Here is a 51,204-nt window from a genome sequence, read left to right on the forward strand (position 1 = left end):
GGCGCACGGCCTCTTCGATGGCGATTTCGTCAAACGGGTTCATGCTCATCTTGACGTTGGCGATGTCTACCCCGCTGCCGTCCGATTTCACACGGACCTTGACGTTGTAGTCCACCACGCGTTTGACTGCTACCAGGACTTTCATGTTTGCTGCTCCACAGGTTTGAATTCGGTTTTCGACTTGACGTGCACGTCAACTCTTTTGATTGTATGCGGCCCGGACAGTCTTGACGTTTTCACGCAATCCGGGCCCCTTGATTCATGCAAAATAGAACGGTCGTGCTTTTTGCATTGTAGTCCGGTTTAGATCTGGTGCACCACCCGCTGCGGGTAGGGAATGTCAATCGCGTTGGCACGCAGTGCCGCCAGAATAGCGATATTGATGTCAGACTTCAGGCCGCCCTGCCCGACCCCGGGATCGGCAATCCAGAAGCCCAGGGTGAACTCCAGTCCGTCCACACCAAAGTTGGACAACTGCGCCACCGGGCCGGGCTCCTGGAGCACGCGCGGCTGGTCCGAGGCCGCCTTGAGCAACAGTGCGCACACCAGCTCCACGTTGCTGTCATAGCCCACCGAAACCACGGTGGACTGGTACACAAACGAGTCCGCCAAGGACAGGTTTTCCACCCGGCTGGTGATCATCATCTCGTTGGGGACTATGGACTCGCGGCCAGCCAGGGAACGGATGACGGTGTAGCGCGCGTTGATCTGGGTAATCACGCCCTCGAAGTTGTCCACCCGCACGTTGTCGCCAATGCGCATGCTGCGCTCACCCAGGATGACAAAGCCCGACACATAGTTGGCCGCCAGCTTTTGCAAACCCAGGCCAATACCCACGCCCACCGCACCGCCCAGAACGGAAAGGGCTGTGAGGTCAATGCCCACTGAAGTCAGCGCCACGATCAGGCCGACAAACATCAACAGTGCACGGGCAGCATTGCTGATGGCCTTGCGCACCGAAAGCTCCCCGCCCGTGGCGTTGCGCAGCACGCGCGTCTCGATGCCAGCTGAAATCCACAAGGTGACGATCAACACCGCAACAGCCGTGAGCGCACCTTCGAGCACATTGCGCACCGACAGCGTGCTGTTGCCCACCTTCCAGGAGATCTGATCCAGCTCATTGAGCACCACCGGCAGCAGGCCACTTACCCACAGCACCATCAGCAGCCAGGCCAGCCAGGAAATGGTCTGCTCCAGCGGTTTGACCCACTTCGACTGCGTAAAGGCAACCTGCAACACCTTGACGCCCACACGGATCACCAGCAAGGACACCAGCACCGGGATGGCCACCTTGAACAGCGCCACCGACACAAATTTGGAGAGCACATCGCGCGCCACATAGGCCAGGCACAGCAAGACCAATGGGAACAGCGCGCCGTCTACATTGCGCCGGCCAAAGAAGATGGAGCGTTCATCCTGCATGCCCAAGGCGCGGCGCAGTCCGCGCACCAGTGCCCAGGCCAGCAACACGCACAAGCCCAGTGCCGCCAATTCCATCAGCACGGTGGGCTGGGACAGAGCGTTGAGCCAACCCTGAAAATCATCAATCGGTTCGGGGGCAGAGGGCTTTTGCATTCTTGATCGGGATTTGAAAAATTATTACAGTCCGGCCAGCACGCGCACATGGGCTTCCACGCTGCGTGCCAGGGCATCGAGCTTGTAGCCGCCTTCCAGACAGGAGACCAGGCGGCCCTTGGCATGGCGCGCGGCCACCTCCATCAGCTGCTGGGTGATCCAGGCGTAGTCGGCCTCCACCAGCGCCATCTGCCCCAGATCGTCTTCGCGGTGGGCATCAAAACCGGCACTCACCAGAATCAGCTCGGGCTGGAAGGCTTCCAGTCGCGGCAGCCAGGTGTCGCTCACCAGTGCGCGGATGGCGTCCCCCGCGGTGCGGGCGGGCACCGGCACATTGAGCAGATTGCCGGCCGTGGATGTGGTGCCGCCAAACGGGTAGAACGGGTGCTGGAAAAAGCTGGCCATCAGGATGCGCGCGTCGCCCGCCACGATGTCTTCGGTGCCATTGCCGTGGTGCACATCAAAGTCGATGATGGCCACGCGCTGCAGGCCGTGGCGCTCCAGCGCATAGAGGGCCGCCACCGCCACATTGTTGAAAAAACAAAAGCCCATGGCCTTGTCGCGGCAGGCGTGGTGACCGGGCGGGCGCACAGCGCAAAAGGCATTGTCCAGCTCGCCGGCCATCACCGCATCGGTAGCGGCCAGGGCCGCACCGGCGGCACGCAGGGCGGCGTCCCAGGTGTGGACATTGATGCGGGTGTCCGGGTCAATCTGCGCGTGCTTGGGGCCACCCGCCTGCATCTCGTCGCGCAAGCCGTCGGTCAGGCCGCGCAGGGATGCAATGTGCATGCGGCCATGGGCCAGTTCCAGGTCAGCAATCGGGGCCTGCGGCGCCTCGCGCCGCAGCAGCGCAGCCATCACGCCGCTGTCCTGCAAACGCTGCTCTATGGCGGCCAATCGGTACGGGGATTCGGGGTGACCAAAACCCATCTCATGCAGGCTGCAGTCGGCGTGAAAAAAGAAACCGGTCTTGTTCACAGGAGGACTCGCAATTTGGAAAATTCGGGTAACGTCCTGCCATGGACGTACAACATACACTCAAAAATTTGACTCTTCAGCTTAACACGGTGATTGTGGGCAAACCCAGCCAGATCCAGGACTGTGTAGCCTGCCTGCTGGCCGGTGGCCACCTGCTGATTGATGACGTCCCCGGGGTCGGAAAGACCACACTGGCCCATGCGCTGGCACGCAGCTTCGGTCTGCAGTTTTCACGCGTGCAGTTCACCTCCGACCTGATGCCCAGCGACCTCTCGGGCGTCTCGGTCTACGAGCGCGGCAAGGAAGCCTTTGTGTTCCACCCCGGCCCCATCTTTGCGCAGGTGCTGCTGGCTGATGAGATCAACCGCGCCAGCCCCAAGACCCAAAGCGCGCTGCTCGAAGCCATGGAAGAAAAGCAGGTGTCGGTAGAGGGCGCCACCCGGCCCCTGCCCGAGCCCTTCTTTGTGATCGCCACGCAAAACCCGCTGGACCAGATCGGCACCTACCCGCTGCCGGAATCGCAGCTGGACCGCTTTTTGATGCGCATCTCGCTGGGCTATCCGGACCGCGCGGCCGAGCGCGAACTGCTGGCAGGACGCGACCGCCGCGCCATGGTGGACGCCCTGGCCACGGTGATGCAGCCGGGCGAGCTCAAGCAGCTGCAGGCCCTGGTGCAGGCCGTGCACTGCGCAGACCCTTTGCTGGACTATGTGCAGGACTTGATAGCGGCCACCCGTTCGGGCCAGTGGTTTGTGCAGGGCCTGAGCCCGCGCGCCGGCATCGCCCTGCTGCGCGCCGCGCAAGCCCAGGCGCTGCTGAGCGGGCGCGACTATGTGGCGCCTGACGATGTGCAGGCCATCTTGCCGCAGACCATTGCGCACCGCTTGGTGCCCGTGGATAGCGCTTCGCGTGGGGCACAGGAGCAGGTTCGCGCCATGCTGGCAGCTGTGCCGCTTCCCTGAATGACTGGCTGCATGGCTTTGCATACGAACTTCCGTTGTCATTTTGTTTGGGGTGGGGTTGTGCCCTGCGGGGCTTTTGTAGGCCCCCCCTATCCCCCCCGCCCCTTTCACCCCCGCCGGGGTGAAAGGGGAGCCAAATCGGACAGCACATTTGGTTACGTCGCTTCGGCTGCGGCCTTGCAGGCGCAGCGATGGGATGCATTGCCTTTTCCCCTTCAATTTGCGTTGGCCCCCTCTGCGTATCCGGCGCTCGGAACTCGTGACGTGAGGCCTGGGCAAGCCACAACAGTGGCGACGCACCGAATTTTTTTCCTTAGTCGGAGCACAGAAGCAAAATCGGCTGTCCGCATCAGGCACCCCTTACCCCGACGGGGGGTAAGGGGCGGGGGGGATGGGGGAGTCAAAACAAACCCCTCACCGCAAAACAAAACCCATCACTCCAGCGGAAGATAAAAGTGTCCGCCGACAAAAAGCTCAAAAAGCCCAAACTGCCCAACCCGCTGCTCCACCCCGTGCAGCACGTCCGCGCACGCATCAACCGCTTCTGGGTGGGCCGCCTCAAGCCCGCCGACAGCACCACGCTTACGCAACACAACGTCTACATCCTCCCCACCCGCCCCGGCTGGATGCTGGGCCTGACCCTGCTGGTGCTGCTGATTGCCAGCATCAACTACCAGCTCAACCTGGGCTATGTGTTGACCTTTTTGCTGGCCGGTTGCGCCGTGGTGGGCATGCATGTGTGCCACGGCACGCTGCGTGGGTTGTCCATGCACCTGCTCACGCCCGAGCCCACGTTTGTGGGCAGCGCCGCCCTGTTGACCGTGCAACTGCAGAACCCGCGCAAGACGCCGCGCTACGGCATTGGCCTGGCCCTGCTGGGCACGCAGCAGTGGAGCTGGACCAATGTAGAGGCCCAGGGGAGCGCCAGCGTGCACATTGCGGTGCACCCGGACAAGCGAGGCCTGCAGGACCTGCCCGCGCTGACGGCAGAAACCCACTTTCCCCTGGGCACCTTCCGGGTCTGGACGGTGTGGCGGCCTGCGGCCAGGCTGCTGGTGTATCCGGCAGCCGAACGGCAGGCGCCCCCACTGCCGCCGGGCGCACCCAGCGCGGGCGGCACTGCCACCGCGCAACGCCAGGCCAGTGGCGAGTTTGACGGCGTGCGCGCCTACCGCCGGGGCGATGCACTCAAAACCGTGGTCTGGAAGAAGGTCGCCAAGGCGGGCCAGCTGGTCAGCCGCGACACCCAGCAGGCCCAGCGCTTTGAGCTCTGGCTGGACCTACAGCAGACCGGCCACTTTGCAGGGTCTGCGGCTTCGCTGGAGCACAAGCTCTCGCGCCTGTGCGCCTGGGTGCTGGCCGCCCACCGGCAGGACTTGCGCTACGGCCTGCGCCTGCCGGGCCAGGACATCGCACCCGACAGTGGTGAGGCGCACAAGCGCGCCTGCCTGACGGCTCTGGCCCTGTACTGATTGGCCCCACCCATGCAACTGCTGCACCGCCTCAAACACCTGCCGCGCGATACCCGCGACACCCTGTTCCTGCTGCTGGTCATCGCCTGGATCTTGCTGCCGCTGGTAGAGCCCCTGCCCCTGTGGTGCAGCGCCATGGCGGCGCTGGTGCTGCTGTGGCGCAGCTGGATTGCCGTAAAGGGCCGGCCCCTGCCCTCGCGCTGGTGGCTGCTGCTCTTGCTGCTGCTGGCTGCGGGCGCCACCTGGTACAGCCACCACACGCTGATGGGGCGTGATGCGGGCGTCACCTTTATTGCCGTGCTGCTGGCGCTCAAGACGCTGGAAATGCGCGCCCGGCGCGACGCGTTTGTGGTGTTCTTCCTGGGCTTTTTTGCGCTGCTGTCGAACTTCTTCTTCTCGCAAAGCCTGCTCACAGCAGCCTCGATGGTCATTGGCCTGCTGGGCCTGCTGACCGCTCTGGTCAACCACCACATGCCGGTGGGCCGCCCGCCCCTGCTGCTGGCCGCGCGCACGGCGGCCGGCATGGCGCTGCTGGGTGCGCCCATCATGGTGGTGCTGTTTGTGCTGTTCCCGCGCATTGCGCCGCTGTGGGGTTTGCCGGGAGACGCCATGGGCGGGCGCAGCGGCCTGTCGGCCACGGTGCAGGTGGGCGCCATCGCCAGCCTGGCGCTGGACAGCAGCGTGGCCATGCGGGTGCGCTTTGAGGGCGCAGTTCCCGCGCAGCGCGACCTGTATTTCCGCGGCCCCGTGCTCTCCACCTTTGACGGGCGCGAGTGGAAGCCGCTGCGCTCGTCCTTCCCACAAGCCCTGCAGCTGGCCAGTCGGCTGCAGGTCAGCGGCACCCCGATCAAATACGAGCTGACCCTCGAAGGCAACCGCCAGCCCTGGCTGCCGCTGCTGGACGCAACGCCCGAGCCACCCACCCTGAAGGGCTACACCACCCGCATGGACTCGGCGCTGCAGTGGACCACCGATAGACCAATAGGCGAGCTGGTGCGCCTGCAGGCGCAAAGCTACACGGCATTTCGCCACGGGCCGCTGCAACAGGAGCTGGGCCTGCAGGACATGATTGAATTGCCCGCGGGCTACAACCCGCGCACCCTGCAATACGCCCTGGAGATGCGGCGCGACCCGCGCTACGCCAGGGCCGATGCCCCCACCCTGGTGGCGGCCGTGCTGGACAAGTTGCGCACCGGCGGCTACCGCTACACGCTGGACCCCGGTGTGTATGGCAGCAACACGGCCGACGAATTCTGGTTTGACCGCAAGGAAGGCTTTTGCGAGCACATCGCCTCCAGCTTTGTGCTGCTGATGCGCGCGCTGGACGTACCCGCCCGCATGGTCACCGGCTACCAGGGTGGCGAGCTCAATGGGGTGGACGGCTTCTGGACCGTGCGCCAGAGCGATGCCCACGCCTGGACCGAGGTGTGGATGGCCGGCCAGGGCTGGGTGCGCGTGGACCCGACCTCGGCCGTGGCCCCGGCGCGCACCGGCAGCCTGCAGCGGCTGCTGCCGCCGCGCAGTGTGGTGGCGCAGGCCCTGGGTGCCATCAGCCCGGGCTTCGAGATCAACCTGCGCGCCCTGTGGGAAGCCAGCAACAACCGCTGGAACCAGTGGGTGTTGAACTACTCCCAGAGCCAGCAGCTCAATCTGCTGCGCAACATCGGCTTCAATGCGCCGAGCTGGGAAGACCTGGGCTCGGTGCTGATCGCCCTGGTCGTGGGGGTGAGCCTGCTGGGCGCCGCCTGGACCCAATGGGACCGCAGCCGCCAGGACCCCTGGCTGCGTCTGCTGCAGGCAGCGTCGGCCAAGCTGCAGCGGGCTGGCTTGCCCGTGGCGCCCAACACCCCGCCGCGCCAACTGGCCCTGGCCTTGCAGGGCCATGCGGGGATGGAAGGCATTCAGGACTGGCTGCTGCGCCTGGAGTCCTGGCGCTATGCACCCAAGGCGGACAACAGGCCCCGCACGCTGGGTACACTGCGCAAGGAGTTTGGCCAGCTGCGCTGGCCGCAACGCCTGCCACCCACTGCCTGAGACCGACGACGTGAAACCTATAACAAAAACCATCGCCACCTTGCTGCTGGCCGTCTGCGCATTGCAGGCCGTGGCCACCGTGAAGAAGCCCATCAAAAAAACCAGCGCCAACCGAGCCGCAGCCCTGGCCGAGAGCGCCGCAAAAAACAAGGGTCCGCTCTATGACGGACGGGCCGAAGTGATGCAACAGGCCGATGCCATTGCGGCCAGCCGGGGCCTGGAGCGCGACTGGGTGCGCCAGGCCATCGGCCAGGCGCATTACATGCCCGGCATTGCCAAGGCCATCCTGCCACCGCCCGTGGGTGTACCCAAAAACTGGGCGCTGTACCGCAGCCGCTTTGTGGAGCCCCTGCGCATCAAGGCCGGCACCAAGTTCTGGCTGGCCAACCAGGACACCCTGCAGCGCGCCGAAGAGCAGACCGGTGTGCCCGCCAACATCATTGTTGGCATCGTGGGGGTAGAGACCATTTACGGCCAGAACGTGGGCAACTTCCGCGTGATTGACGCGCTTTGCACGCTGGCCTTTGACTTTCCGACCGCCCACCCCAAGGCCGAGGCCCGGGCGGCATTTTTCCGGTCCGAGCTGGAGGAATACCTGGCGCTGACTGCGCGCACCCACACCGACCCGCTGGCCCTGCGCGGCAGCTATGCCGGTGCCATGGGCTGGCCGCAGTTCATGCCCTCGAGCTGGAGCCGCTATGCCATCGACTTTGATGGCGACGGCCGGGTCGACCTGTTCAACAGCCAGGCCGATGTCATCGGCTCGGTGGCCAACTACTTCCAGGCCTTTCACTGGCAGCGCGGCCTGCCAACCCATTACCCGATGCGCTTTGACGCCGCCACGCTGGACTTGCCCGCCCTGCTGGCACCCGACATCAAGCCCAGTTTCAGCGTGGCCGAACTGGCCGCCAAAGGTGTGGTGCTGGAAGGCGCGGGCGCTGTGGCCACGGGCCCGCTGGCACTGATCGAATTGCAGAACGGTGAAGACGCACCGCTGTACGTGGCCGGCACCGAAAACTTTTATGCCATCACCCGTTACAACTGGAGCAGCTACTACGCCATGGCCGTGATCGAGCTGGGGCAGGCCGTGGCCGAGGCGGTGGCCGCGCGCAAACTGGCCCAGGTACCGGTACAAAACGCAGCCACCAGCGAAGCGGGCATGACAAAATAAGCCATGGCCACAGACAATGCAGCACCGGGGATGATGACGCTGGACCGCACAGACGGCAGCGCCACCCTGGAGCTGTACCGCGCGGCCATCGGACCAGTGCACACCGCGTACTACCTGAAGGCCTTTACCCGGTTTGACGCAGCAGGCAAGCCCGGCCCGAGCTGGAACTGGACGGCCGCCCTGCTGAGCTTCAACTGGCTGCTGTTTCGACAGCTCTGGTCCTGGGCACTGGCCTATGTGGGCGCCGTGGCAGGCACTTTGCTGCTGCTGTTTGGCATTGGCAGGCTGCTGTTTCAACTGTCGGACACCAGCCAGTGGGTCTTGCTGGCATTGGCGGTGCTATTGTCGTTTCTGGTGCCCGGTGCCTATGGCAATGCCTGGCTCTATGCCGCTTGCAACAAGAAGATGGAAGCGGCGCTGGTGCCTGCGGCCAGCCTGGAAGAAGCCTGCGCCTGGTTGACGCAGCGCGCGCCCCGGCGCAAACAGCAAGGCATTTTGGCGGCCAGCAATCTGGCCCTGATAGCCCTCTTGGGTGGCACCGTGCTGTCCTGGCCCAACAGCCATGAACTGCCCCTTCAGACCGCCAAGATGGAGCAGGCACGCAGCACGCCAGGCGCAGACCTGCAAAGCGGGCTGGCGGCGCAAAACGTGGCGGCAGCGGCCAGCGCACCTGCACCTGCACCTGCACCTGCACCCGCCGCTGCAAGTTCTGCTCCGGCAACGCCTTTGGCAACCCCTCCCCAAGCTGCACCATCAGCGGTGGCCACACGCACCAGCCAGGGACTGGTGCAAGCTGAACCCACATCAACACCAGCAGCAGCAAAGGGATCAGCACCAACACAGGCCATAGCTGCAGCGCCAGCATGGTCCGCTGCATCGACACCCGCATTGCCTGCGGCCAAGGCCGCAAGCGCCCCGGCGGCGGCGTCCAGTGCACTTGCGGCAGCGGCACCGACCGCTGAAAGCACCAAGCCTCCGCCAGCCAAGCTGACCCGGGCCGAGCTGCGCGCCAAAGCGCTGCAGGAAAAGAAAGAGAAGCTGGCCCGTGCCAAAGAGGCCAAGGCCTCGAAGGCGGCTGCGGCCAAATCCCTGGCACAAGAAAAGTCCAAGGCACCGGCTACCGCTGCTGCACCCTCACCCTCACCTGCACCGGCATCTGCGCCTGCCTCTGACAAGTTCCTGATCAACGTGGGCCTGTTTGCCGACGCCAACAATGCCCGCAACGCCTATGCCAAGCTCAGGGATGCCGGTCTGCCCGCGTTGTCACAGGAAATCAAATCGGCCAAGGGTGTGCGCACCCGGGTTCGCGTGGGCCCCTACGACAGCCAGTCCGAGGCTGACCGCGCCGCAGAAACCATACGCACCCTGCAGTTGGACGCCGCGGTGGTCAAACCCTAGGCCGCAGGGGCACCGGGAGCCTCAGGCCACAGCCACACTTTCAAAGACCGGATGCAGGGCGTCCACCCAGGCATCGACCTCTCCGGCCGACACGCGGATGTGTGCCAGACAGGCGTCGCCATGCTGCTCCCATTCGCGCTGTACTTCCACCCCTTCATGGCGCGCCACCAGGCTCTCGGCCACCAAGCCCATGGCCACCAGGGTGCGTGCCTCTTCCGGGAAGCGGGTGTCCGTCAGGGCGGTGAAGTCGTGGTGCAGGCGCACGGCCGCCACAATGATGGGCGGCAGGCACCAGGTCTTGGCAACAATGGCGCCCACCACCGCATGGTCGGTCTTGTGCGCGGCATTTTCGGTTTCGGTGAAGCTGCGGTCCTGGCGGGCCAGCGCTTCGGCCAGCGTACCGGCGTAGCCTTTTACGCCCTGCATCATGATGGGTATGCCAACATGGCAAAACAGGCCACAGGTGTGGGCCACATCGGCATCCACACCGTAGAGCTGGCGAGCAATAAAGCCCATGGCCAGGGCGCGGCGGGTGGAGGTTTCCCAGAAGTGCTCCAGCAAGGGCGAGTTGCTGCGGATGGCGTTGCGGGTGAGAAAGCTGGTGAGTATGCCCACCGTGGGCCCCACACCCAGCATGGACACGGCCTGTGCCACCGTGTCAGCCGCGCGGGCGCGAGCGTACAGGGGGCTGTTGACGGTGCGCAGCAAAGAAGCCGCCATGGCCACATCGCTGGACGCAATCCGCGCAATTTCCGAAGGGTCCGGGTCGGCCTTGTCCACTTCCTTGCGCAAGGCCACCAGCAACTCCGGACAGGGGGGGATGGCGATATCGCGCACCGGCCCCTGGTTTCTGGCGTGGTCCAACTCCCTTTCAATATCTGCGACTTTCATGCGTACCCCTTCGGCACGCATTATCGCGGGATTGCTCCCCCCTTCAAGCGCCCGCGACCAGATACTCGCGGCTGATGTGTGCACCCAGATCGTTGACGCGGTCCAGGAACTGCGTCAGGTAGGCATGCAGACCGGTGGCCAGAATTTCATCGATGCGGCCGTACTTCAGGTCGGCGCGCAGCTTGCCGGCGCGGCGCAGGGTTTCGCTATCGGGGTCGCTGGACACCAGGGCCAGGTTGTTGACCACCTCGTTCAGGCTGGCATGCAGCGAGCGCGGCATGTCGGACTTGAGGATCAGCAACTCGGCCACGCGCTCGGGGCGGATCACATCGCGGTAGACCTTGCGGTAGACCTCAAAGGCCGAGACGCTGCGCAGGATGGCGCTCCAGTGGTAGAAGTCGTACTCTTGGTCGCGTGCATCGGCGGCGCCATAGAAGTCGCTTTGCACGGCATGGAACTTCACATCCACCAGGCGCGCGGTGTTGTCGGCGCGCTCCAGGAACGTGCCCAGGCGCATGAAGTGCAGGGCCTCGTCCATCAGCATGGTGCCTACGGTGACGCCGCGCGAGAGATGCGAGCGGAACTTCACCCACTCGAAGAACTGCGAGGGGTCGGCATCGAACTCGCTGCTCTTGATCATGCGTTTGACTTCCAGCCAGGTCTGGTTTTGTGTTTCCCAGACTTCGGTGGTGAGCGCGCCCCGCACGGCACGCGCATTCTCGCGCGCAGCGCCCAGGCAGGAGACGATGGAAGACGGATTGCTCTCGTCCTTGACCATGAAGTCAATCACATCACGTGCTTTGACATCACCGTATTGCTTGGTGTAGGCACCCGTAAGTTCGCTGATGCTCAGCAAACCCTGCCAGCCCATTTGCGCCACGGCGTCGGACTGGGGCAGCAGCGAGGTCTGGTAGTTCACGTCCAGCATGCGGGCGGTGTTTTCGGCCCGCTCGGTGTAGCGGGACATCCAGAAAAGGTGGTCGGCGGTTCGTGACAACATAGTTCAAGCTTCCAATATCCAGGTATCTTTGGTTCCGCCGCCTTGGGATGAGTTCACCACCAGGGAGCCGTCTTTCAGGGCCACGCGGGTCAGGCCGCCGGGCACCATTTGCACCGTCTTGCCCGAAAGCACATAGGGGCGCAGATCGATGTGGCGCGGGGCAATGCCGCTTTCCACAAAGGTCGGGCAGCTCGACAGGCTGAGCGTGGGCTGGGCAATGTAGCCGCTGGGGTTGGCCAGCACGGCCTTGCGGAAGTCTTCGATCTCGGCGGCCGTGGACGCAGGCCCCACCAGCATGCCGTAGCCACCGGCACCGTGTACTTCCTTGACCACCAGGTCTTTGAGGTTGGCCATGGTGTAGGCCAGGTCGTCCTTGTTGCGGCACATGTAGGTGGGCACGTTGTTCAGGATGGGCTTCTCGCCCAGGTAGAACTCGATCATCTTGGGCACGTAGGGGTAGATGGACTTGTCGTCGGCAATGCCGGTTCCCACGGCGTTGCAGATGGCCACGTGTCCAGCGCGGTAGGCTTCCAGCAACCCGGCGCAGCCCAGGGTGGACGTGGGGCGGAACACGGTGGGGTCCAGGTAGTCGTCATCGACGCGGCGGTAGATCACATCCACACGGCGCGGACCGCGTGTGGTGCGCATGTAGACGAACTTGTCTTTCACAAACAGGTCTTGGCCTTCGACCAGTTCCACGCCCATTTGCTGGGCCAGGAAGGCGTGTTCGAAGTAGGCGCTGTTGTACATGCCAGGGGTCAGCACCACCACGGTGGGCTCATCGGTGGTCTCGGGGCTGCTGGCGCGCAGGGTTTCGAGCAACAAGTCGGGGTAATGCGCCACAGGCGCCACGCGGTGCATGCTGAACAAGTCGGGGAACAACCGCATCATCATCTTGCGGTCTTCCAGCATGTAGCTCACGCCGCTGGGCACGCGCAGGTTGTCTTCGAGCACGTAGTACTCGCCATTGCCCGCAGCATCCGGGGCGCGCACGATGTCCACGCCGGAGATGTGCGAGTACACGTTGTGCGGCACATCCACACCCACCATCTCGGGGCGGAACTGGGCGTTGTTTTCGATCTGCTCACGCGGGATCAGGCCGGCCTTGAGGATTTCCTGGTCATGGTAGATGTCGTGGATGAAGCGGTTGAGGGCGGTGACGCGCTGCACCAGGCCTTTTTCCATGCTCAGCCACTCGTCTGAGGGGATGATGCGGGGGATCAGGTCAAAGGGAATCAGGCGCTCGGTGCCGGCACCGCTCTCGTCTTTTTCACCGTACACCGCGAAGGTGATGCCGACGCGGCGGAAGATCATTTCTGCTTCTTCGCGGCGCTTGGCCATCATGTCGCCGGGTTGGCGTGCCAGCCACTCGTCGTAGATTTTGTAGTGGTCACGGATCTGTTCACCCTTGGAGAAAAACTCGTAGGGGAGCTTGGTGTACATCTCGTCAAATTTCTGCATAAATCCTCTTGAACACAATCTTCTGTTGACTATCTAAGCAAGCTTCGCACCAGCATACTAACCCCATCGCCGCATGGTTTTGATGCACTGTTATGGGACACGGTGGCTCCAGTAGTGCATCTGTGCGGTGCGGCTGCAAATCACCTCCTCGTACCCATCAGAGCGCCAATTCATGGCACCACAATGGGGTGAGTCGTGCACCACAATGCCGCGCTCCTGATAACGCAGCATCACCTCGGGTGCCGGGTGGCCATAACGGTTGCGGTAACCCGCCTGCACCCAGGCCTGGCGCGGCTGCACCGCATCCAAAAAAGCCTCACTGCTGGAGGTCTTGCTGCCGTGGTGCGGCACCAGCAGCACATCGGCCTTGATGTCCGCTTGCGCAGCCAGCAGTTGCTCCTCTTGGGGGCGCTCGATATCCCCCACCAGCAGCGCCGTTTGTGGCTGTGGGCCGGTGCTTCGGATGCGCAGCACGCACGACACGGCATTGGGCTTGTGCGGTTTGTCATAGTCGGCGGCTTGGGGGTGCAGGATGTCAAACTGCACGCCGTCCCACTCCCAGTGCTGGCCTGCCTCGCAGCGCTGCACCGGGCGCCGGGTTTGCAGGCGGTCATCCGCTGCCACGGAGCTCAGCAGCGTGGCCTGCGGCTGCATGCCCAGCACGGCGGGGGCACCGCCGACATGGTCAGTGTCGCGGTGGCTGAGCAGCACGGTGTCCAGGCGGGTATGCAGGGCTTGCAGCAGGGGCAGCAAGACACGGTGCCCGGCATCGCTGTCCAGGCTGTAGCGCGGCCCGGCGTCATACAGCAGGGCATGACTGGCCGTGCGCACCAGCACCGCGTTTCCCTGCCCTATGTCGGCGGCCAGCAGCTCGAAGTGCCCATCCGGCGGCAACGGTGCCTGCCATAGCAGGCAAGGCAGCAGCAGCGGCAGGCCCATGCCCCGCACAGAGCCAGGCAAGCGAGCCACCAACAACACGCCACCCAGCACACCCGCTGCCGCCAACCACCAAGGTGCGGTGGCCAGGCTGAGCGTGGCCCACGGCCAGGCCGCCAGCCATTGCAGCAACTGCATCAACACTGCGATGGCGTAGCCCGCCAGGTCCCACAGCCAAGGCAGGGCCACACCCAGCATGGCCAGCGGTGTGACCACCAGGGTGACCCAGGGAATGGCAAAGGCATTGGCCAGCAGGCCCACCAGCGAGACCTGCCCGAACAGCAACAGCGTGAGCGGCGCCAGGGCCACGGTGACCACCCACTGCTCGCGCATCAGGGAACCCAGATGAGCAAAAACGGCGCGCAACCAGCCCGCTGGCGACGATGCCTTGCCTTGCGCAGACCCGGCGTCCGTGGCGAACAGCACACCCACGGCCACAAAGCTCAGCCAGAAGCCCGCCTGCAACAAGGCCCAGGGGTCGCTGGCTACCACCAGGGCACAGGCCAGCATCCAGGTCTGCGGCCAGGGCCAGCGTGCGCCCAGGCAGCGCAGCAGCGCCACGGTGACCAGCATCAGGCAGGTGCGTTGGGCCGGTATGCCCCAACCGGAGAACACAGAATAGGCGCAGGCCAGCAGCACACCGCCCAGCAAAGCGGCCGTGGGCGCTGGCAATAGCAGGCACAGGCGGGCAGAGCGCCGCCACAGGTAGCCCACCAGCCAGGCGGCACCCCAGGCGAACATGGTGATATGCAGGCCCGAGATGCTGACCAGATGGGCCACACCCGTGGCGCGGAACACATCCCAGTCCACACGGTCAATGGCGGCCTGGTCCCCCACCACCAGCGCGGCAATCAGCCCGGCTGTCTGCTTCTGCTGCACCGACGCAAAAATGCGCTCACGCACGCTTTGGCGCATCAGAGCCACCGGATGTGTCCAGGTTTGGTCCAGGCGTTGCGGCGGCGCATCGGTGCTGCTCGCGCGCACATAGGCCGTGGCCTGCACGCCGCGCTCCCACAGCCACAGCTCGTAATCAAAACCAAAAGGGTTGCGGCTGCCGTGCGGGGCCTTGAGGCGCAGCGTCAGGCTCCAGCGCTCGCCAGCGCGAACATCGCCGGGCTGCCCCTCAGAGCCCGCAGGCTCGCCACCAGGCAGTGTGCCGCCACCAACGCCACTGCTGTACCACCCCACATCCACGCTGGAGGGCACGCGCACGGCACGCCCGTCCAGCGTGGCAGTGTCAGTAGCCAGGGTAAAGCGCAGGCCCGCCTCGTTGCGCTGCGGCATTTCGGTGACCACACCCACCACGCGCAGGTCGCGCCCCTCCAGCCCCGGGTCCAGAGCCTGGGCATCGAACACCAGGCCGCGCAAACCGGTACCGGCAAAACCCAGTGCAGCGGCACACAGCAGCCAGGTCAAGGTGCGCCGGCCTTGGGGCCCAGCCCTGAACCCATGGCGCCTCGGCCAGCCGACCGCCAGCGCCACTGGCGCAGCCAAAGCCAGGTAAGCCCACACCGGCCACAGCGCACCCTGCTGCAACTGCAGGGCCGTACCCACCACCCAGCCCAGCAGCGCGGCAAAAGGTCCGTTGCGTTGGACTGCGAAATCGGAAGCAGCAGAGTCGGGCATGGACTGCATACTAGCTCTCATCCGGGCATGGCCCGTCTCTTGCTTTTGTTTTACTGACGGCTATTGGGGCCAGGTAATTAACTCTTGCTACCATTGAAGCGAACTGCACGAGCCTACAAGGCGAAACGCATCCATTAAATAAGTACCCGCACATGTCCATTCACGCAGCGCTAAACCACGTCACCCACTACTCCTACGACCGACTGGTCGCTCTCGGCCCCCAAGTGATACGGCTGCGCCCCGCGCCCCATTGCCGCAGCAAAATCATCTCGTACTCGCTCAAGGTGGAGCCCGAGAACCACTTCATGAACTGGCAGCAGGACCCGTTTGCCAACTACCAGGCACGCCTGGTGTTCCCGGACAAGACGCAGGAGTTCAAGGTCACCGTAGGCCTGGTGGTGGAGATGGCGGTGTACAACCCCTTCGACTTCTTCCTGGAGCCCGAGGCCGAGGAGTTCCCCTTCGTTTACGCCGACGAGCTCAAGGAAGAGCTCATGCCCTACCTGCTGGCTGACCCCATGACGCCGCTGGTGGCCGACTACCTGAAGAAGATCGACTACACCAAGCGCCGCAGCGTGATCTTCCTGGTGGACCTGAACCAGATGGTGCACAAGGATGTGAGCTACACCATCCGCATGGAGCCCGGTGTGCAGACGCCGGAAGAAACCCTGACCAAGGCGTCAGGATCGTGCCGTGACTCGGCCTGGCTGATGGTGCAACTGCTGCGCAACTGCGGCCTGGCCGCGCGCTTCGTGTCGGGTTACCTGATTCAACTGAAGCCCGACGTGAAGGCCCTGGACGGCCCCAGCGGCACCGAAGTGGACTTTACCGACCTGCACGCCTGGTGCGAGGTCTATCTGCCCGGCGCAGGCTGGGTGGGCCTGGACGCCACTTCCGGCCTGCTGGCGGGCGAAGGCCACATCCCCCTGGCCTGCACACCACAACCCTCGGGTGCCGCACCGATTGAAGGCGGCGTGGACAAGAGCGAGGTGGAGTTCGACCACCTGATGGAAGTCACCCGCCTGTATGAGTCGCCCCGCGTAACCAAGCCCTACACGCCCGAGCAATGGGCCGAGGTGATGGAACTGGGCGAAAAAGTGGATGCCGAGCTGATTGCCGGTGACGTGCGCCTGACCATGGGCGGCGAGCCCACCTTTGTCGGCGTGGATGACCGCGAAGCCGCCGAATGGAACACCGATGCGCTGGGCCCAACCAAGCGCCACTTCGCCACCGCGCTGGTGCACAAGCTGCGCGACGAATACGGCCAGGGCGGCTTTCTGCACTTTGGTCAGGGCAAGTGGTACCCCGGCGAACAACTGCCGCGCTGGGCCCTGAACATTTACTGGCGCGCCGACAAGCAACCGGTCTGGAGCAACCCGGCCCTTTTCACCGACGAGCGCGATCCCACCCACTACACCAGCGAAGACGCTGGCAACTTCATTCGCACCCTGTCGGCCAAGCTGGGCCTGACTGACCAGTACGTCACCGCCGCCTATGAAGACAGCTGGTACTACCTGTGGCGCGAACGCCGCCTGCCTGTCAATGTGGACCCCTTTAACAGCAAGCTCGACGACGAGATGGAGCGCAGCCGCCTGCGCCGCGTCTTCGAGCAAAAGCTCGATTCCGTGGTGGGCTATGTGCTGCCCGTCAAACCTGCGGTGGGCCCGCGCCTGACCGGCCCCGAGTGGACCACCGGCCCCTGGTTCTTTCGCGACGAGCGCATGTACCTGATGCCTGGCGACTCCCCCATGGGCCTGCGCCTGCCGCTGGACTCCCTGCCATGGGTGAGCGAGGGCGACTACCCCTACCTGATCGAGCTGGACCCCACAGCCCCGCGCGGCAACTTGCCCGCGCACGCCAGCTTTGCCGCCCGCTATGCACCCGGCATGAGCGCCGGTTCGCCCTTTGCCACAACCGCCACTGGTGGTGCTTCTGCAGCCACCCCAGCGACCACGGGTGCCAATGGGGTGAGCGGTGTGCGCCGCGCCAGCGACGCGCCCTACCTGGCTGGCCCCGGTGCCGCCAGCGAAGCCGCTCGCCGCCTGCAGCAAAACCGTGCCACCACCGCCACCAGCAGCGTGGCCGCCAACGCGCAAGTCGCATCGCAGCCAGAACCCACTGACTTTGCCCGTGAACCCAAGCGCCAGGAATCGGCCCACTGGATCACCCGCACCGCCCTGTGCGTGGAAGTGCGCGACCCGCGCCGCGCCAACGGCCCCAAGGCCGAGGCCGTGGGCAAAAAATCTGGCGTGCTGTATGTGTTCATGCCGCCGCTGGAACTGCTGGAAGACTACCTGGACCTGCTGGCCGCGATTGAAGCCACCGCCACTGAACTCAAAGTAAAGATCGTGCTGGAGGGTTATCCGCCCCCGCGCGACCCACGCCTCAAGCTCCTGCAAGTCACACCCGACCCCGGCGTCATCGAGGTCAACATCCATCCGGTGAACAACTGGAAAGAGTTGGTGCGCAACACCGAGTTTTTGTACAACGCCGCCTTTGAGTCGCGCCTGTCAGCCGAGAAGTTCATGACCGACGGCCGCCACACCGGCACGGGTGGTGGCAACCACTTTGTGATGGGTGGCGCCACGCCCTCGGACAGCCCCTTCCTGCGCAAGCCGGAGTTGCTGGCCAGCCTGCTGCTGTTCTGGCACAACCATCCCAGCCTGAGCTATCTGTTCAGCGGCATGTTTGTCGGCCCGACCAGCCAGGCCCCGCGCGTGGACGAAGCCCGCAACGACCAGCTCTACGAGTTGGAAATCGCCATCGAGCAGATCTACAAAAACCGCGAGATCCACGGCCAGAGCATGCCGCCGTGGCTGGTGGACCGCACGCTGCGCAACATCCTGATCGATGCCACCGGCAACACCCACCGCAGCGAGTTTTCTATTGACAAGATGTACTCGCCCGACTCCTCTACCGGCCGCCTGGGCCTGCTGGAGTTGCGTGCCTTTGAGATGCCCCCGCACCCGCACATGAGCAGCGTGCAGCAGCTGCTGCTGCGCGCCCTTGTGGCACGCTTCTGGAAGACACCGTACAAGGCGCCCGTGACCCGCTGGGGCACCGAGCTGCATGACCGCTTCATGCTGCCCACCTTCATCAAGATGGACTTTGATGATGTGATGGCCGAAATGAACATGGCCGGTTATGCGTTTGACGCCAGCTGGTTTGCACCGCACCTGGAATTCCGCTTCCCGCTCTTGGGCTCCATATCGACCATGGGTGTCGAGATGAGCCTGCGCAATGCGCTTGAACCCTGGCACGTCATGGGCGAAGAAGGCGCACCTGGCGGCACCGCCCGCTATGTGGACTCCAGCCTGGAGCGTGTGGAAGTGCGCGTCAGCGGCCTGAACGAGAGCCGCTACGTGGTCACCTGCAACGGTGAAGCATTGCCCATGCAAAGCACCGGCACCGTGGGTGAATTTGTGGCCGGCGTGCGCTACAAGGCCTGGAACCCGCCCAGCAGCCTGCACCCCAGCATTGGCGTGCATGCACCGCTGACCTTTGACATCGTGGACACCTGGATGAAGCGCTCGATCGGTGGCTGCCAGTACCACGTGGCGCACCCGGGTGGCCTGAGCTACGAGAGCTTCCCGGTCAACTCGTTTGAAGCCGAGAGCCGCCGCATGTCGCGCTTTACCGCCACCGGCCATACCTCCGGCACCATGGTGATTCCCCCGGCCACCATCAACGTGGCGGCCAGCAAGGAATTTCCGTTTACGCGGGATTTGCGGCGCGGTTAAAAAGTCTGCACCCTGTACTGCCCCGCGGTAGTACAGGGTCGCAAACTATAGGGTCCCACAGATGGAAGAAATCAGCTGGAACGACTTCACCAAGGTGGAAATCCGCGTGGGCCGCATCGCCAGCGCGGAAGTATTTGCCGAGGCGCGCAAGCCCGCCTACAAACTGCAGATCGACTTTGGTGCCGAGATCGGCCTGCGCAAATCCAGCGCGCAGATCACCGCGCACTACACGCCCGAAGAACTGGTAGGCAAGCTGGTGGTGGCCGTGGTCAACTTCCCCAAAAAACAGATCGGGCCACTGATGTCCGAATGCCTGGTGACCGGCTTTTACGATGCCAATGGCGCGGTCGTGCTGTGTGTGCCGGACAAACCGGTGGCGCTGGGGACCAAGCTGCTGTAGGGGCTGCTTTTTGCGGAGCGGCACGGTGCCGATTCACAGCCGGGGTTGCATACATCGCTCAAGAATGTGTATTGATGTGTAGAATAACCAAGCATGAAAAGCTCCGAAGTCATCAAACAGTTGAAGGCTGACGGCTGGTATCTGGTGCATGTTGTCGGCTCCCATCACCAGTTCAAGCACGCCACGAAACCGGGCAAGGTGACAGTCCCTCACCCCAAGAAGGATTTGCCTCCGCCCACCGTTCGCAGCATCTTTAAGCAAGCCGGTTTGTGAGGCTCTATGTTCTATCCAGTCTATGTGCACGTTGGTGACAAAAAGCATGCCCATGGCATGACCATTCCCGACTTCCCCGGCTGCTTCGCTGCTGCCGACGAATGGGACGGCATCCCTGCCGCCGTGCTGGAGGCTGTGCAGGCGCATATGTTTGGTGACAGCGAGGGCGCAAAGCCGCCCACGGCATTGGAAGCACTGACCAAAGACCCGCAGTACCAAGGTGGGGTGTGGATGTTGGTGGACATTGACCTGTCAAAAATCGACACCAGTCCCGTGCGGCTCAATATCAGTCTGCCCAGCAACCTGGTGCATGAAATTGACGCCTGGGCCAAAGACCACAGCATGACCCGCTCGGGCTTTCTTGCAAAGGCCGCAGAGCTGGCCATGCGCTAGCGAGCCGTACAAGCATCCTTGGTGTGCCCGGAGGGGATCGAACCCCCGACCCACGCCTTAGAAGGGCGTTGCTCTATCCAACTGAGCTACGGGCACGTGCTGTGTTGACAGCGGTGTTGCCACATAGGGCAAGGCCTAGATCATATCGTCATATGGCGGACGTCTCCCCACTGCAGAGTAGTCCGCCACAGGCACTATTCCTTGCGAAAAACAGGGTCGCCAAGTAAAGCCTTGCGTCAAGATCGCGCCGGTGCCTATACTGAAAACTGAACGAGTCAGTGCACGCACAGTTTTCCACCAGGAGGTCTTATGGACGCTATTGGTAACTTTGTAGCCCGCTTCGCGCGCAGCCGCGAAGAGGAAATGAGCCTGGATGACTACCTGGCGGAGTGCAAGCGCAACCCCCTGGCCTACGCCACGGCGGCTGAGCGCATGCTCAAGGCCATTGGCGAGCCGCAAGTGCTCGATACCCGCAACGACCCGCGCCTGTCGCGCATCTTCGCCAACAAGCTGATCAAGATCTACCCCGCGTTTTCCGAATTCTTCGGCATGGAAGACGTGATCGAGCAGGTGGTGAGCTACTTCCGCCACGCCGCCCAAGGTCTGGAGGAGCGCAAGCAGATTCTGTATCTACTGGGTCCGGTGGGTGGGGGCAAAAGCTCGCTGGCCGAGCGGCTCAAATACCTGATGCAGCAGGTGCCGTTTTATGCCATCCAGGGCTCACCGGTGAACGAGAGCCCGCTGGGCCTGTTTGACGCCACCGAGGACGGGCCCATTCTGCGGGACAACTACGGCATTCCCACGCGCTACCTGCAGCGCATTTTGTCACCCTGGGCGGTGAAGCGCCTGGACGAATATGGCGGTGACATACGGCGCTTCCGGGTGGTCAAGCGTTACCCCAGCACCCTGAAGCAGATCGGTATTGCCAAGACCGAGCCGGGTGATGAAAACAACCAGGACATCTCCTCGCTGGTGGGCAAGGTGGACATCCGCAAGCTCGAAGGCTTTGCCCAGGATGACCCGGACGCTTACAGCTTCTCGGGTGGCCTGTGCCTGGCCAACCAGGGCCTGCTGGAATTTGTGGAGATGTTCAAGGCGCCCATCAAGGTGCTGCACCCGCTGCTCACGGCCACGCAGGAGGGCAACTTCAAAGGGACCGAGGGCTTTGGCGCCATACCGTTTGATGGCGTGGTGCTGGCCCACAGCAATGAGAGCGAGTGGAAGACCTTTCGCAACAACAAGCACAACGAGGCCTTTCTGGACCGCATCTACATCGTCAAGGTGCCCTACTGCCTGCGCGTGAGCGAAGAGGTGAAGATCTACGAAAAGCTGATCCGCGAATCATCGCTGGCCGAGGCCAAATGCGCGCCCGGCACCTTCAAGATGATGAGCCAGTTTGCCATCCTCACACGCCTGAAGGCCCCGGAGAATTCCAGCCTGTACAGCAAGATGGCGGTGTACGACGGCGAGAGCCTGAAGGACACCGACCCGCGCGCCAAGAGCTACCACGAGTACCGTGACGCCGCCGGGGTGGACGAAGGTATGACAGGCGTGTCCACGCGATTCGCCTTCAAGATCCTCTCCCGCGTGTTCAACTTTGACAGCAGCGAGGTGGCAGCCAACCCGGTGCACCTGATGTATGTGCTGGAGCAGCAGATCGAACGCGAGCAATACCCCGCCGAGCTGGAGCACAAATACACCGCCTTCATCAAGGAGCTGCTGGCGCCGCGCTATGCCGAGTTCATCGGCAAGGAAATCCAGACCGCCTACCTGGAGAGCTACAGCGAATACGGTCAGAATATTTTTGACCGCTATGTGACCTATGCCGACTACTGGATACAGGACAACGAATACCGCGACACCGACACTGGCGAGGTGTTTGACCGCGCCGCCCTGAACGCCGAGCTGGAGAAGATAGAAATTCCGGCGGGCATTTCCAACCCCAAGGATTTCCGCAACGAGATCGTCAACTTCGTGCTGCGTGCGCGCGCCAACAATGCGGGCAAGAACCCGGCCTGGACCAGCTACGAAAAGCTGCGCGTGGTGATCGAGAAAAAAATGTTCTCCAACACCGAAGAGCTGCTGCCGGTGATCAGCTTCAACGCCAAGGCCAGCGCGGACGATGCCAAAAAGCACGAGGACTTTGTCACCCGCATGGTGGCCAAGGGCTACACGCCCAAGCAGGTGCGCCTGCTGTGCGAGTGGTATTTGCGGGTGCGCAAGAGCTCCTGACGAGGCACCCACGGACAAGCCCATGGCGCTGCACATTGTGGACCGCCGACTGGCGGGAAAGAACAAGTCCATTGGCAACCGGGAGCGGTTTTTGCGCCGCTACAAGGAGCAGATCCGCGAGGCCGTGCGCGGCGCAGTAAACCAGCGCGGCATCCGCGATCTGGAACAGGGCGAGACCATCCAGATCCCCAAAAAAGACATCCACGAGCCGGTGTTCCAGCACGGGCCCGGCGGCGTGCGCGACCTGGTGCACCCCGGCAATGTGGACTACCAGCGCGGCGACCGCATTGCCCGCCCACCACCAAGTGGTGGCCGCGGCAGTGGCAACCAGGCCAGCGACAGCGGTGAAGGCGAGGACGACTTTGTCTTTACCCTGAGCCGCGAAGAATTCATGGACGTGTTTTTTGAAGACCTGGCCCTGCCCCACTTGGTGCGCAGCCAGATTGGCGAGACGCCAGAGTTCGAGAACCGGCGCGCCGGCCACAGCCGCGACGGCACGCCCAACAACCTGGACGTGGTGCGCTCCATGCGCGGCGCCCTGGGCCGCCGCCTGGCCATGGGCGCGGGGCTGCGCCGCGAACTGGCTGACAAGCGTGCCGAGCTGGCACGGCTGGAGGCCTGGGACGGCTCGGACGGCCACGCCCTGCGCCGCCTGGGGCTGGAGATCCGCGAGCTGCAAAGGCGCCTGAAGCGCATACCGTTTCTGGATCCGCTGGACCTGCGCTTTCGTGCGCGGGTGCAGACGCCGCTGCCGCACATCAAGGCGGTGATGTTCTGCCTGATGGATGTGTCGGGTTCCATGGACGAGGGGCGCAAGAGCCTGTCCAAGCAGTTCTTCATCCTGCTGTATCTGTTTCTGACCCGGCACTACGAAAAGATCGACATTGTTTTCATACGCCACCACTCACGCGCGCAGGAAGTGGACGAAGCCACCTTCTTCCACACCACCGAGACCGGCGGCACCGTGGTCAGCAGTGCGCTGGAACTGATGCACACCATCATCACCCAGCGCTACCCGGCAAACGAGTGGAACATCTATGGCGCGCAGGCCAGCGATGGCGACAACTTCAACAACGACAGTGTGCGCTGCCACGAATTCCTGGCCCACACCCTGCTGCCGCTGTGCCGCTACTACGCCTATGTGCAGGTGGCCGATGAAGAACAAAACCTGTGGCAGGAATACAGCCACCTGCAGGAGGCGCATGCAAACTTTGCCATGCAAAAGGCAACAGAAGCCGAGCAGATCTACCCGGTGCTGCGCGCGCTGTTCCAGAAGGAAGCGGAGAGCGCATGAGCAACACCCTGCCCGACCAGAGCGACTGGACCTTTGACACCCTGGAGCGCTACCACGAGGCCATCCGCATCGCCGCCGAGCGCCACGGCCTGGACACCTACCCCAACCAGCTGGAGATCATCAACGCCGAGCAGATGATGGACGCCTATGCCAGCGTGGGCATGCCGGTGAACTACCGGCACTGGAGCTACGGCAAGGAGTTCATCGCCACCGACAAGCGCTACCGGCGCGGCCACATGGGGCTGGCCTATGAGATCGTCATCAACTCCAACCCCTGCATCAGCTACCTGATGGAAGAAAACACCACCGCCATGCAGGCCCTGGTGATAGCCCACGCGGCCTACGGCCACAACAGCTTCTTCAAGGGCAACTACCTGTTTCGCATGTGGACCGATGCGGGCTCCATCATCGACTACCTGGTGTCGGCGCGCCGCTATGTGTCCGATTGCGAGGAACGCTATGGGCTGGACGCGGTGGAGACCCTGCTGGACTCCTGCCACGCGCTGGCCAACTTTGGTGTGGACCGCTACCGCCGCCCCAGCAAAAAGAGCCTGGCCGTGGAGCAAAGCGAGCGCAAGGCGCGCGAGGCCCATGCGCAGCAGCAGGTGTATGCGCTGTGGAGCACCCTGCCCCAGCGCGACAGCAAGGCCGATGGCGTGCCCGCACCCGAGCGCTTTCCGCCTGAGCCGCAAGAGAACCTGCTGTACTTCATCGAAAAAAACTCTCCGCTGCTGGAGCCCTGGCAGCGCGAGATCGTGCGCCTGGTGCGCAAGATTGCGCAGTACTTTTATCCCCAGCGCCAGACCCAGGTAATGAACGAAGGCTGGGCCGTGTTCTGGCACTACACCCTGCTCAACACCCTGTATGACGAAGGCCGCCTGAGCGACGGCCTGATGCTGGAATGGCTGAGCGTGCACAGCAATGTGCTGTACCAGCCGCCGCTGCGCAGCCGCGCCTACAGCGGCCTCAACCCCTACGCCCTGGGCTTTGCCCTGTACAGCGACATTCGCCGTATTTGCCAGAACCCCACGGATGAAGACCGGCGCTGGTTCCCCGACATGGCCGGTGCGCCCTGGCGCCCCGTGCTGGACCAGGCCATGCGCAACTACAAGGATGAGAGCTTCATAGGCCAGTACCTCAGCCCCCGCCTCATTCGCGACATGCGCCTGTTTGCCATCCACGACGATGAGAACGCCATCGACCTGGAGGTGAGCGCCATCCATGACGATGCGGGCTACCGGCAGCTGCGCCAGGCCCTGTCACAGCAATACGACCTGGGCACGCGCGAGCCCGATATCCAGGTCTGGAACGTCAACCTGCGCGGCGACCGCACCCTGGTGCTGCGCCACACCCAGCACAGCGCCCGACCCTTGGGTGACAGCACGCTGGAGGTGCTCAAGCACACGGCGCGGCTGTGGGGCTTTGGCGTGCGGCTGGAGAGTGTGGATGCCAGCGGCACGGTGGCCAAGGTGTGGAGTGTGGCGGCGCCCAGCGCCTAGTCGGCAAGCACCTTGAAATGCACGCGGCCCAGCGTGGACGCAATCAGACGCGCGTTGGGCTCATCGGTGTTTTGCACCCAGTCTTCTGCGGCCTGCTGTGTGCGGCCAAACTGCATGTGGCGCGCCACCAGGCGCTCATGTCGCAAGGCGGGGTCCACTTCCACGTACCAGATCTCGTCCAGGAGTGCTGCCACCTGGCTCCAGCCGCCCTGGTCCAGCGCCAGGTAGTTGCCCTCGGCAATCAACAGCCGGGCCTTTGCAAAGATGGGGATGGCTCCGGCAACGGGTTCCTCGATCTCGCGGCGGAACTCGGGGGCGTACACCGTCTCATCCGGGGCCTGCTGGCGCAGGCGCTTGAGCAGCGACACATAGCCATAGCTGTCAAAGGTATCGGGCGCACCTTTGCGTGCGGCGCGCCCCAGCCGGGCCAGCTCCACGTTGGCCAGGTGGTAGCCATCCATGGGCACGATTTGCGACTGCTCGGGGTACAGCGCCTGCAGCCGCAGCGACAGCGTGGACTTGCCAGCCCCCGGCGGGCCAATGATGCCCACAAGGGTCCGGACATCGCGCGCCATGAACGACTGCAGCCGCTGGCTGGCCTCGGCAAAGCTCAGGGTTTTCAATGTCTCGGGCTGTGTCATGGTGGGATTTATTCTTCAGATTGCGGGATTGGGGATTTTGCACTCAGCCGCTGCCATGCGACCCATCCAGCCGCCTGTCACGCTACCAGACTTCGAGCTTCAGGCGACGGCCCAGCTGCGCAAATGCCTTGTCGCGGCTGACCAGTGTTGCATCTGCCGCGACCGCGTGGGCGGCGATCATCATGTCGAAGTCACTCAGATTGATACCTTGGGCTTCCAATGCGCTGCATAGTGCTCCGTAACAGGTGGCAACCGGCGCATCCCATGGCAACACGTCCACGCGCAGCAGTACCTGGGTCAAGGTATGTCTCAAACGCACAGGGTCCCCCTTGCGGTGCATGCCGTACTCCAGCTCCGCCAATGTCACGCTGGACATCACAACCTGCCCAACGGGCAACCGGGTCAAACGCGACAGCAACTCGGCATCGCGCCCTTGCATGATGTGGCTGACCACATTGGTGTCGAGCATGTAGGGTTGGCTCATCCCTTCTGGCCCTCGAAGGGGTCCCGCCGCGAGCGGGTCTGGCGGCGCGGTATGAGCATGTCGTCATCCTTGTTCAGTGCCACCGCATCGAGCAGCCCTTGCCAATCACTTGGTTTGCGCGACAACACCACATCGCCCGTGGCAGGGTCCCTGCGGATAAAAACCTCGGCCACGTCAAAGCGGAACTCCAATGGCAAGCGCACCGCCTGGCTGCGGCCTGTGACAAATATTTTGGCTGTTTGGTTCATTGTGAATTCCTTCATACCAAATGATATGTCTCATGGTATGCATCAAAACCTCATCTGTCAATGCGCCATCGACAGCTGAAATTTAACGTCAGGCTTCAGGCCGCTTTAGCGAATGACCGGTGTGCTGTGGAGTGACTGTGAGGACTTGGAGCTGATGGGATCCTTCAAAACGGTGCCACAGGCCTTTGGGAACCATAAGCTCTCCTGCACATGCGAGATCACCCTCACCTTGCGGCCCGGGGATTGCAAGTTGTCCAACGCGTCCATGGCGATGCGCAGGGACACCCGCAGGCTGACCATCGAAAGCTCGCTCACCGGCCGGGAGGCCGGCATCATTGGCGCCATTGCCCTGGGCGCGGACAACACGCTGTCTACGCAGGGGCTCAGAGGATTCAGGAGCGGGGAGTGAGGCAAGGGAGCGGGCGCTGCGTCCGGCTACCGAGGCTTTTTTGCATGCAGACCGATTAGCTTTGCTACTATGCGAAGCAGTCCAGTCAATGTTGAGCCCCAATGCCCATAAACCGCAGACCCTCCGAGGTACTTCGCACACATCGGGAATTCATCCGAGATGTTGCGCTGCTTCACCGCACGGAAAACCTGCGCGTTTTTGGCTCAGTCTTGCGAGGTGAAGATACCGAAAGCAGTGACCTGGACCTGTTGGTGGACCCCTTGCCGGGCGCCACGCTGCTGGACCTTGGTGCCATACAGATCGAGCTGGAAGAAGCCCTGGGTATAGCCGTTGATGTGCTGACACCGGGCGACCTGCCGGAAAGATTCAGGGCGCAGGTTTTGAGCGAGGCCGTTCCGGTGTGAACGCTCAGCAAAGACGGCTTCGCTACGAAGATTACACACGGCACATTCTGGATGCCGCCAGTCAAGTGCGCACCTACCTCGCGGGTGTCAGCAAAAAAGAGTTCCTCCTGGACCGAAAAACACAGGATGCAGTCATCCTGAAATTGCTGGTGATCGGCGAGGCAGCAGCGCAAATTCTGGATGAACACGGAGCAGTCGCGCAGACGCAGCCCGATATTCCGTGGCACCAGATGAAGGGTATGCGCAACCGAATGGTTCACGGCTACTTCGAGACCAACCTGGATCTGGTGTGGGAGACGGTGCAGGTCTTTCTTCCAGACCTTGAACGCAAGCTGCAGCGAACACAATAGTGAGACGGGCTCGCCAACGAGTTTTGAAAATTTCAAGACGCACGAGCCCCTTTCTGCCAATCACCCCACCACCACCCGGCTCAATCCCCCCGCCTGGCGCTGCACCTGCACCCGTGTGCCAATGCGCTCGGTCATCTCCTGCACATGCGAGATCACGCCCACCTTGCGGCCCAGGGATTGCAGGTTGTCCAGGGCGTCCATGGCAATGCGCAGGGAGTCGGCGTCCAGGCTGCCAAAGCCTTCGTCGATGAACAGCGACTCCACGCGCACGCGGTGTGAGGACAGCGACGCCAATCCGAGCGCCATGGCCAGCGAGACCAGAAACGATTCGCCGCCCGAGAGCGAGTGCACCGAGCGCACTTCATCACCCATGTCGCGGTCCACCACCAGCAGGCCCAGGCTGCCTTCTATGCGCTTGAGCTGGTAGCGCGTGCTCAGGGCCTGCAGGTGGCTGTTGCCGTAGCCCAGCAGGATGTCCAATGTGAGCTGCTGGGCAAAGTTGCGGAACTTCTTGCCATCTGCCGAGCCTATGAGCTCGCCGAGTTGCGACCAGACCTTTGCTGCGGCGGTCTGCAGGGCTATCTGTCCACGCAGTGCGCCTGATGCGGCTAGGCGTTCGTCGTCGCGGGCTAGGTCCAGCTTCAGGGCCGATAGCGTTTCGGCGAGGGTTGTGATGTTGGTGTTGAGCTGGTGCAGCTGCTCTTGCAAGGCCTGTTCGCTGTCCTGCGTGGCGCGGGTTGCCTCGTGCGCAGCCAATGACTGCCTGCGTGTCTCCAATACGGCATGCGCCTTGGTGACTGCGCTCTGCAGGGCTTGCAGGGCCTGGCGCTCTTGCGTTATCCACGCTGGCTCCGCGGCCAGCAGGGTTTGCAGTGCGTCTGTGCCCAGCGTATGGCCTTGCTGCGGGCTGTCGGGCTCGGCCTGTGTCCGGTTGTTGAAGTCGCGCAGCCATTCACCCAGCTTGCGCTCTGCCGCGGCGTGCGCGCTATGTTCCTGTGCGAGTTGCAACGTGGCCAAACGCAGGGATTCGTTCAGGCGCGTGACGCCGGCTTGCACGGTTTGCAGTGCCGTTTGCGATTCATTCAACTGGCTCTTGGCCTGGTTGATGGAGCTACTCAAGCTGGCTTCCACCACCGACACCGCCCGGCCCTGCAGCAGACTGGCGCGCTCCGTTTGATAGCCCTGCAAGGTGGTTTGGACTGTCTGGCACCGGTCCATCTGCATTTGCAGTTGCTGCGTGGCCTGGTCGCAGGCACTGGCTGCCGCCTGTGTCTGAATCTGCAGCTCGGCCATGCGCTGCGTAAGAAGTGTTTGGCCTTGCTGTTGCTGTGCCCAAGCCTGGGCATTGGCTTGGCATTGCGCCACAAATGCCTCTGGCGCGGCACTCCAACGCTCGCGCCAACTGGTATCAGCAAAGGCGGCATCCAGTTGGGTCAGGGTGCTGTCCAGTTGCTGGGCCAGCTCAGCCAGCTTGTGCTGCGTGCTGTCCTGGGCTTGGGTGGTCTGGCTGGCGCTGGAGCTCAGGCGGGTCACAGCATCCCGGGCTTGTGCCAAGGCGGTGTTGGCGGTGTTGAGAGCCCGTTGTGCCGCGTCCTTGTGCTGGAGGTTCCGGCGGTGCGCTGCCTCTTGCGCGCTGAGGTCAGCCAGTGCCTTGCGGGCCAGGTCCTGGCGCTCTTGCAGCCACGCGTTGCGCGCATTCACGGGAATGGCGTCCACCTCGGACTGCAGGGCCAGTGCGGTCCACTCCTGCACCAGTGCGGCGTGCTGGGCGGCAAGCTGCTCCAGCTCGCGGGCGCATTGCACCAGGGCCTGGGTGGCGCTGGACTGGTTGGCGGTAGCCACGGCGTGCTGCTGCTGCACGGCCGTGAGTGCAAGCCGGGCTTGGGCCACATGGTCTTGCAGGCCGTGCAACACGGCATTGAGCGCAGGGTTGTGGTCCGTATAGGGGTGGTCGAGCGCGCCGCAGACCGGGCACGGCTGCTCGGGCTGCAGTTGCGTGCGCAGAGTTTCAGCGCCCTTGCTGGCGGCCAGTTGGGACAGTTGCAGCGCCTGCTCGGCAGAGTGCTGCGCGCTAGCCAGCAGGGGCTGGCTATGGGCGCACTCCTGCAGCGTGCGTTCGCTGTCAGCCAGGGTGTTGGTGTGCGCCTTCTGCTGTTCTTGCAGACGGAGGCGCTGGGCGCGCACATCGCTGCGCTTTTGCCACAAGAGTGCGGCGGCCTGCAGGTGATCGCGCTGTTCTTCGAGTGACTGCTTGTCTTGGGCTAGGGCGTCGGCATCGCCTGCGGCGCAGGCCTGAATCTGGATAGCCAGATGCTGTTCAGCGGTGTTGGCGAAGGCTGTGGCTTGCTGCAGAGTGGTGTGCGCGGTCTCCAACTGCTGCTGGGCGGCGGCAGCTTGGAACTCCAACGCACGGGCCTCGGCCTGGCTAGCTCCTTGGCCAACCAACACGGTTTGCGCGTTGGCAAACAGGGTCTCCCAACGCGGCCAGCCCTCCTGCAGGGCGCGCAGGGGCGCGTGGCTTTCTAACCAACCAACAGTGCTTTGCAGGTCCGCTTGGGTCTGGGTGCTTTGCTCTGCCAGGGCCGCTTGGCGCTGGGCCTCTGCATCCCTGTGGGCCTGGGCTTCGGTTTGCGCAAGTAACGCCGCCTGCACCTGCGGTGTGACAGCCAGGATGCTGGCGTCGAGCGCGCGGGCCTGGTCGATGGCGGGCTGTTGCTCGGCTTTGGCGGCATCGGCCTGCCGGGCCTCTTCACGCGCGGCATCGAAGGCGCTCTGGCAATTTAGTGAGCTCTCCTGTGCTTGGGCCTGCAGGGCCGCAGCGTCGGCCTGCGCCTGCGTGGCGGCCGCAGCAGAAAGGGTCAGGCGCTGCAGTTCGGCCCACAGGGGGCGTGCGCTCTGCACCTGCTCCAGTTGGGCCAAGTGCGCATGGCGGGGCGCGGCTGCCTGTAGCTCGGTGATGGCGGCTGCGTGCTCGGTGCTGGCTTGCTGCAGCGCGTGCTGGTGTTGGGCTTGCTGTTGGAACCAGCGTTGGTGGCCTTCGACGTCTGCCTTTTGCGATGCCAACAAGGTGGCGGCAACGCCCTGGGTTTGCAGTGTGGCGTCCTTCTCGGCGCGGGCCTCTGCCTCCATCGGCAGCTGGTCTTTCAAGCGGCTGTGCAGTTGCGCCAGCACCTCGTTCTCAGTCTTCATGCGGGCATAGGCCTGGCGCGAGATGGCAGAAAAAGTCTCGGTGCCGGTGAGGGTTTGCAGGAGCTCGGCGCGCTCGTCGTCGGGGGCTTTGAGAAAGGTGGCAAAGTCGTTTTGCGCCAGCAGCACGGCGCGGGTGAACTGCTCAAACGACAGGCCTATGCAGGCCTCGATCAGGCGCAGGGTTTCGGTCTTGGTGTGGTCGCCCAGACGCTGACCGTCCACGATGCGCTGCAAGGTGATCTCGCTGGCTTGCAGCTTGCCATCAGACTTTGCGCGGGCGCGCCGGGCGCTCCAGCGGGCGCGGTAGGCCACGCCGTCGTTGCCCACAAAGTCCACTTCGGCAAAGCCTTCGCTGGCGCCCCGGCGCAGCAGGGTGCGCGGGTCCGAGGGCGAGACATCGTGTTCTCCCACATCGGGGATGCTCTCGCCCTTGGCTGTCGCCTTGGCCAAGCGTGGTGTGCGCTCGTACAGGGCCAGGCAAAGGGCGTCTAGCAAAGTGCTTTTGCCCGAGCCCGTGGTGCCGGTGATGGCATACAGCCCGGCGCTGGCCAGGGGTTCGCGCTCAAAGTCGACCACGAATTCGGCGGCCAGCGAGGCCAGATTTTTGCCGCGAATGGCGAGGATCTTCATGGCCGGGCTCCTGCGTCCAAAGCGTCCACAGGGGCGTTGAGAAGCTCGGTGAAGGCGGCCATGAGGTCATCGGGCGGTGCCTCATCGAACTTGTGCTGGTAGAGGCGCTCGAAGTAATCAGCGGGCTGAAGGCGGCTGAGTTCATCGATGCTCACGACCGGTGCCGCGCTCTCGGTGCCTTTGCGCGCCGAGCTGGTTTCAATGCGCACCAGGCGCACTGGCTTGCCCGTCAGAGCTTCTTCCACCTGCAGGCGCAGGCCCGGCTCGGGCTGGCTGAGCTGCACGCGCACCTGCAGATAAGGCCACTGCTCCTGCGGCGCGTCCGTCAGACCGTCTGCAAATTCAAGGGCTTGCAGTGCCTGCAAGACCTCCTCCAGCGGTGCGGCCTGTTTGGGCACGCGCAGCATATCCACGCTGCGCGGAATCAGCAGCGCGCGGGTGCTGGCAACGGCCTCACCATCCAGTTCCGCGATTACCACTTGGTGCTGGTAGTCCACTTCCGAAAACGACATGGGCAAGGGGCTGCCGCAGTAGCGGCGCGTGGCATCTCCCCCCACCTGTTGCGCCAGGTGCAAATGGCCCAAGGCCACATAGGCAATGCCGGGGGCAAACACCTTGGCCGACAAGGCCTCGGCCCCGCCGATGACGATGTTCCGCTCCGACTCCACCGACACCTGGCCCCCGCTGATGTGGCAATGGCCCAGCGCGATGATGGCTTGGCCCGGACTGCGCAGCTCCAGCGCGTAGGCATAGGCCTGGGCATAGATGGCCTCTACGCCCGCCCTGTAGGCGTCTGCCGCGCCCTCCACACGGGGTACATCGCCGGGGCGCAGAAAAGGCATGGCAATGCACCAGGCGGCCACAGCGCCGGTTTTGCTTTTGAGCGGCACCACGATGCGGCTGAAGTCCGCGCCCGGCTCTGCATCGGCGCCCGCGCCCGCACGATTGCGGCCGGTGTGCCCCACCACATAGGCCTCCAGCAGCGCGAGAAACGGTGCCGGTGCTTCCATACGGCCGGGCGAATCGTGGTTGCCCGCCGTCATGACGATGCCCAACTGGGGCACGCGGCGGCGCGCCTCGGTCAGGAACTGGTAGAGCTGGTTCTGAGAGGCAGAAGACGGGTTGGTGTTGTCAAACACATCGCCCGCAATCAGCAGCGCATCCACCTGCTCGGCCACCAGCGTATCGAGCAGCCAGGCCAGAAACTGCGCGTGCTCATAGCTGCGGTCAAATTGGTTGAGGCTCTGGCCCAGGTGCCAGTCAGAGGTGTGCAAAAGTTTCATCGCTGCATTGTGGCCGCAGCGCGGCGCAGGGCGTGCGCTCGGGCGGGCTGGGGAAACAGCCAACAGATGCGCCGGGATAGGAGGGGTGTGGGGTCGTGTGGTGAGCCTGGGTTGGCTCTAGCCTGTAGAAGCGGTTGAATGGTTCCCGCCTGTGGCAATTTTAAATTACCAATTAAATCGAATCACAAAGACTGTGCCGACCCGCCAATTTGCAAGCGATTTACCTGTGCCAAATCTCTCTTGGCAGGCGAAATTATCGAATCAAGAATCGAATCAAAATACCCCTTGCTGGCGTCGAAATTTCCCACGCCAGCTGCGCTTTTGATCAAGCCCCCAAGCCACCACTGCGAATCACTTTCGCATCCACCGCGCGCCACAGCACGTCCAGTTGTGGCAGCACCAGGGTCAAACGGGTCTTGGCGCGGGTGACGCCGGTGTAGAGCAGCTCGCGCGTGAGCACGGCCACGGGCTTGTCGGGCAGCACCAGGCACACATGCGCAAACTCCGAGCCCTGGGACTTGTGCACCGTCATGGCAAACACGCTTTCCACAGCGTCCAGGCGGGACGGCAGCACCCAGTGCACGCCCCCCTGCCCGTCCGGGAAGGCCACGCGCAGGCCCTTGGCGTGGGGCAGGCACAGGCCCACGTCGCCGTTCATCAGCGACAGGTTGTAGTCGTTGCGCGTGACCATGACGGGGCGCCCCGCATACCAGCCCTGGTCCTGAAAACCCAGGGCAGCGGCGATGCGGCGGTTCAGCGACTCCACTCCCCAAGGCCCTTCGCGCACGGCGCACAGCACCTGGAAACTGGCAAAGGCTTGCAGCACGCTCAGGGCTTGGGCATCGGTGCAGGGCTGGTCGTTCAGGTCCTGCAACTTTTCCAGCCAGCCATGCCAGCCGTGTTGCAGCAGCGTTGTAAGTGTGGGGTCTTGCGGGCGCTGCGGCTGTATGCGGTCCACTACCGCAGCGGGGTCCGCCTGCCACTCTGGCGCGGTGCGCCACAGCGCGCGCACGGTGGCTTTGTCTCCGGCGTTGACGGCCTTGGCCCAGATGCCAATGCCGCTGTCATCCCGGAAGCGGCGGCTGAAGCGCAGCATCACGGTTTGTTGGGCCAGGGCGGCGCCCATTACGGTGGGACGTACTCCCTGACCCTGACCTTCGTTGCCGTTGTGGTGCGCGTTGGCGGCGGGCGCCCCATCCGACCAGGCTTGCACATCCACACCAGCAACTTTTTGCAGCCAATCCGCCGTGCTCTGGCTGTAGTGGCCAGCGTCCGAGCCCTCGCAGAGCTGCGCCATCACGGCACCGGCTTCCACCGAGGCCAGCTGGTCCTTGTCGCCCAGAAGGATCAGGCTGGCGGTGAGGGGCACAGCCGCCAGCAGGCGGGCCATCATTTCCAGATCGATCATGGAGGCCTCATCGACGATGACCAAGTCCACTGCCAACTCGGGCGTGGGCTGGTCCGCGAGGTCGGGGCGGATGTGCAGCAACTTGTGCAGGGTGACTGCCGGGGCCACATGGGCCGGGCGCAGCGCCTCGGGCAGTTGGGCGATGGCCGAGGCAATGGATTCGCTCAGGCGCGCTGCGGCCTTGCCGGTGGGCGCGGCCAGGGCCACACGCAAATTGCTGCTGGCTGCCGATTGCAGCAGCGCCAACAGGCGCACCACAGTGGTGGTCTTGCCGGTGCCGGGGCCGCCGGTGATCAGGGTGAGCTTGTTGCGTGCCGCCAGGGCGCAGGCCACCTTTTGCCAATCAGGCACAGGCGGTGCATTGGAAGCAGTGTTCGCAAGGCCATCTGGCATGGGAAACAACTGCTCCAGCAGCTCCTTCAACTTCTCTGGCAATGCACAGGGCTGCTGCAGTCGGGCCTGGATGGCGGCGCGGATACTTTGCTCAGCCAGCCAGTTGCGACGCAGGTACAGGCGAGTGCCCTCCAGCACCAGCGGGCTGGTATCGCCCTCGGTCCAGGGCAGCGTGGCGGCGGCTGCGGTCAGGCCTGTGGGCAGCAGGGATTGCAGACGCGCATCCCAACCGAGCACGGCCACGCCCTGCTCCAGCAGCTGCAGGTCCAGGCAGGCGTGTCCGCGTCCGAACTGGTGGCTGGTGAGAGCGGCCAGCATGGTGTGGCGCGCGTCCAGGCTGGGCTGCGAGTCCTGCAGGTACTTGGCGAAGGCCTGGTCCAGGCCGGTAAGAGGCAACTGCAATGGCGCATCGTCCTTGGAGGACGCTGCAAACGTCGGCTCGGACTGCTCTGGTTGGCCGCGCCGTGCGGCTGGACTTTCTTGTGGCTGCACGTCTTGCTCTTGCTCTTGCAGATCACCTTCAGCAAACAGCAGGGGAAGTTGCTGTGTCTCCACAGGAGCCCCTTTGGTCCGCGGCTTATAGTTTGGCGAGCGCGTCATGTCAGCACCTCGCTGCTGGGGGATCGCTCTGCGAAAGCAGCGTCCAGAGTTTCAATCAGGTCTTGCGGTGGACGGTCTACAAACAGGCCGCCTCCGGGCTGGTCGGTACCGCGCAAAAACAGGTAGAGCGCGCCACCCATGTGCTGCGCGTAGTCGTAGTCCGGCAGGCGTGATTTGAGCAGCCGGTGCAAGGCCAGGGTGTAGAGCGTGTACTGCATGTCGTAGCGGTGCTCCAGGATGGCGGCCTGCAAGTGGGGGCCGGCGTAGGACGCCAGGCGGTTGGACTTGTAGTCCAGCACAAAGTAGCGACCCTCGTGCTCCAGCACCAGGTCCATGAAGCCGATCAGCATGCCTTCGAGCTGCAGCGGCTGCAGCGGCTTGCGCGCCTGGCCGGGCAGCACGTTCTGGGTGATCAGCGCATCCAGGTGGCTGGCGGCCAGGGCGTGCACGGGGAAGGTGAATGACATTTCGGCCCAGGCGCGACTACGGTCCAGGTCGGCCAGCACCAGGGGCGTTGCGAAACCGAGGCCCGGCAGTTGCAGCGGTGCGGTGGCAATGCCTTGCAGCCAGCCGATCAGCGTTGCGCTGTGGTTGGCATCGAGCTTGAGGCGCTGGGCTTTTCTCTGCAGCAGCGCCTGCCAATCACGCTTGGCTGCGGATGCTGGCTCGCCGGACACGCCCGCTGCTTGCGCGGCTGAACGCACCAAGGTCCGGCTCTTTGCTGCAACCAAATCGTCCGCGTCACCCAATGCACTCGCACCAGGCACGCCATCTGCAACAGTTGCAGCATGGACGGCGCCATCTGCTCCCCCAAAACTCGCAACCGGCCAACCCCGCTCAAACTGCCACTCCAGCAAGTCATGCAACAAGGTGCCGTAGCTGCTGCCTGCGGGGAAGTCGTTGTAGCGCGGCAGCTCTTCTGCAACAAGACCGGCCTCTGTCAGATCAGACAGGTCCGCCGAGCCGGGCGTGGCGCTGTCAATCAGCGCGTCGTCAATACGGGCATCGCGGTCGCTGGCTTGCATGGGTACTGCCATAACCTCGTGGCCCAGGTCGCGCGTCAGGGCGCTGAAGCTCGCCGTCCACCAGCGGCTGTGCAGGCTGCGTGTGGGTTGCAAGGCACCTTTCCAGCGCTTTATTTCCACTTCGGGGTGGTACTGCGTGGCGTCGGGCGCGGGGGCAGCGGCCAGGGCTATGTCCGCGCAGTCCGACCAGCGCTGCACGCATTCCAACAGGTCACCCGGCACTTTGCGTTGCAGCAACTGAGATACGGCGCTTTTGACCTTGGGCGTCTTGCCCTGCACGTCCTCCTGCACCGGGGTCAGGCCCAGCCACAGCGCCCGCTCGGCGCGCGTCATGGCCACGTACAGGAGGCGTATGTCTTCAGAGAGGCGCTCGGCGTCGTCGCGGCCGCTGTCCTTTTTTTCCGCCATAAAGCCCGACACAAAGGGCAGGAACACCAGCGGATATTGCAGGCCCTTGGACTTGTGGATGGTGATGACCTGCACCAGATCAGCGTCGCTCTCCAGGCGCAGCTGCGCGGTGTCGCCGCTGGCCTTGGGGTGCTGCAGCTGCTGCTCCAGGTGGCGGATGAGTGCAGCCTCGCCCTGCAGACTGGCGCTGGCAGTCTGCAGCAGATCGCCCAGGTGCAGCAGGTTGGTGAGGCGGCGTTCACCGTCGTGGTTTTGCAGCGCACCTGTGTCGCCGCCTGAGGCATCGGGTGTCGCAGTGGCATTGAGCAGCCGCTCCGGAATGCCCTGGTCGTGTAGCAGGCGGTGCAGCATGGGCAAGAAGCCCTGGCGTTGCCAGACCGTCTGCCATCCGTGGAACTGCTCCACCCGGTGGTCCCAGGCTTCCTCGTCCTGGAACAGCGCCTCCAGTAGATCAAACGGCAGGCCCCAGAGCCGCGTGGCCAATGCGGCACGCACGGCCTGCGTGGAGCGCGGCTTGGCCACGGCCGACAGCAGGCGCCACAGGTCCAGTGCTTCCTGCGTGGCAAACACGCTGTCGCGCTCGGACAGGTAGACACTGCGCACACCACGCTGAGACAGCGCCTGGCGCATGGCGCGCGCCTCGTCACCGCTGCGCACCAGCACCGCCATGTCACCGGGTGCGGCGGCACCGGCATTGAGCAAGTGCACCATCTGGCAGGCAAATGCAGCGGCCATCTGGCGCTGAAAAATTTCCTTGCGCGGCGGCTTGGGCGCACCCGCACCCGCGCCCACATGCCATACCGTCAGGGCAGGCTGCACAGTGCCATGCACCAGCAGCGGCTGCACCTTGGCGTTGCAGGCCTGCACGGTATCGAACGGCACCGCGCCAAAGGTTTGCACTGCGCTGTTGAACACATGGTTGACAGCAGCCACCACCTGCGCGGTGGAGCGGTAGTTGCCCGACAGGGTGTAGATGCCCTGGGCCTCTTGGCGCGCGTCCAGGTAAGTGGCCAGGTCGGCGCCGCGAAAGCTGTAGATGGCCTGCTTGGGGTCGCCAATCATCAGCAGGCCGGTGTCTGCGCTGGGCGACTCTCCATAAATTTTTGAGAGGGCACCGTACTGCCAGGGGTCGGTGTCCTGGAACTCGTCCACCAGGGCCACCGGGTACTGCTGGCGAATGGCAGAGGCCAGCCGCCCGTCCGGCGCCTGCAGCGCAAAGTACAGGCACTGCAGCAGGTCCGAAAAATCAAACTGCGCCAGCTCGCTCTTGGCCTGTGTGTAGGCCGTGGCGATGTGGCTTGCGGCGTGTTGCAAGAGGCCCGCGCCCACATCGGGCTCGGTTTGCAGGTGCTGGTACAGGGCGTCGAAGTGGCCGAAGGCGGCGTAACCGGTCGCTGCCGCCCAGCCCTTTTCCAGCAGGGTGGACAGGGCAAAGCGCTGCAGCAGCTTGTTCACCTCACTGCGCTGCGTCTTGCCCAGCGTGAGCAGAGCTGGGCCTTGCGCCCACTCGCCCAGCTTGGCAGGCCAGGCCCAGTTCTTTTGGTAACCCTTGATCTGCTTGGCTGCAATCACATCGTCCAAAATGGCCACCAGTTCAGGCGTGCAGGCCTGCAGTGCGGCGGCTTCCAAAGGCAGAAAGGCAATCTGCCAGGCCTCCCATTCCTGCAGCAGGGCGTGCGGGTCTTTGCCGTCGGGTACGGCCTCGCCCGGCTTGCGTTCGTTTTGCGCCCACACGGTCTTGAGCTTGGCGAACAGCGCATCGGGGTCTGAGCCCAGCTCCCGCAAGGCACCCAGCTGCGCCAGGGGCACGCTGTAAAACCATTGGCGCCAGTAGTCCTGCACGGCAGACAGGCGCAGGGCGTCGCTGTCTTCCACGCGGCTTTGCTGGAACAGGCTGGCGCTGTCAAACGCGTGTTGCTTGAGCATGCGACTGCTCCAGCCGTGGATGGTGAAGATGGCCGCGTCGTCCATCCACTGCGCCGAGAGGTCCAGGCGCTGGGCGCAGGCGGGCCATTCTTCTATCGGATATTGGGCGCGCAGGTCATGCAGAAAAGGATCGGCCGGAGCGTCTGCGGTTTCTTGCCCTTTGAAGAACAGCGCGGCCTGCGCCAGGCGTTCGCGCACACGGCCGCGCAGCTCGGCGGTGGCGGCGTCGGTGAAGGTCATCACCAGAATCTGCGGTGGATAAAGCGCTGCGAACAAGCCTGTGCCAACTGCTGCTGCACCGAAAGGGGCAACATCGGCTGCCTCAACGTCCGCCTGCGGGGCGAGGCGGCCATGGCCCAGCACCAGGCGCACATAGAGCGCAGCCAGGGTCCAGGTCTTGCCGGTGCCAGCCGAGGCCTCTATGACCTGCAGGCCGGTCAGGGGCATGGTCAGGGGCTGCAGCGCTTGGGCCGTTTGGGAGGTTTGCGGCATAGCAGGCACCACGGATAGATGGGATGTCTTGGCGGTGCTCATGCTTCTTCCTCTTCCGCGTTCTGCGCTGCCGCGTCGGCCGTCACGCGTGCCTGCGCGAACAGCGCGCCATAGAGCGCCTGTGCCCAGTGCGGCAGCTCGTCCTCCAGGTCCTGGTAGCTCTCGAAGGCGCGGGACAGGTAGGGCGATTTGGACCTTTCGCAGGCGCCTTTGATGACGTCATCAAACACACCTTGGGCGGCCTCATGCGGGTCTTTTTGCTTCTCGGGTTTTTCTGGCTGCTCCCGCGCCAAGCGCGCGTTTTTGGCCTCGGCCTGCAGATAGGCCCAGGCGGTCTTGCAGGCCACGGGCAGCGGGCGCAGCCAAGCCTGCTGGTAGGCGTCCACCAGCGTGGCCAGAATGCCAATGGCCTCTGGCGGGGCCAAAGGTTCCAGCACCACCTGCCCGTCCAGCCCCATTTGCACACTGGTGAGACGTATGCCACTGGCGCAGGCCACCAGATGGTTGGCCCAGAGGCTGGCGATGATGTGACCACGCGCGCTGGGGTCTTTGCTGCCGCCTTCCAGCACGGCACCCAGGCGCTGGCTGATTTGCAGCAGCGGCGAGGCTTCAATGGGTGACCTCTTGACCACATCCGCGTTGGGCACTGGGCGCAGGGGCGATGGCGACGCAGCAGCATCAAACCCAGCACCTTGTGCTTGCAAGGCGGCTGGGTCTTGCGCGCTCCAGAGCCCGTTCAAGGTGCCGGTGATGGGCATGCCGTTGATGTTCAGGTCAATCGACACCGCCGGGCTCTCGAAGGCAAATGTTTCGCGCCAGGGTGTGCGCCGCTCCAGCACCACCTCCAGCTCGCGCGCCAGCGCTGCCGACTGGCGCTCGCCAAAGGCGGCCAGGGGTAGTTGGCCGGAGAGTTTGAGTGCGCTCAGGGCGCGGGTGCTGTCCGGGGCGTTGAGCAGGGATTGGCCCACCTGGTATTTCTCCAGGCCATGGAGCGAGAAGGGTTCCAGCTCCTGCTGCGCCTCTTCCACCTCGTCAAAGCGGATGCGCAGGCGCGCGCGCAAAAACACTTCCACGGGCTGGCGCAGCAGCTGGCGCAGGTCGTCTACGGTCAGGGCCTGGGGTGGTTCGACAACACCAGCCATGCCGCCCTTCGCGCCCTCTTGCAGTGGCGCAGCCAGTGCCCCGCCATGCAGCCGCGCCCACTCGTTGTCAAAGGTCTGAAACTTTGACTTCTCCAAAAAATAGACCTCTGAGTACGCCTGCAGCGGTTGCGCCTGCGCCACGCGCTGCGGTGTCCAGCCGGTGTTCAGGTGGTCCATCAGCTGCGCCACCAGCACCGAGGGTGGCTGCTCGGTGTTGTCGGTGGCACGGTGGCCCTGCCAGCTAATAAACAGGCGCTCGCGCGCCGAAAGCAGGGCCTCCAGAAACAGGTAGCGGTCGTCCTCGCGGCGCGAGCGGTCACCGGCGCGCCAGCTGTGGGCCATCAGGTCAAAGTCGCGCGGGGCAGTCTGGCGCGGGTAGTCGCCGTCGTTCATGCCGAGCAAACAGATGGCGGCAAACGGAATCGAGCGCATGGGCATGAGGGTGCCAAACTGCACGCCGCCGCCAAAAAAGCGCTGCTGCAAACCGGACTCGCTGATCTGCGAGAGCCAGTGTTCACGCACCACGTCCAGCGCCAGGGGCATCTCCAGCTGCGCATCAAAGCAGGCCTGCTGCCAGGCCTCCAGCGGCTCCAACAGGCGTTGGATCAGGCGCTCGTCCGCATCGTCGCTGGCTTCAAAGAAGCGCTCCACCACCTGCGCCAGGGTGGCGCACCACTGCTCTGGTGTCTTGTCGCCATCCAGCTCTTGCAAAGTCAGGGTGATGGCGTCCACCCAGGCCAGCAAGTTGCTGACCAGGCTTGCATCCAGGCTGCGGATGGCGGCCTGCGGCAGAGTGGCGCCCCAGGCGTCCCCATTGCCCACGGCGTAGCCCAGCAAGAGGCGGCGCAGGCCAAAGGCCCAGGTGTTCTGGTCGCGGTCGGCCACGGCCTGCGGTATGCCCCAGCGCTGGCGGTGCTGCGCATCCAGCCCCCAGCGCACACCGGCTGTGGACAGCCAGCCCTGCAGCTGCGTGATGTCGGAGGGGCTGAGGCCAAAGCGCTGGCGCACGGCAGCCACTTCAAACAGGCCCAGCCAGTCCACCAGCGAGACGCGCGCGCGCGGCAGATTGAGCAACTGCTCCAGCGCCTGCACCAGCGGCGCCTGGCGCGCGGTGGTGTCGGCCACCGAATACGGAATGTGGCGCGCCTGCCCCCTGGCAAAGCGGCCGAAGACGGCGTGGATGTGCGGCGCAAAGGCCTCCATGTCGGGCACCATGACCATCACATCGCGCGGCTGCAGGGCGGCGTCCATCTCGAACCAGGACAAGAGCGTGTCGTGCAGCACCTCTACCTCGCGCTGCAGCGAGTGGGTGGTGCAGAAGGTGATGGACTGGTCGTCGGGGTGCAACTGCAGTGGCTCCGCGGGCAGCGGCTCCAGGTTCAGGATGGCCGATTGCAGCTGGGCCAGTTGCGTGGGTGTTTCGGACAGTGTGGCCGGGTCCACAAAGGCGTCCACCCGGCTGACCTGGCCGCGGTAGGCCTCCACCTGGTCAAAGCCGTCCAGCAGGTGCAGGTAGTCGCGGCCCTGCTTGCCCCAGGAGGCAAGCAGGGGGTGGGTAGCGGCGTGCTGTTCGGCGCTGCCGCCTGTGGCGACTGCACCGCCCCGCAGGGCACCCGGCTTGGCCTGCTGGCGTTGCCGCACCTGCTGGCGCAGCAGGCTGTGGCCTTCCACGATATCGCCCCAAAAATATTGACAGGGGTTTTGCACCAGCAGCAGCACCTGGGCCGCCTGCCCCAACAGGGCCAAGGCTTCCACCGTCTGCATGGACAGCGACGAGATGCCAAACACCACGATGCGCGGCGGCACGCCCGCTGGCCGCAGACCGGTGCTCTTGCAGGCCAGCACCTGCGCCTGCAGCGTGGCCATGAAGCGCGCATGCACGCTGGCCCGCGAGGCATCGGCCAGAGCCTCGCCCACATCAGCGCGGATGTCACGCCACAGCTGGGCCTGCCAGGCGTGGGCCTCTTCCAGCGCCACGGGTTTGCCGTCGTGGCCACGCAGCAGGTCATGCCCCTGGGCCCAGTCCGTCAACCAGTCGGCGCGGTAGCTTTGGTAGGCATCGAACACATCGGCGATTTGCTGCGCCAGCTGGTACAGCCTGCGGCCGGCCACGGCATCGCCCTCCACTCCGCTCCCCGCACTCAGGTAGCGCAACAACGGCGCATACACCGGCTTGCTGGAAGCCAACACAGGCAGCAAGCGCATCAGCCGCCACAGCAGGCTGCTCTTGTCAAACGGCATATGCGGCGGCACGGCCTGTGCGCCCAGCACCTGGCGGTAGACCTGCCACAGGTAACTGCCGGGCAGCTCCATACGGGTGGCGGCGCAAATGCCCAAAGCGCCCTCTTCGGCCAGCGCCATCTCCAGCCAGTGCTTCATGCCATTGCTTTGCACCAGGATGGTCTCGGCCTGCAGCACCGGCAGGGGCTGGTGTTTAAGCACATACACCAGCAGCTCCCGCAGGTCTTCCAGGCGGTTGCCGTGCAGCACCATGAATCCGGGCGGATACAAGGTGGGCTGCGGGGTGCTGGGGGCTTGGGGCATGGCGAATCAGAAAGGTGAATGCCGAGTATGAAGCAGGCAAAGCTCAGGGCGTGAGCCAGCACCCCACAAAACACCCGAAAATTCTCACCCGCGTGGCTGATTCAGAACGACCAAACGGAAGTCACCGATTGCGGCGTCACATAGATTCTTGCGCCACGCGAGTCAGTGCGCTCCTCAGCCAGCAGCGAACCCACCGCGTAACCCACCAGGGCGCCTGCAACCGTGTCCGAAAACCAGTGGTTGCGGCTTTCCAAGCGCCCCCAGGCTGCTAGCGCGGGCAGTGCGTACAGCCACGGGCTGTCATGCAGCTTGGCATAGGGCGTGACCATGGCCATGGCCACGGCCACATGGTTGGACGGAAAGCCCGACTGCCAAGCCTGTGCATTGAAGCCGGAGAAGCTATGGGCACCCATCTCCTCATTCGGCCGTGCGCGGCCCACGGTGTATCGCAGCAAGGCACTGGCGCCCAGCGCATAGGCACCCGCCTGTAGCGAGGTAAACGCCGTCTGCTGGGCGCCCTCCCCGCCCACGCCGGTCAACATGGCTGCACTCCAGACGGCCACAGCGGCTGGCAGGTTATTGCCCAATTGGGCTGCGTCGTGCAGCGCGCCCTGTTGATGGCTTTGTGCCCAGTCGTCTGCCGGCTGGTCCAACTGGCTGCTGAGCAACAGCGCCCCGCCCAGCAACCACCAGGACGACTGCGGCACATCTGCCAGTCGGGTACCCAGATAGTTGCCGCTGGTTGCCAGGCGTGAAAACACGCCTTCGGTTGGCTGGGCCAGCACGTAGGAGCGGTCTTCGGCGGTCTGGGGCGTATCTACCCGGCTGGCCTGGAAGCCAAAGGCCTGGCGGCTGCGCTGGCGCGTCAGGTCAAACAGGGTAAACCGCCGGTCCAGCCGCGCACCACCATCCCGCGTGAGCGGTGCCCAGACAATATTCGCAGTGCCCTCGGAAGAGCGTGGCAGCAAGGCGTCAAAGGGCACCGTCACATAGAGGCCCTTGTCAAAACTGCCCTCGCCAAACTGGTCGGCGCTGACATTGGTTTTGGTAGCCCAAGCCCCCACGCTCACGCCGTTGCTGTAAGTGCGCTTGAGGTCCACCGTGACACCGGTGTCCCCGGCCAGGTACTTGCCCGCGCTCAGCTTCAATTGGAGGTCGTTCCAACCGGTGTCCCAGTACAGCGTGGCGTGGCCCGTGTCGGCTGCGTAGTCGCGAAGGCCCAGGTCCTGCGCAAAGGAGCGCTGCTGCACGTGGTTGACGTCCACACCAAACGCCAGCCTGCCCTGCCAGGGCCGGTAGAGCCATTCAGCACCCACACCCGCATACATGGGCTCCAGAAGCCCGCCATACACACTGCCATAGTGCCCGGCACCCATGTCCTGCACATGCGTGAGCTGCAGCAGGGGCACGGTCAGACGCGAGGTAGTGGCATATTCGCGCTGGTAGGTACGCACCCGGGGCAGGTTGCTGGGTGCGTCATAGACAAAGTTGGCGTAGTTGTCCAACAGGCGGGCATCGGCCTCGGCGGTAAGCCAGGTGCCATTGCCAAAGCGCTTTTCCAGCGTGCCGTTGACGCCCAGGCGATACAGCAGAAAGCTGTCGGGCCCGCCCAGTATCTGGCTATAGCTTGGGCCCCAATCGGCGCTCAGGCTGTCACTTGCCTCCTGCGTGTTGCGTGCAGACGTTGCCTGGGGTGTACCGGGAAACACGCGCTGCGTGGGCAGCTTGAGCGATGGGGGCACTGCCTGCTGCTTTTGCAGCTGCCATTCGGAGCGGTCAACCTCTACTGTGGCGCCCGCCAAGCCGTGCTCTTGCAGTTGCAGTTTGAACTGCTGTATGCCAGCCGGCGCCTCGTCATGCAGGATGGCCGCAGCCCGCTCCAGGCGCTCCTGCAAATAGGCCACCTGGCCGGTGTCGGCGGTCAGGGTAATGTCCGTGGCGCCCTGCTCCAGCCCCTGCACTTGCCAACCGGTATGGCGCTCTATGCGCTGGGCCGTGTGGTCCTGGTCCCAGATGCCGACGGGTCGCGCCGCCCCCACAGGGCGCAGGCCCAGGGGCGCATCAAGCACCTTGGGTGTGGCCAGTGTATTGAGGGCGTCGTGCAGCGTCAGCCCGAACATCCACTGGTTGCCGCGCTCAAAGCCCACGGTGAAATCCACATGCGGCGAATAGCGGTACACCGCACCCACGTTCAAGGGGCTGCTGGCTGGCAAGGCATTGCCCAATGGCTCCTGGCTGTAGTTGTTGCCCTCGAACTCCAGCTTGAGCAGCCATGCATCCCCCGGCGCGTGCCACTGCACGCCACCAAACAGGGCCGTGGGGCCGTGGAACATGCTTTGAAAATTGGCATTGCCACCGTTGGTGTCAGTGACCACAGGCCTGTCATTGAACGATGCCCCCAACACCGCCAACGGGTTGCCCACATTGCCCCGCGCGCCCATATAGCCCCAGCCCAGCCCCAAGCTGGCGTCCCAGTTACCCCAGCGCTTGTTAGCCACCACGTACTCGGCCGAGAACAAACCGGTGCCACCCAGGTCGCGCGCGCCCACGGCAAACTGCGGCATATAGGCAGACTCGTCATTGAGCTGCACCTTGATATCAATCGACTTGTCTTTGTACGACTGCGTGCCCGCAATGTCTGCGCCGTACAAGCGGTTGGCAATATCGGTATAACGAAAGCCACCCTCCAGCCTGTCCATGGGCTGAAACATCACCGTGCCCCGCGTATAGGGGCTGGCCTTGCTGAGCTGAAAGCGCACATCGCCCTCTGGCGCCATACGGGCTGTGGGCGTTTGCAACAGGCCCACCTCACCCCAGTCACTCGCGCTCAGGGGCAGGTCGCGCAAGCGTGGCAACAAGCTTTGCGGCAAAGGGGCAGGCAAAGTGGGCAGCGTAGGCCACAAGCCCTCACCCGGCGCCTGCGTTGCCAGAAAGCGCGCAAGGTTGTCCTGCGTGGCTTTTGAAAGCCCGGCGCCCCGCGCAGGTGCCCACACCCAGGCACCGGGTGCAGGAGGCAACTGCCGCTGGGCGTTCCACACGGCTGCGCCAAAGCGCAGCACCCGGCCATCGGGCTGGACTATCCACACTGTGTCAGGGGCAGTGGCATCCCCTGCGCCGCCACAGGCCTGCAGGTAATCGGCTGCCATCGCCGCCACACTGTGCGCCACCAGGCACGGCATGCCAGAGTCGGTCAACACGGTCACATACAGCGGCCGGGGCAACACCAGCACTGTGTCATTGGCGCCCAGCACCGGGTCTTGTGCGGGCTTGGACTGCAGCCAGCGCGCATCTGGTATGGCCACGCTCAGTCGGCCGGTGACGGGCAAGGCTTGCACCAAGGCACGCAGACTGCCATCCGGCAAGCCACTTAGCACCGCCTGCTGCAAATGTTGCTGCGCGGCCCGCTCGGAAGGCACACGCCACTGCAGGGCCGTCATGTCGGCATCACCGTAGGCATTGCGAAGCAACCAGTCGCTCAGGCGCTCGCCGGCCATCGCCGCACCACACCATAGCGCGCAGCACAGCCAGATGGCACGCAAACCCCGCCTCATGGAGCATCCACCTGCACGGGCCAGGGCTGCAACTCCAGGCAATAGGCCGCATCCAGGCATTGGCGCGAATAAACCACGCGCTGCTGCCCCGGTGCGCCCTGCAAGGCATACCAAGCCTGGTCAACACCCGCTTGTGCATCGTTAACCGTGCGCTCCACAAACCAGGTAAGCGTTGCTGCTTGGGCGTCCGACCAACCCAACACCCGGGCATTGGGTGGCATCGTGGGGGCGGGCTGCAACTGCAGCGCGTCTTGCAGACCAAACTGATAGCCCGGCTGCACATCCCTGCTGCGCGTGTAGGCCCCAGGTGCCCAGAGCGGCAGGCCTGCGGGGTAATGCACTGCACGCCAATCCAGAGGCAAGCCATAGGTGCCCACAATGCGCCCCGCCTGCAGCTTGAGCACCTCGCTCTTGGCGGAGTACCACACCTCAACAGGCTGCTGTGGCAGCCCATCCACATAGCCCAGCACCATCAGCGCCGGGGTGCCATGGTTGACTCTGACCAACAGGTAACGGTAAGTGGGGTTGAGCTTGGCGGACAGCACGCCCTGCGAGGCATTCTCTGAAGCGCCCGGCCAGGCGGCCTGCAGCGTGTCCAGCAAGACGTGACGGCCAGACGCACAGCCGCCCAACGCAAAAATCACGCAGACCAGCACCGCTCGCCATACACAAAAAAAATTCAAATCAAAGGCCCAAAAAAAGACGCCCACAGGGGGCGTCTTGTTGCTCAGGATTGGATTACTTCTTTGTTGTACCCGTAGTGCTGGAAGTGGAGCTACCTGCAGCAACAATGCCCACCGCCACGATTGAAAAGGCCACGAAAGCCGGGTCCACAGTACCCATAGCGCCTGCAACGGCCTTGTCTGCACCAACACCTGGGCGTTGATTTTTATCAGCATCAGAAGTCTGGGCTATGGCAGAAGACGCTGCAGCTGCAGTAACCAAAGCGATCAATACAATTTTCTTGAGGTTCATGTGGCACTCCTGTAGTTGAAAAGTTCACTATCTACAAAGATTGCGGGACGCTTTGGGTGCTTTGTAGTTGGGCAGACAATGCAGGGAACAATTTGTTGATTAAACGCAAATATTAAAATATACGAATCGACATAAATGTGACCAATGATTTTTTATGTAGAAAAACCGATTGCAGACTCACATAACCCTTTTCCGAACTTCATAAGCGACACAAAGCAAATCAACTTGCATTTTATTGCAGATCAACAATATACTAATGGATTGAACTCAATCACTACCCGTAAAAAGTAGACCTAAATATTACAAACTGTCTTAATAAACAATACCAATGGTAAGAAAATTGCTTATTTAATATAGAAATTTCTATAGATTTTCTGAATAGGAAATAAAAAATAAAGCACACAAGCTTCAATCCACATCATTTACATGATAAATTTAAATGAAATATCAAGACTTACATTACACACCTGTACCTCAGGGATTTCCAGGTAGATCTAAGTACTTCATCCAGTTTTGGTACATCGTCAATGCCACACTTTTCCGCATGAGTCCTCATGCGATGTACGGCTGGCGGCGCTGGTTGTTGCGCAGTTTCGGGGCACAAATTGGCAATGCAGTCAAATTGCGTCCTTCCTGCCAAATCACTTACCCTTGGAATGTAAGCATAGGCGAACATAGCTACATTGGTGACGAAGCCATCCTCTACAGCCTAGGGCGCATCGAAATAGGCGCACATGTCTCCATCAGCTACCGAACGTTCCTTTGCACTGGATCACATGACTTCCGTGATCCTTCATTTCCACTGACCATCGCACCAATCGTGGTGGAGGACGAAGCCTGGTTGGCAGCTGATGTCTTCGTCTTTCCAGGCGTCAAAGTGGGTAAAGGCGCTGTAGTTGGCGCACGCTCAAATGTGCGACATCGTGTCCCGGAGAACACGATCTGCTCGGGTGACCCCTGCGTAAATTTGAGTTTGAGGACACACAATGCATAGCATTTCCTCAGCAAATTCGACATCCATTTCGCTATAACACCCCCAATACATTAAGCAGTAATATTTACAAACATGTCAGTCTAAAAATAAAGACAAGAAAATAAATCAGTTACACCCCAAAAAACACATTCCTAGCGGCAAGCTAATTTTCGCAAAATTCCATTGCAAATAAATTCTATATTTTTGGATATTTTTTGATAAATAATTCTCAACATAATGAAGGCACCAATTACCCATGCATTCTTTTTAAAAAAGATATGCATATTACCAATAATAAATACTTTCATGGAAAATCTCTTTGCTATAATCTTCATAGAATTTTTACTTGCAATTGATATATGTCCATTTCTTGGGGCAATGTACGCCCATTGCAATGGAGTATGCCGCAAAATATTAGGAAGCCTTGATGTGCATATTAAAATCACAAGTCTTTCATCATTTGAACACTGAATCAGTTCGCGCATCAATTCCAAAGGCTGAGGATGATGTTCAAAGACCTCAAAGGCAGAAATAAAGTTAATAACCGAAGGATCAATCCTAACGTTTTTATCCGATGAATGTGGATCGTAAGATATATAATCAAACCCGGTTGCCCTCATATTAAATGCAGTCTTACCGTTGCCGCCGCCAAAATCGAGCCCTTTAATGACATGAGCATATGGTTTTAAAATAAATGCGAGCTCTGCAGCCTGCCTATCGGGCCTTATGGCTTTATATTCTTTATCCACATCAGAGTAATAAATATCATTATATATATCTCGCTGCCAGTCCGAAGATAAAAAGCGATCCATGTCTGTGGTGAAGATAAATCCGCACCCTTGACATAGCCAGTATTTGACATTTACTCCAGATTTTCCAAGGGGAAATGGCGACTCATTCGAACAAGCCTTAAACTTATCAACACTACCAATACAAATGCAATTAGCCCAGCAAATTTTGCATACTTCCATTATCTTCAACTCTCATTTCTTATAAAGCCACATTGAAGTGAAATATGACAGAACATAGTACAAAGCACGGACCGGCGAGTATATTTACTTCTGAATCTTGAAAATTGAAACCAAGTTTGGCGACAAGAAGTCAATATCGACCCTTGGGAAAAAAATCAATCTTGTAATTAAATTAATTGCTTTTTTGACTACAAATGAAAATACTCCATGCGAAAAATGCAAAATGCCAACTCCAAGTATTGGCTGAAACTCACCACCAACAAAAATAATTTGCAAATTTAATTGTGTTGAAAAGTATCGAATCTTCCCACTCCCAATTGTTGTTATATGTGTAACATCACCATTCTGAATTCTTAGACCAAATGGAGAGTCTCCGTTTGGAAATCGCGCTAGAAAGATGCCATCATTTTTAAGCACACGCTTTATTTCCAATAGGAAATTGGACAACTGATCTTGGTTTATATGCTCCAACACATCAAATGCCACAACCAGATCAAAGTAGCTTTCCTCAAATGAAGACAAATTTTCAGAATGTACTACTTTGAATCCATCCCTGCTGGCAATTTTCACAAGTGATTCGTTAACCTCGGTACCGTAAACATCCCATCCATTCTGGCGACAAAAAGATAGAAAGCCACCATTTCCAAACCCGACTTCCAAAACCCTGGATTTATTCGAAAAGTGATTTCGGGTGCGTGAAATTTCTTTAGAGAAATATGCCGAATCCCTTTTTGTCAAATCCCCGAATTTTCCATCCCATTTTTTCCAGTTCAAGTAATCTGTTCCATATTTACCACCCAGACCCTCAATACTTCGTTTCATTTTGACTCCTTCTATATAATTTGATATTTAAATTAATATCAAATAACTTAAAACCGGATGGAATTCTTGTTAGATTATGCCGATACGCATCTTTAAGTTGACGCGGATGGAGGTGTGCAAATTCTGACAGGCAAACTGCACTCCTCGATACTGAACCGATCGGGCCACACCACAGCACGCCATTGAACGGACAATTTTGCTGGACTGTGATTTTCACGAGCTGCTGCAATCACAACCTGAGCGTCGTATACCAACTGGGAAAGCTGAAGTTGTGGTGAACGCACAAACTTTTCCATGTCCTCTGTCCCTAAAACCAATGAATTCGTAGGCGCCCCGATACCCTCAAAGGTTGTCAGGTTCCCAACCACGACGATGCCGTGCGCAAATGCTTCCAGAACTTTGGATTTAACTCCGCCGTCAACAAAAGAAGGGGCCAGCATCACACTGCCTGCACCATAGGCTTCTGCAATGTTGTCTACGAACCCGTGAACGATTAAGCCGGGAACTAGCGCGTAAGCCCCCTTTTGACGACCATAGAGATGCAGCGGCACCGCAGGGCGTAACCGTAACCATATGTCGACCAGGACCTCGATGGTGCGACGGTTTTGCAACAAACTGTCACTACCCACGAAAACGAAACGGCTGATAGTGGGACTCGGCATGCTCGGAATCGCCTGAGGCATTGGCGGTGGAATGGTGGTCACTTTTACAGAAAGATTGACGTGCAGCGACTCCCTCAACTGGGCAGCCTCCACGGATGACACAAGCACAACCGCATCAGCAGCTGCCAATATCCGATGCTCAAGTCCTGCCAGTGCATGCGCCTCATACCTTGAAATGACACTTGATGCCAACGACTGAATTACATGCCGCTCGTATGCGTCCGGCAATCCCATGTTGAATCGATCGCCATGATCAGGCATCGTCCCCACGAAGGAGATCATGGAGACTATGAATCAAGTGTCGACAGTGGCGCGCCCTCGCCGGCGTGAGTACAGCGT

The 51,204-nt window shown here is 62.4% G+C and carries 36 protein-coding genes, 1 tRNA gene and 1 pseudogene; 16 read left to right on the forward strand and 22 right to left on the reverse strand.

What is annotated here, in order from left to right; translation table 11 throughout:
• From DIC66_RS19935 to DIC66_RS19945, 3 genes and pseudogenes are all read right to left on the reverse strand, one after another.
• Positions 1–145 (reverse strand): annotated as a pseudogene (locus DIC66_RS19935) (electron transfer flavoprotein subunit beta/FixA family protein); the annotation flags it as partial.
• A gap of 158 nt (positions 146–303) precedes the next feature.
• Entirely contained in the window at positions 304–1,575 is a 1,272-nt protein-coding gene (locus tag DIC66_RS19940) for a mechanosensitive ion channel family protein (protein ID WP_117179938.1), read from the reverse strand.
• A gap of 24 nt (positions 1,576–1,599) precedes the next feature.
• Positions 1,600–2,553, reverse strand: coding sequence for a histone deacetylase family protein (locus DIC66_RS19945; RefSeq protein WP_117179939.1), 954 nt, complete (start codon positions 2,551–2,553; stop codon positions 1,600–1,602).
• A 41-nt stretch (positions 2,554–2,594) separates the two neighbouring features.
• On the opposite strand from DIC66_RS19945, the gene DIC66_RS19950 reads away from it, so the two are divergent.
• The 5 genes from DIC66_RS19950 to DIC66_RS19970 all read left to right on the forward strand — a co-directional run bounded on the left by DIC66_RS19950 (position 2,595) and on the right by DIC66_RS19970 (position 9,590).
• A complete protein-coding gene (locus tag DIC66_RS19950) occupies positions 2,595–3,515 on the forward strand; it encodes an AAA family ATPase (RefSeq protein WP_117179940.1) in 921 nt (306 codons plus the stop codon).
• A gap of 455 nt (positions 3,516–3,970) precedes the next feature.
• Positions 3,971–4,987: a DUF58 domain-containing protein gene (locus DIC66_RS19955; protein WP_233506023.1), complete on the forward strand. Its 1,017-nt coding sequence runs from the start codon at positions 3,971–3,973 to the stop codon at positions 4,985–4,987.
• Between the two features lie 12 nt (positions 4,988–4,999).
• Positions 5,000–7,021 (forward strand): transglutaminase TgpA family protein, encoded by a 2,022-nt coding sequence (locus DIC66_RS19960; protein ID WP_117179941.1) that lies wholly within the window; start codon positions 5,000–5,002, stop codon positions 7,019–7,021.
• Between the two features lie 19 nt (positions 7,022–7,040).
• Complete coding sequence (gene mltB / locus DIC66_RS19965; protein WP_233506025.1) at positions 7,041–8,192, forward strand: lytic murein transglycosylase B; 1,152 nt, start codon at positions 7,041–7,043, stop codon at positions 8,190–8,192.
• 3 nt (positions 8,193–8,195) lie between these two features.
• A complete protein-coding gene (locus DIC66_RS19970; RefSeq protein ID WP_117179943.1) occupies positions 8,196–9,590 on the forward strand; it encodes an SPOR domain-containing protein in 1,395 nt (464 codons plus the stop codon).
• A gap of 21 nt (positions 9,591–9,611) precedes the next feature.
• Here DIC66_RS19970 and DIC66_RS19975 read toward each other — a convergent pair whose 3' ends face one another.
• The 4 genes from DIC66_RS19975 to DIC66_RS19990 form a co-directional block, all read right to left on the reverse strand.
• Complete coding sequence (locus DIC66_RS19975) at positions 9,612–10,481, reverse strand: HDOD domain-containing protein (protein ID WP_199534809.1); 870 nt, start codon at positions 10,479–10,481, stop codon at positions 9,612–9,614.
• A 43-nt stretch (positions 10,482–10,524) separates the two neighbouring features.
• The gene (locus DIC66_RS19980) at positions 10,525–11,481 is read right to left on the reverse strand and encodes an alpha-E domain-containing protein (RefSeq protein WP_117179945.1); all 957 of its coding nucleotides are present in this window, start codon (positions 11,479–11,481) and stop codon (positions 10,525–10,527) included.
• A gap of 3 nt (positions 11,482–11,484) precedes the next feature.
• On the reverse strand, positions 11,485–12,942 hold the full coding sequence (locus DIC66_RS19985) for a circularly permuted type 2 ATP-grasp protein (protein WP_117179946.1): 1,458 nt from the start codon (positions 12,940–12,942) through the stop codon (positions 11,485–11,487).
• 90 nt (positions 12,943–13,032) lie between these two features.
• Positions 13,033–15,504: a DNA internalization-related competence protein ComEC/Rec2 gene (locus DIC66_RS19990; protein WP_117179971.1), complete on the reverse strand. Its 2,472-nt coding sequence runs from the start codon at positions 15,502–15,504 to the stop codon at positions 13,033–13,035.
• Positions 15,505–15,656: 152 nt separating this feature from the next.
• Between DIC66_RS19990 and DIC66_RS19995 the strand changes: the two genes are divergently transcribed.
• From DIC66_RS19995 to DIC66_RS20010, 4 genes are all read left to right on the forward strand, one after another.
• A complete protein-coding gene (locus DIC66_RS19995) occupies positions 15,657–19,244 on the forward strand; it encodes a transglutaminase family protein (protein WP_117179947.1) in 3,588 nt (1,195 codons plus the stop codon).
• 61 nt (positions 19,245–19,305) lie between these two features.
• Entirely contained in the window at positions 19,306–19,644 is a 339-nt protein-coding gene (locus tag DIC66_RS20000) for a tRNA-binding protein (RefSeq protein WP_117179948.1), read from the forward strand.
• 93 nt (positions 19,645–19,737) lie between these two features.
• Positions 19,738–19,917 carry a type II toxin-antitoxin system HicA family toxin gene (locus DIC66_RS20005; protein WP_117179949.1) on the forward strand — a complete coding sequence of 60 codons (180 nt, stop codon included), beginning with the start codon at positions 19,738–19,740 and terminating at the stop codon, positions 19,915–19,917.
• A gap of 6 nt (positions 19,918–19,923) precedes the next feature.
• Positions 19,924–20,310 (forward strand): type II toxin-antitoxin system HicB family antitoxin, encoded by a 387-nt coding sequence (locus DIC66_RS20010; protein ID WP_117179950.1) that lies wholly within the window; start codon positions 19,924–19,926, stop codon positions 20,308–20,310.
• Between the two features lie 19 nt (positions 20,311–20,329).
• Here DIC66_RS20010 and DIC66_RS20015 read toward each other — a convergent pair.
• A tRNA-Arg gene (locus tag DIC66_RS20015) sits at positions 20,330–20,406 on the reverse strand.
• A gap of 213 nt (positions 20,407–20,619) precedes the next feature.
• On the opposite strand from DIC66_RS20015, the gene DIC66_RS20020 reads away from it, so the two are divergent.
• The 3 genes from DIC66_RS20020 to DIC66_RS20030 are packed head-to-tail and all read left to right on the forward strand — an operon-like array spanning position 20,620 to position 25,335.
• A complete protein-coding gene (locus DIC66_RS20020) occupies positions 20,620–22,542 on the forward strand; it encodes a PrkA family serine protein kinase (RefSeq protein ID WP_117179951.1) in 1,923 nt (640 codons plus the stop codon).
• A 22-nt stretch (positions 22,543–22,564) separates the two neighbouring features.
• The gene (locus tag DIC66_RS20025; RefSeq protein WP_117179952.1) at positions 22,565–23,836 is read left to right on the forward strand and encodes a YeaH/YhbH family protein; all 1,272 of its coding nucleotides are present in this window, start codon (positions 22,565–22,567) and stop codon (positions 23,834–23,836) included.
• Entirely contained in the window at positions 23,833–25,335 is a 1,503-nt protein-coding gene (locus DIC66_RS20030) for a SpoVR family protein (RefSeq protein WP_117179953.1), read from the forward strand. Before DIC66_RS20025 ends, DIC66_RS20030 begins: the two co-directional genes overlap by 4 nt.
• Here the strand turns inward: DIC66_RS20030 and DIC66_RS20035 are convergent.
• The 3 genes from DIC66_RS20035 to DIC66_RS20045 all read right to left on the reverse strand — a co-directional run bounded on the left by DIC66_RS20035 (position 25,332) and on the right by DIC66_RS20045 (position 26,708).
• Positions 25,332–25,976: a nucleoside/nucleotide kinase family protein gene (locus DIC66_RS20035; protein ID WP_117179954.1), complete on the reverse strand. Its 645-nt coding sequence runs from the start codon at positions 25,974–25,976 to the stop codon at positions 25,332–25,334. The two genes, DIC66_RS20030 and DIC66_RS20035, sit on opposite strands and share 4 nt — an antisense overlap.
• 82 nt (positions 25,977–26,058) lie before the next feature.
• Positions 26,059–26,445 (reverse strand): type II toxin-antitoxin system VapC family toxin, encoded by a 387-nt coding sequence (locus DIC66_RS20040; protein ID WP_233506024.1) that lies wholly within the window; start codon positions 26,443–26,445, stop codon positions 26,059–26,061.
• Between the two features lie 11 nt (positions 26,446–26,456).
• Entirely contained in the window at positions 26,457–26,708 is a 252-nt protein-coding gene (locus DIC66_RS20045) for an antitoxin (protein ID WP_117179972.1), read from the reverse strand.
• Between the two features lie 154 nt (positions 26,709–26,862).
• On the opposite strand from DIC66_RS20045, the gene DIC66_RS20050 reads away from it, so the two are divergent.
• The 3 genes from DIC66_RS20050 (at position 26,863) to DIC66_RS20060 (ending at position 27,871) form a co-directional block, all read left to right on the forward strand.
• Positions 26,863–27,117, forward strand: a complete 255-nt coding sequence (locus DIC66_RS20050; RefSeq protein WP_147321366.1) for a hypothetical protein — start codon at positions 26,863–26,865, stop codon at positions 27,115–27,117.
• 101 nt (positions 27,118–27,218) lie between these two features.
• Entirely contained in the window at positions 27,219–27,521 is a 303-nt protein-coding gene (locus tag DIC66_RS20055; protein WP_117179957.1) for a nucleotidyltransferase family protein, read from the forward strand.
• A complete protein-coding gene (locus DIC66_RS20060; RefSeq protein ID WP_117179958.1) occupies positions 27,518–27,871 on the forward strand; it encodes a HepT-like ribonuclease domain-containing protein in 354 nt (117 codons plus the stop codon). Before DIC66_RS20055 ends, DIC66_RS20060 begins: the two co-directional genes overlap by 4 nt.
• A gap of 60 nt (positions 27,872–27,931) precedes the next feature.
• On the opposite strand, the gene DIC66_RS20065 is transcribed toward DIC66_RS20060, so the two are convergent.
• The 8 genes from DIC66_RS20065 to DIC66_RS23175 all read right to left on the reverse strand — a co-directional run bounded on the left by DIC66_RS20065 (position 27,932) and on the right by DIC66_RS23175 (position 47,437).
• Positions 27,932–31,690, reverse strand: coding sequence for an AAA family ATPase (locus tag DIC66_RS20065; protein WP_117179959.1), 3,759 nt, complete (start codon positions 31,688–31,690; stop codon positions 27,932–27,934).
• Entirely contained in the window at positions 31,687–32,973 is a 1,287-nt protein-coding gene (locus DIC66_RS20070; protein WP_117179960.1) for an exonuclease SbcCD subunit D, read from the reverse strand. The genes DIC66_RS20065 and DIC66_RS20070 overlap by 4 nt, the downstream gene beginning before the upstream one ends.
• 325 nt (positions 32,974–33,298) lie before the next feature.
• A complete protein-coding gene (gene recD, locus DIC66_RS20075; RefSeq protein WP_158558962.1) occupies positions 33,299–35,266 on the reverse strand; it encodes an exodeoxyribonuclease V subunit alpha in 1,968 nt (655 codons plus the stop codon).
• Positions 35,267–35,370: 104 nt separating this feature from the next.
• The gene (locus DIC66_RS20080) at positions 35,371–39,267 is read right to left on the reverse strand and encodes a UvrD-helicase domain-containing protein (protein WP_117179962.1); all 3,897 of its coding nucleotides are present in this window, start codon (positions 39,265–39,267) and stop codon (positions 35,371–35,373) included.
• Positions 39,264–42,911: an exodeoxyribonuclease V subunit gamma gene (recC, locus tag DIC66_RS20085; protein WP_117179963.1), complete on the reverse strand. Its 3,648-nt coding sequence runs from the start codon at positions 42,909–42,911 to the stop codon at positions 39,264–39,266. The genes DIC66_RS20080 and recC overlap by 4 nt, the downstream gene beginning before the upstream one ends.
• 101 nt (positions 42,912–43,012) lie before the next feature.
• The gene (locus DIC66_RS20090) at positions 43,013–46,462 is read right to left on the reverse strand and encodes a YjbH domain-containing protein (RefSeq protein WP_158558963.1); all 3,450 of its coding nucleotides are present in this window, start codon (positions 46,460–46,462) and stop codon (positions 43,013–43,015) included.
• Positions 46,459–47,172, reverse strand: a complete 714-nt coding sequence (locus DIC66_RS20095; protein WP_158558964.1) for a YjbF family lipoprotein — start codon at positions 47,170–47,172, stop codon at positions 46,459–46,461. The genes DIC66_RS20090 and DIC66_RS20095 overlap by 4 nt, the downstream gene beginning before the upstream one ends.
• Positions 47,173–47,200: 28 nt before the next feature.
• Positions 47,201–47,437, reverse strand: coding sequence for a hypothetical protein (locus DIC66_RS23175; protein ID WP_158558965.1), 237 nt, complete (start codon positions 47,435–47,437; stop codon positions 47,201–47,203).
• Positions 47,438–47,876: 439 nt separating this feature from the next.
• On the opposite strand from DIC66_RS23175, the gene DIC66_RS20100 reads away from it, so the two are divergent.
• The gene (locus DIC66_RS20100) at positions 47,877–48,431 is read left to right on the forward strand and encodes a WcaF family extracellular polysaccharide biosynthesis acetyltransferase (RefSeq protein WP_117179966.1); all 555 of its coding nucleotides are present in this window, start codon (positions 47,877–47,879) and stop codon (positions 48,429–48,431) included.
• 131 nt (positions 48,432–48,562) lie between these two features.
• Here the strand turns inward: DIC66_RS20100 and DIC66_RS20105 are convergent, their stop codons facing one another.
• The 3 genes from DIC66_RS20105 to DIC66_RS20115 all read right to left on the reverse strand — a co-directional run bounded on the left by DIC66_RS20105 (position 48,563) and on the right by DIC66_RS20115 (position 51,147).
• Positions 48,563–49,222, reverse strand: coding sequence for a class I SAM-dependent methyltransferase (locus DIC66_RS20105; protein ID WP_158558966.1), 660 nt, complete (start codon positions 49,220–49,222; stop codon positions 48,563–48,565).
• A 243-nt stretch (positions 49,223–49,465) separates the two neighbouring features.
• Positions 49,466–50,203 carry a class I SAM-dependent methyltransferase gene (locus DIC66_RS20110; protein WP_117179968.1) on the reverse strand — a complete coding sequence of 246 codons (738 nt, stop codon included), beginning with the start codon at positions 50,201–50,203 and terminating at the stop codon, positions 49,466–49,468.
• 92 nt (positions 50,204–50,295) lie between these two features.
• Entirely contained in the window at positions 50,296–51,147 is an 852-nt protein-coding gene (locus tag DIC66_RS20115) for a glycosyltransferase (RefSeq protein WP_117179969.1), read from the reverse strand.
• Positions 51,148–51,204 lie beyond the last annotated feature (57 nt).

The organism is Rhodoferax lacus, from assembly GCF_003415675.1.
In the GTDB taxonomy this organism is placed as follows: domain Bacteria; phylum Pseudomonadota; class Gammaproteobacteria; order Burkholderiales; family Burkholderiaceae_C; genus Allorhodoferax; species Allorhodoferax lacus.

Excerpts from the sequence above, each read along its gene's own strand:
- DIC66_RS23175 (WP_158558965.1), bottom strand. The coding sequence starts at position 47,437 with ATGAACCTCAAGAAAATTGTATTGATCGCTTTGGTTACTGCAGCTGCA.
- DIC66_RS20050 (WP_147321366.1), top strand. The coding sequence starts at position 26,863 with ATGGGATCCTTCAAAACGGTGCCACAGGCCTTTGGGAACCATAAGCTC.
- recC (WP_117179963.1), bottom strand. The coding sequence starts at position 42,911 with ATGCCCCAAGCCCCCAGCACCCCGCAGCCCACCTTGTATCCGCCCGGA.
- DIC66_RS20020 (WP_117179951.1), top strand. The coding sequence starts at position 20,620 with ATGGACGCTATTGGTAACTTTGTAGCCCGCTTCGCGCGCAGCCGCGAA.
- DIC66_RS20010 (WP_117179950.1), top strand. The coding sequence starts at position 19,924 with ATGTTCTATCCAGTCTATGTGCACGTTGGTGACAAAAAGCATGCCCAT.
- DIC66_RS20115 (WP_117179969.1), bottom strand. The coding sequence starts at position 51,147 with ATGATCTCCTTCGTGGGGACGATGCCTGATCATGGCGATCGATTCAAC.
- DIC66_RS20105 (WP_158558966.1), bottom strand. The coding sequence starts at position 49,222 with ATGGATCGCTTTTTATCTTCGGACTGGCAGCGAGATATATATAATGAT.
- DIC66_RS20045 (WP_117179972.1), bottom strand. The coding sequence starts at position 26,708 with ATGAACCAAACAGCCAAAATATTTGTCACAGGCCGCAGCCAGGCGGTG.
- DIC66_RS20030 (WP_117179953.1), top strand. The coding sequence starts at position 23,833 with ATGAGCAACACCCTGCCCGACCAGAGCGACTGGACCTTTGACACCCTG.
- DIC66_RS20025 (WP_117179952.1), top strand. The coding sequence starts at position 22,565 with ATGGCGCTGCACATTGTGGACCGCCGACTGGCGGGAAAGAACAAGTCC.
- DIC66_RS19970 (WP_117179943.1), top strand. The coding sequence starts at position 8,196 with ATGGCCACAGACAATGCAGCACCGGGGATGATGACGCTGGACCGCACA.
- DIC66_RS20070 (WP_117179960.1), bottom strand. The coding sequence starts at position 32,973 with ATGAAACTTTTGCACACCTCTGACTGGCACCTGGGCCAGAGCCTCAAC.
- DIC66_RS20040 (WP_233506024.1), bottom strand. The coding sequence starts at position 26,445 with ATGCTCGACACCAATGTGGTCAGCCACATCATGCAAGGGCGCGATGCC.
- DIC66_RS20110 (WP_117179968.1), bottom strand. The coding sequence starts at position 50,203 with ATGAAACGAAGTATTGAGGGTCTGGGTGGTAAATATGGAACAGATTAC.
- DIC66_RS19960 (WP_117179941.1), top strand. The coding sequence starts at position 5,000 with ATGCAACTGCTGCACCGCCTCAAACACCTGCCGCGCGATACCCGCGAC.
- DIC66_RS20055 (WP_117179957.1), top strand. The coding sequence starts at position 27,219 with ATGCCCATAAACCGCAGACCCTCCGAGGTACTTCGCACACATCGGGAA.
- DIC66_RS20080 (WP_117179962.1), bottom strand. The coding sequence starts at position 39,267 with ATGAGCACCGCCAAGACATCCCATCTATCCGTGGTGCCTGCTATGCCG.
- DIC66_RS19995 (WP_117179947.1), top strand. The coding sequence starts at position 15,657 with ATGTCCATTCACGCAGCGCTAAACCACGTCACCCACTACTCCTACGAC.
- DIC66_RS20100 (WP_117179966.1), top strand. The coding sequence starts at position 47,877 with ATGAAATATCAAGACTTACATTACACACCTGTACCTCAGGGATTTCCA.
- DIC66_RS19975 (WP_199534809.1), bottom strand. The coding sequence starts at position 10,481 with ATGAAAGTCGCAGATATTGAAAGGGAGTTGGACCACGCCAGAAACCAG.
- DIC66_RS19985 (WP_117179946.1), bottom strand. The coding sequence starts at position 12,942 with ATGCAGAAATTTGACGAGATGTACACCAAGCTCCCCTACGAGTTTTTC.
- DIC66_RS19990 (WP_117179971.1), bottom strand. The coding sequence starts at position 15,504 with ATGCCCGACTCTGCTGCTTCCGATTTCGCAGTCCAACGCAACGGACCT.
- DIC66_RS20000 (WP_117179948.1), top strand. The coding sequence starts at position 19,306 with ATGGAAGAAATCAGCTGGAACGACTTCACCAAGGTGGAAATCCGCGTG.
- DIC66_RS20090 (WP_158558963.1), bottom strand. The coding sequence starts at position 46,462 with ATGAGGCGGGGTTTGCGTGCCATCTGGCTGTGCTGCGCGCTATGGTGT.
- DIC66_RS20035 (WP_117179954.1), bottom strand. The coding sequence starts at position 25,976 with ATGACACAGCCCGAGACATTGAAAACCCTGAGCTTTGCCGAGGCCAGC.
- DIC66_RS19980 (WP_117179945.1), bottom strand. The coding sequence starts at position 11,481 with ATGTTGTCACGAACCGCCGACCACCTTTTCTGGATGTCCCGCTACACC.
- DIC66_RS19940 (WP_117179938.1), bottom strand. The coding sequence starts at position 1,575 with ATGCAAAAGCCCTCTGCCCCCGAACCGATTGATGATTTTCAGGGTTGG.
- DIC66_RS20005 (WP_117179949.1), top strand. The coding sequence starts at position 19,738 with ATGAAAAGCTCCGAAGTCATCAAACAGTTGAAGGCTGACGGCTGGTAT.
- DIC66_RS19950 (WP_117179940.1), top strand. The coding sequence starts at position 2,595 with ATGGACGTACAACATACACTCAAAAATTTGACTCTTCAGCTTAACACG.
- DIC66_RS20065 (WP_117179959.1), bottom strand. The coding sequence starts at position 31,690 with ATGAAGATCCTCGCCATTCGCGGCAAAAATCTGGCCTCGCTGGCCGCC.